Raw genomic sequence first — 51,840 nt, 5'->3', positions numbered from 1 at the left:
CGGACAGCACCGTGCCGATCGATTTGCCGCCGGCGAGAATGTCCGCGCCGGGCGTCAGGTGGCGCTCGGCTTCCGCCAGCATCAGCCGGCGGCGCGCCGTGCCGCGATGCTGCATGCGCGACACGACCTCCTGCCCGACATAGCAGCCCTTGCGGAACGAGATGCCGCCGTTCTGGTCGAGCAGCACGTCGTGCGGAAAGACGTCGGACGCCGGGAAGTCGCGCTCGGCTTCCGCGACGCCGGCGCGGATGCGCAAGGCTTCGAACTCCGCCGCCTCCGTCTCCTCGCCACCGGTAAGGCCCTCGTAGGCGCGGAACACGGCGTCTCCCGGAAACCGCCGGTCGGCGATGAACCCCGGCGAGCGCTCCGTTTCCCAGACCGCGAAGACCGGTTCGTCGCTCGGCGCGATCCCGACCTTCGCCCGCAGCCGGTAGAGCGTCAGCCGCTTGGCGAGGTCGCCGCGCGCGCCCGCCGCGACATCCAGCCGGAAGCCGCCGTCGACGCGGCTGACGAGGAAGTCGAACAGGATTTTGCCCTGCGGCGTCAGCAGCGCCGAAGGACGCGCCTCGTCCGCCCCGATCGATTCGATATCGGAGGTCACGAGGTTTTGCAGGAAGTCGCTCGCCGCATCGCCGGTGACGAGGAGCGTCGCGCGGTCCGCGAGGCGAGCATGGGGCATGGCGGCGTCGCTTGCTTTGTGGGAACCGGCTACGTAATCCCCGACCCGATGGGCGGCAAGCGAGGCGACGGAATGGCGCAGACTTTCGACCGGGTGCTCCGCGGCGGCATCGTCGTCAACCACGACGGGGAAGGGGCGCGCGACATCGGCATCCGCGATGGTCGCATCGCCGCGATCGGTTCGATCCCGCGAGACTCGGCCGGCGAGGAGATCGACTGCGCCGGCCTGCACATCCTGCCGGGCGTCATCGACAGCCAGGTGCATTTCCGCGAGCCGGGCGCCGAGCACAAGGAGGACCTGGAGACCGGCTCGCGCGCTGCCGTCCTCGGCGGCGTCACCGCCGTCTTCGAGATGCCGAACACCAACCCGCTGACGACGAGCGGGGCGGCGCTCGCCGACAAGCTGACGCGCGCGAAGGGCCGCATGCATTGCGACTTCGCCTTCTGGGTCGGCGGCACGCGCGAGAACGCGTCCGACGTCGCCGAACTGGAGCGCCTGCCGGGCGCCGCCGGCATCAAGGTGTTCATGGGCTCGTCCACCGGCTCGCTGCTGGTCGAGGACGACGAGGGCGTGCGCGAAATCCTGATGCGTACGCGCCGGCGCGCCGCCTTCCACTCCGAGGACGAGTTCCGCTTACGCGAGCGGCTGGACCGGCGGGTCGAGGGCGATCCCGCCTCGCATCCGGTCTGGCGCGACGAGGAGGCGGCGCTCTCCTGCACGCGGCGGCTAGTGCGGATCGCCGAGGAAACCGGCGCGCGCATTCACGTCCTCCACATCTCGACGGCGGAGGAGATCGAGTTCCTGAAAGGCCACAAGCGGCTCGTCACCGCCGAGGCGACGCCGCACCACCTGACCCTGACGGCCGACGACTACGGCCGGCTCGGCAACCTCCTGCAGATGAACCCGCCGGTGCGTGAGCGCCGCCACCGCGACGGCGTGTGGCATGGCGTGGAACAGGGCGTCATCGACGTGCTCGGTTCGGACCACGCGCCGCACACGCTGGAGGAGAAGGCGAAGCCCTATCCCGCCTCGCCCTCCGGTATGACCGGCGTGCAGACGCTGGTGCCGGTGATGCTCGACCACGTCGCGAAGGGCAGCCTATCGCTGCAGCGCTTCGTCGACCTGACGTCGGCCGGGCCGCAGCGCCTCTTCGGCATCGCGGGGAAGGGCAGGATCGCGGTCGGCTACGACGCTGACTTCACCGTGGTGGATCTGAAGCGGAAGGAGACGATCCGGAACGAGTGGATCGGCTCGCGCGCCGGCTGGACGCCTTACGACGGCCTCTCCGTCACCGGGTGGCCGGTCGGCACGGTGATCCGCGGCGAGCGCGTGATGTGGGACGGCGAGATCATCGGGCCGTCGAACGGCGAGGCGGTGCGCTTCGCGGAAACCGGAGCTTAAAGCACCTCACAAAACCTCGCGAGGTCGGTCCGCCGGGTCTTTCACGTCGCCGATGCTCGCCTATGCGCTGCATAGGCTGCGCACGGCTCCTTGCGGAGACGGGAAATCCTTCGCCGGCCCTCCGCTCGGAAGTATTGCGAGGTGCTTTCAGTCCCCGGCGACGAAGAACTGCAGCTTGCCGTCCGGCGAGATGCCAACGCGGTAGAAGTTGTAGGCGCCGAAGCCCACCATCTCCTGATAGTCGCCGGCGGTGACGAGCTCGAACAGTTCCACCTTCTGCGGCTTGGTCAGCTTGTCGATCGCGAGGCCGGAGAAATAGGGCCAGACGTAGATCTCGTTCTCGGTATTCGGCTCGTTGCGGATGTGGCCGGCTTCCAGCACTTCGAGCAGGATCGCCAGCGTCTCGACGCCCTCGCCGTCGCCGGACGATGATTTCAGGTACTCGATCGGGTCGCCCTGCACGCCGCCGAAGGAGAGCACCGTGCCGTCGTCGCCCGCCTCGATGTAGGGGCGGAGCTTTTCGATATCGCCGGACTTGGCGATCTCGATCAGCTTGGCGCGAAGGTCGCGGACTGGGCCGGGCAGGCCTTCCTCGCCGTAGACGACGTCGGGCGGCGGCCCGACCGGCTCTTGCGGCGTCGCCTGCTGGGACGCGGCCGGATCGGTGCCCTTTTCCGCGCCTTCGTCGGCAGGAGCGGCGTCCTCGCCGTCTTCGCTCGGTGCGGTTTCGCCGGGCTGTGCCGCGGTGGGAGGGGTCGACGCGTCCGGCGTCGCGGCGGCCGGCGGCGGCTCCGACGTCGCGCCGGTGGTGGTCGGATCGCTGTTCGCCGGTGCGGACTGGGCAGCGGGCTGGTCGGCACGCGGATTCGCCGCGTCGTTCTGCGGCTTCGCTTCCGGCTGCTTCGAGCCCGGCTGGGCGAGCGGCGGCAGCGGCGTCGCGATCACGCCGTCCTCGGTCGGCAGGCTGCCGTCCTCGCGGCCGAGCTTGGAGAAGGCGGACGACGCCGTGGCACCGGCCAACAGTGCCGATGCGGCGAGGGCGTAGACGGCGATTCGTCGGGAAAAGGGCATGATCAGTCTCCGTCGCGCGCTCGGGCGAGCGTTGGCGGCGTCAGTGCAGGCTGCGCTCCACGCGGAACTCGCCGTGTTCGAGGCGGCGGCGCAGTTCGTCCACCACCGATATGGCCTTGTCCTCGCCGTGCAGGCGCACGAGCTCGACCAGGGCCGTCGAGATCGCCGTTTCGGCCAGGATGTCCGTGCCGATCCCGTCCGACATGCCGTCGGCCCAGGCCTCGTTGTGGTATTCGAAAGCCACCTGCTTCTTTTCGGCTTCGATCATCGCGTCGAGTTCGGCATTCGGCAGATCGACCATCGAATTTTCCTTTTATTCGGCCTTTCGGCTTCACGCGTCGTTAAGGTCCTAGCACGATCGGGCGAGCAGAATTCACTCGGATTCTCTCGATCGTTACTAGAGCGTTAATTTCCATAGCGCGTCGCGATGTCCCGGCTGAGCGACGCGCCTTCGTCCTGGTAGCGACCGACCGCGACGCGCGCCGCCGGCGTGCAGCGCCGGTACACGGAAGCGAAGGAGCGGTAGCCGCTGTTGTAGCTGGCGATCAGAATTTCCTTGTCCGCCGCGTTCGGCGCCTGCACGCGCAGGAGATCGTTCATCCGCTCCCGCCACACGCCGGCATTTTCGTCGCCGCAAAGCTGGCGAAGGAAGCTCACCGAGCCGAGAATCGTCGCGAGCCGTCCGAGCGGCTTCATGAACGGCGCGTTGCTCGGATTGACCGGCGGCGGCGGGGCCTCCTGCGCCTTCGCGGCCTCTTCCTTCCGCGACTTGGCACCCGTCTGTGCCGCGGGCGCGCCGACCGTCGCCGCAAGCGCGAGCGCCGCGACGAGGCTGCCGATGGCAAATTGGCGGACCCGGTTCATCGCCGCGATCTGTTCATCTTCGTAAACGCAAAAGCAATGATCGTGGCGGAACGCGGCGGAAATCCGTTCGCAAATGCGATATAAGCGCAACAACGGCGTGGGATTTTCGCCTGCGTCAAAGTCCGAGCAGGTGATCGCGATGCGCGCCGGCGACGATCTCGGCGAGGCCGGCGGTAAGACGGCCGGCGGCGGCGAGGCCGGGAAGGGCAGCGATCTCGACGAAGCGCACGGAGCGCGCATCGTCGCCGGCGACAGGTTCGACGCCGGGCGCGACGGCCTCAGCCGCGCGATGGACCGCGATCACCGCGTGAACGTCCGGTTCGATCGCTTCATGCAGGCAATAGAAGGCGAAGCGCGGGATCGCGAGACCGGTCTCCTCCTCGACCTCGCGGGCGACCGCGGTTTCGATCCGCTCGCCCCATTCCACCCGGCCGCCGGGAAGGCTCAGCAACCCTTGGAACGGCGGGCGGGCACGCTCCACGAGGAGGACGCTGTCGGCGCGGAACAGACAGGCGGATACGCCGAGGGTCGGGCTTCGCATCATGCCGGCGGCTAACTGGCCTGCGGCGGCGGAAGAACAAGGCGCGACCGCTCGGATCCGCGCCCTCCCGAGGCTATACGGCCGGCAGGGCCGGCGCGTCGAACGTCAGTCGTAATGCGCGGCGACGCGGCGCTTTTCGACGACGGGCTTCGCCTTGCGGAACGACTGGTTGGCGGCGGCGATCGCCGCGATGCCGATGTCACGGTACTTGGCGAGGAGGTCGACGTCCTTCTCTCGCTGGCTCTTCGAGCGGAATTGGATGACGTTCTGCGACATGGTTGCTTCCGAGGTTCGATGCGGGTCTGGCCGAACGCGAACAGAAAACTCGCGGATTGGGACAGTTTAACGGCGTAAACTGAACGTAACATAAACAGGCGAAATTCGATTCGTCCTGCTTGATAAAGTTGCCGGCTTGCCACATTACTAACAAACACAGTTAAATTTCAGTAATTATTGTTGCGTGATGACGTTTGCGTTTTCCGCGCCCGGACACTACGAAACCCCGCCAGCCGGCATGGCGCGCCGGCTCGAGGAGCGCGGATGATGGACGACGGCTTCCGGGGCCTCTCCCTGGCGAACACGATGACGCGGAGCCGGGAGGCGTTCCGGCCGCTCGATTGGCGCGACGGTGCGATCGATGCGGCCGACCGGCGGGTGCGGATGTATGTCTGCGGGCCGACCGTCTACGACTACGCCCATATCGGCAACGCCCGTCCGCTGATCGTCTTCGACGTGCTGTTCCGGCTGCTGCGGCACCTCTATGGCGAGGCGCAGGTCATTTATGCCCGCAACATCACGGACGTGGACGACAAGATCAACGCGCGCGCCGCCCGCGACTTTCCGGGCTTGGCGCTCAACGAGGCGATCGCGCGCGTCACCGGACCGACGGCCGCGCAGTTCGCCCGCGACGCCGAGGCGCTGGGCTGCCTCCCGCCGACATTCGAGCCGCGCGCCACCGCCTTCGTGTCGCCGCGCGGCGACGGCGGGCCGGACATGGTGTCGATGATCGAGGAACTCATCCGGCGCGGCCATGCCTACGAGGCGGGCGGCGAGGTGTTGTTCGACGTGTCGTCCATGCCGGACTACGGCGCGCTGTCGCGCCGGCGGCTCGACGAGCAGCAGGCCGGCGCGCGCGTCGCGGTGGAGGCGCACAAGCGCAACCCTGCCGACTTCGTCTTATGGAAGCTGTCGGATGCCGGCGAGCCGGGCTGGCACAGTCCGTGGGGCAGGGGGCGGCCCGGCTGGCACATCGAATGCTCGGTGATGGCCGAAGCTCATCTCGGGCGGACCTTCGACATCCACGGCGGCGGGCTCGACCTCATCTTCCCGCACCATGAGAACGAGATCGCGCAGTCCCGCTGCGCCCACGGTACGCATGCGATGGCGGAGGTCTGGCTGCACAACGGCTTCGTGCAGGTCGAGGGCCGCAAGATGTCGAAGTCGGAGGGCAACTTCGTCACCATCCACGACCTTCTCGAAGCGGAGACCTTCGGCGACCGCCGCTGGCCGGGCGAGGTGCTGCGCCTCGCCATGCTGATGACGCACTACCGCGAGCCGATCGACTTCTCCGTGCGGCGGCTGGAGGAGGCGGATGAGCTTCTCGCCGGCTGGCGCAGGGCGGCGGGCGACGCCGATCCCGGCGAACCGAGCGCTGCCTTCGTCGCGGCGCTGTGCGACGACTTGTCGAGTTCGGCGATGATCGCGGAACTGCATGCCCTCCGCCGTTCCGACCCGGCTGCGCTGAAGGGCAGCGCCGCGCTGCTCGGCCTTGACCTTTCGGTACAGGCGAGCACGGCTTCGGTCCCGACCGCCGAGATCGAGGCCCGTATCGCGGAGCGGCTGGAAAGGCTGAAGGCCCGCGACTTCGCCGCCGCCGACGCGATCCGTGCCGAACTATTGGCGAGGGGCATCCAGCTGAAGGACGGCAAGGACCCGGCGACGGGCGACCGCGTCACGACATGGGAAGCCGTGCGCTGATGGCACATTGAACTGCCGTGCCAAACGGACTAAGTTGGTGGACTAAGTTCAGGGAACGCCGATGCGCCAAGTGAACATGCACGAAGCCAAGACGCATCTGTCGCGGCTCGTCGAGGAGGCCTCGAAAGGCGAGTCGTTCATCATCGCGCGCGGCGGCAAGCCGCTGGTCAGGGTCGTGCCGATCGAGGCGGACGTTCCGGACCCGACGCCGCGGATCGGCTTCATGCGTGGTCAGTTCTCCGTTCCCGACGATTTCGACACGATGTTCGCCGACGAGATTCGCGAGATGTTCGAAGGGGATGAGAGCGACCCGCTCCGCCGCTTCCTCGAAGGGCGCGAATGACTGGATATCTGGTCGACACGCATCTCCTGGTCTGGGCGGCCGACGAAACGGAGCGCTTGTCGAAGACCGCGGCGGCCATTCTTTCGGATCCCGCGAGCGATCTCGCCTTCAGTGTCGTGGCTCTGTGGGAACTGGTGATCAAGACCGGCCTCGGCCGCAGCGTGATCCGGGGTGACATCGTCGCGTTGCGGCGTCAACTGCTCGCCCGGCGATATCGCGAACTGCAGGTCACCGCCGACCACGCCTTCGCCGTAGCGGCGCTGCCACCGTTGCATGGCGATCCTTTCGATCGGCTGATGATCGCGCAGGCTCGCGCGGAAGGACTGACGCTCCTGACCTCCGATGCCGTGGTGGCACGTTACCCCGGCATGATCGAGCGCGTATGAACGGGGCCAAGCCCTATCCGGCGATCGAGCCCTACCGGACGGGACGGCTTGCCGTCGGCGACGGGCATGAACTCTACTGGGAGCTCTGCGGCGATCCGAGGGGCAGGCCGGCGGTGTTCCTGCATGGCGGGCCGGGCAGCGGCTCCGCGCCGCATCATCGGCGGCTGTTCGATCCGAAGCGCTACAACGTCCTGCTCTTCGACCAGCGCGGCGCGGGGCGCTCGACGCCGCTGGGCGGCCTACAGGCCAACACGACGGAGCACCTCGTCGCCGACATCGAGCGCTTGCGCGAGATGGTCGGGGCGGAGCGCTGGCTCGTCTTCGGCGGGTCGTGGGGTGCGACGCTGGCGCTCGCCTATGCCGAGACGTATCCCGAACGCGTCGACGCGCTGGTGCTGCGCGGCGTCTTCACCGGGCGGCGCACCGAGATCGACTGGTTCTATCGCGGTGGCGCGAACCTGATGTTCCCCGACCATTGGGCGGACTTCCTCCAGCCGCTCGGCGAGGCGGATCGCGGCGATCCGGTAGCCGCCTACAACCGGCTTCTCGCCGATCCTGACCCGGCGATCCGCCAGCGCGCGGCGGCGGCATGGTCCGGCTGGGAGCGGCGGCTCGTGACGCTGCGGGGCGGACCCGCCGGGCGGGTCGGGACAGCGGGGCCGACCACGGCGGCCTTCGCCGCGATCGAGAACCACTACGTCCACAATGCCCTGTTCCTGGCGGAAGGGCAGTTGCTCGCGAATGCCGGCCGTCTCGCCGGCATCCCCGGGACGATCGTGCAAGGGCGCTGGGACGTCGTGACACCCGCCGCGACCAGCCATGCTTTGGCGAAGGCCTGGCCGGAGGCGGACTATCGTGTCGTCGAGAGCGCCGGCCACGCCTTCACGGAAGCGGGGATCGTCGAAGAACTGGTGGCGGCGACCGACCGTTTCGCCGACAGCAATCGGAGAGAACCGTCATGACGCTCGACAACCGGCCCGTCCACACCGGCGGCTGCCAGTGCGGCGCGGTGCGCTTTCGCATCGAGGGGGCGCTCGGCCGCGCCTCGATCTGCCATTGCCGCATGTGCCAGAAGGCCTTCGGCAGCTTCTTCGCGCCGCTGGTGAGCGTCGAGGGCGTGGAATGGACGCGGGACGAGCCGCAGCGCTTCCGCTCCTCGAACCATGTCGAGCGCGGCTTCTGCCCGAAATGCGGCACGCCGCTGACCTACGAGGCGCCGGACGGCGTCGGCATGGCGATCGGCGCGTTCGACGATCCCTCCGCCATCGCGCCGGAAATCCAGTTCGGCACGGAGGCGATGATCCCCTATTTCGACCGGCTCGCCCGCCTGCCGAAGCGCGACACGATGGGGGACGTGGAGAACGCCGCCTATCTGGCGGACATCGTCTCGTTCCAGCACCCGGACCACGATACCGAGGGGAAGAGCGGCGCATGAGCGGACTTCGGGAACTCTACCCGGCGATCGAGCCCTACGCCTCCGGCCATCTCGATGTCGGCGACGGTCACCGCGTCTACTGGGAGCGCTGCGGCATGCCGGGTGCGAAGCCGGCGGTCTTCCTGCACGGTGGCCCCGGCGGCGGCTCGACGCCGATGCATCGCCGCTTCTTCGATCCCGTCCGCTACGACGTGCTGCTGTTCGACCAGCGCGGCTGCGGCCGCTCGACGCCGCACGCCTCGCTGGAGGCGAACACGACCTGGCACCTCGTCGCCGACATCGAGGCCTTGCGCGAGATGGCGGGCGTCGAGCGCTGGCAAGTGTTCGGCGGCTCGTGGGGTTCGGCGCTGGCGCTGGCCTATGCCGAGACGCATCCCGACCGATGCGAGGAACTGGTGCTGCGGGGCATCTTCACCCTCCGCCGGTTCGAGCTCGAATGGTACTATCAGGAGGGTGCGTCCTTCCTGTTTCCCGAAAAGTGGGAGCGGTTTCTCGCACCGATCCCGGAAGCCGAGCGCGGCGACATGATGGCGGCCTACCGCCGGCGGCTCGTTCACGACGATCCAGCCGTGCGGCTCGAGGCGGCGAGGGCCTGGAGCCGCTGGGAGGGCGAGACGCTGACGCTGCTGCCCGACCCCTCGGTCAGCGACGCCTTCCACGCGGACGAGTTCGCGATCGCCTTCGCGCGGATCGAGAACCACTACTTCGTCAACGCCGGCTGGCTGGAGGAGGGGCAACTGCTGCGCGACGCGCCGAAGCTGGCGGGCATTCCGGCCGTGATCGTCCAGGGCCGCTACGACCTCGCGACGCCGGTGGTGACGGCCTGGGACCTCTCCCGCGCGCTCCCCGATGCCGAGTTCCACATCGTCGAGGATGCGGGCCATGCGGCGAGCGAACCCGGCATCCGCGACCGGCTGATCCGCGCGACGGACCGCTTCGCCGCATCAGCGCGATGAATACGAGCCATCAGGGAAAACGGGTGTCGGGCCGGCGCGGCCCCGCGTAACAATCGGCCCGTTCGCAACGAGTGCCGAAGACCGCCATGCCGACATCGACTGCCGAGACCTCGCGCGGCTTCCTTTTCGCGGTGTCCGCCTACGTGCTGTGGGGGCTAGTCCTGCCGCTCTACATGAAGTCGCTGTCGCACGTTCCGCCGATGGAGATCGTCGGGCACCGGATCGTCTGGTCGGTGCCGATCGCCGCCGCCATCCTCTGGTGGAGTGGTGCGCTTCGCCAGGCGCTCGCGAAATTCCGCTCGCCCCGCATCGTCGCGCTGATGGCGACGACGGCCGCGCTGATCACGCTGAACTGGAGCACCTACGTCTACGCGATCGTGAAGAACCACGCGGTGGACGCCGCGCTCGGCTACTACATCAACCCGCTGGTGAACGTGCTGATGGGCGCGATCTTCCTCGGCGAACGGCCGAGCCGCCTGCAATCGCTCGCCATCCTGCTGGCGGTCGTCGCGGTGCTGATCCTCACCGTGCTGGCCGGCGGGCTGCCCTGGATCTCGATCTTGCTGGCGCTCAGCTTCGGCGGCTACGGGCTCCTGCGGAAGATGATCCCGGTCGCCCCGGCGGAGGGTTTCTTCCTGGAGGTCGCGATCCTCGCCCTGCCGGCGCTTGCCGTGATCCTCATGGCGGTGCCGGAAGGTCCCCGGCACTACGTGCCGCACGGGTCGGACTGGCTGCTCCTGTTCGGCGCAGGCATCGTCACGGCGCTGCCGCTCATCCTCTACGCGGCCGGCGCGAAGCGGCTGGAATTCGCCACCCTCGGCATCCTGCAGTACATGGCGCCGACGATGATCTTCCTGACGGCCGTGTTCCTGTTCGGCGAGCCGTTCTCGAACTGGCAGCTCGTCGCCTTCGCCCTCATCTGGACGAGCGTCGGCATCTACATCTGGTCGCTGCTGAAACAGGCCCGAGACCGCCGGCGCGATCGCGCGTCGGAACGGGCGAGCCTGACGGCCGAGGCCGCTTGAGCTACAGGCGCTCGATCACCGCCGGCTCGCCTAGGCGCTCGGCCGGGTCGGCCGGTGCCGCGCCGGCAATGGCCGGCACGATGTCCTCGGCCCGGTCGAGCACCAGCGGGCGCACCTGATGCGCCGTATGGATGAAACCCTCCGCCCGCATGTGGTCGAGGAGCTTCGACAAGGGGTCCCAGAAGCCGTTGATGTTGGCGAAGGCGATCGGCTTGGCGTGCCGGCCGAGCTGGCCCCAGGTCATGATCTCGATGATCTCTTCGAGCGTGCCGATGCCGCCCGGCAGCGCCACGAAGGCATCGGACCGCTCGAACATCTTGTGTTTGCGCTCGTGCATGTCGGCGGTGACGATCAGCTCGTCGAGCCGCGTCAGCTCGCGCTCCGTCGCCTCCATGTCGATCAGGAAGCGCGGGATGATGCCGGTCACCTCGCCGCCGGCCGCGAGCACCGCGTCCGACACCGCGCCCATGATGCCCCGCGTGCCGCCGCCGTAGACGAGACGGATGCCGGCCTCGCCCATCGCCGTTCCGAGGATGCGCCCGGCCTCTAGGTGGGCCGGGTCGCGGCCGGGCGACGAGCCGCAATAGACGCAAATGGATCGAATCGAACTCATACGGTCGTGTTTCCGACGCAGCTGCGGCGCGGTCAAAGCGAGGCGGCGCCGGAACGGCCGCCCCGGAACCCGCCGAAGTGCCGGCTCAGCGCCGGGCGAGCGGACGCGCGGCGAGGATGATCGCGGTCGACAGCGCCGCCTTCAGGAGGTCCGCCGGCAGGAAGGGCAGGAGACCGCCGGCGACCGCCTTGTCGAAGCCGACGAGGCTCCCGAGCCAAGCGAGGCCGAAGACGTGGATCGTCGCGTGGCCGAGGAGCACCGACAGCGCGACGGTCGGCAGCGAGCGGGCGAAGCCGCGCTCCACCAGCCAGCCGACCAGCGTCGCGGCGAGGAGGAAGCCGAGGAGGTAGCCGCCGGTCGGGCCCAGCATGTAGGCGAGGCCGATGCCCCGCTCCGGCGTGCCGGCGAAGACCGGCAGGCCGGCCGCGCCTTCCGCGAGATAGGCGAGCACGGTCGCGAAGCCGAGACGCGACCCGAGGCTCGCACCGAGCAGCACCACCGCCATGGTCTGCAGCGTCATCGGCACCGGCCAGAACGGCACCTGCGTCTTGGCCGCGACGGTGAGGAGCAGCGTGCCGACGGCGACGAGCGCGACATTGCGCACGATTCGCGTCCGCGCGTCGGCGACCGGCCAGACGCGTTCGATGATCGGCAGGCTCGCAGCGTTCGTCATGGATCGTCCCCTCTCGCGCTGGTCTTCGATGTCGCGGCGGACCATGTCCGCCTTGCCGGCGAAACGCAAGGCGTTACCCGTCAGATCGCCCGGGCGAGGCTCTCGGCGACGTAGACTTCCCGCATCCGCTTCGCGATCGGGCCGGGCGAGCCGTCGCCGAGCGCGACGCCGTCGATCGAGACCACCGGCGTGACGAAGGCGGAGGCGGAGGTGATGAAGGCTTCGTCGGCGGCCTTGGCCTCGGCCACCGTGAACGGGCGTTCCTCGACGTTCATCCCCGTTTCGGCCGCGAGCCGCACCACGGAGGCGCGCGTGATGCCGTGCAGGATCGCGTTCGACAGGTGCCGCGTCACCACCTTGCCGCCGGCGACGATATAGGCGTTGTTGGACGAGCCCTCGGTGACGAAGCCGTCCTCGCCGACCATCCAGGCGTCATCCGCGCCCTTGGCCTTCGCCTCCATCTTGGCGAGCGAGGGGGCGAGAAGCTGCACCGTCTTGATGTCGCGCCGCGCCCAGCGGAGATCGGGCACCGTCGCGACCTTGATGCCGCGCCTGACGCTCTCGCGCTCCAGAACGGGCCCCGCTTGCGTGAACAGCACCAGCGAGGGCTTGGTGCCGGCGGGCGGGAAGGCGAAGTCGCGGTCGGCCGCCCCGCGCGTCACCTGCAGGTAGATCAGGCCTTCCTCCAGCGCGTTGCGCCGGACGAGCTCGCGGTGGATCGCGAGGAGATCGTCCTCGCTCGTCGGCGCGTCCATCCGAAGCTCGCCGAGCGAGCGGCGCAGCCGCGCCATGTGGCCTGCGAAGTCGATGAGCTTGCCGCCCACCACCGTCGTCACCTCGTAGACGCCGTCGGCCATCAGGAAGCCGCGGTCGAAGATCGAGACCTTCGCTTCCGCTTCCGGAAGGTAGTCGCCGTTGACGTAGGTGATGCGGCTCATGACGGCACCCGATCTGGAGTTGTCGGCCACTGCGCTAGCGAAAAGCGGCGCGTCGCGCCAGCCGCTTGCCGGCCGGCGGCGAAACAGGCGTTGTGTTTTTCGCGTCCTGAAACCAGAAAGGCGCGGATGGCCTCGATCGCCGGGGCCGGGAGGACAGCATGGCCAACTATCTCGGGCTCGACCTCGGCACCTCGTCGCTGAAGGTGCTCATCATCGACGAGAACCAGCAGCCGATCGCGACGGCGACCGCGCCGTTGACCGTGCAGCGGCCGGAGTTCGGCTGGTCGGAGCAGGACCCGGCGAGCTGGATCGAGGCCTGCCGCACTGCCATCGCCGAGTTGAAGGAAACGCACGGCGCGGCGCTGACCGCGGTGGAGGGCATCGGGCTCTCCGGCCACATGCACGGCGCGACGATCCTAGGCGAAGGGGACGAGGTGCTGCGCCCCTGCATCCTCTGGAACGACACGCGCTCCCACCGCGAGGCGGCCGAGCTCGACGACGAGGAGGCGCGGCGCATCACCGGCAACATCGTGTTCCCGGGCTTCACCGCGCCGAAGCTCGCCTGGGTGCGGCGGAACGAGCCGGAAGTCTTCGGACGCGTGCGCCGGGTGCTCTTGCCGAAGGACTATCTCCGCCTCTGGCTCACCGGCGAGGCGGTGTCCGAGATGTCGGACGCGGCGGGAACCTCCTGGCTCGATACGGGTAGGCGGGACTGGTCGGAGCGCATGCTGGAGCGCACCGGCCTCACGCGCGAGCACATGCCGGCGCTGGTCGAGGGCGGCGAATCCAGCGGAACGCTTCGCGCCGAGCTCGCGAGCGAATGGGGCATCGCCGGCCGCGTCGTGGTGGCAGGGGGCGGCGGCGACAACGCGGCGTCCGCCTGCGGCGTCGGCGTGGTGAAGCCCGGCACCGGCTTCCTGTCGCTCGGCACGTCGGGCGTCCTGTTCACCGCCGCCGAGTCCTACGCGCCGCGGCCCGAGACCGCGATCCACACCTTCTGCCACGCCCTGCCGAACACCTGGCACCAGATGGGCGTGACGCTCTCCGCCGCCGGTTCGATCGAGTGGTTGAGCCAGTTCCTGCGCGAGAAGCCGGCGGAGCTGACGGGCACCCTCGGCGAGAGTTGCGAAGCGTCGGGCCGCCTCCTGTTCCTGCCCTATCTCGCGGGCGAGCGGACGCCGCACAACGACGCCGCGGTGCGCGGTGTCCTCGTCGGCCTCGAAGCCTCGACCGATCGTCGCGACGTGACGCGGGCGGTGCTCGAAGGCGTCGCCTTCTCGATGCGCGACTGCCTGGAAGCCGGCGGCGGCGTCGGCTCGGTGACGCGCCTCGTCGCGGTCGGCGCCGGCTCGCGCTCGGCCTACTGGCTGGACCTGATGGCGAACGCGCTTCAGTGTCAGATCGCGCTGCCGGCAGCGGGCGACTTCGGCGCGGCGCTCGGCGCGGCGCGGCTCGGCCTCGTCGCCGCGACCGGCGCTGACCCCGCCGCGGTGATGACCGAGCCGCCGACGGCCCGCGTCTTCGAGCCCCGCGCGGAACTGGCGGGAGCCTTCGCCGAGGCCTATGGCCGCTACCGCTCGCTGTACCCGGCGATCCGTGACTGGCAGGCACGCGCCGGACAGCCCGCCTGACATGCCCTTCACGAAAACGGACCGGCATTTCGGTCGATTCGTCCTTGCCGCCGTCGCCGCGGGCTTCGCCGCGCTTGTGATCGCCGTACTGGCGGTGGCCTACGGCATTTCGCGCCAGCAGGAGCACAACGCCTGGGTGCTCCACACCTACCAGGTGGAGACCGCGCTGACCGAGTTCCGCTTCTGGGCCGAGCGGATCGAGGTCGTGCGGCGCGGCCAGCTCCTGCAACCCGACCAGCGCTTCGTCGACGGCTACGCGAGGGCCAGAGAGGAAGTGCCGAAGGTCGTCGAGCGGATCGCCGCGCTGACCGCCGACAATCCGAGCCAGCAGGCGCGCGTCGCGAAGCTGCGCGATCTGGCGAAACTTCAGATCGATACGGTCGGACAGGTCTTCGACCGGCCGGGTGGAGTGACCGACGCGGAAGCCGACAAGGCGCTGTTCTCGGACGGCAGTTTCGAGGCGATCCGGCAGTCGCGGGCGACCTCCGTAGAGATGATCGAAGCGGAGCAGCGGCTTCTCGCCGACCGGCAGGCGGCCGAGCGGCGCAGCGTCTTCACCACCTACGCCATCCTCGCGGTCGCGGGGCTGGTCGCACTGCTCGTCGCCGCCAGCACGATATGGCTGGTTCGCCGCAACCTCAACGAGGTGAAGGCCTCGCGCGACGCCCTGCGCGGCCTGAACGAGAACCTCGAAGGGGCGGTGGCCGCGCGCACCGCCGACCTGCAGCGCGCCAACGACGAGATCCAGCGCTTCGCCTACATCGTCAGCCACGACCTGCGCTCGCCGCTCGTCAACGTCATGGGCTTCACCGCCGAGCTCGACGCCGCCACCAAGCCGCTGGCCGAGATGGTCGCCAAGGCTGAGGCGGACGCGCCGCATGTCGTCTCCGAGGACGCGCGACTCGCGGTCAAGGAGGACCTGCCGGAGGCGATCGGCTTCATCCGCTCCTCGACGCAGAAGATGGACCGGCTGATCAACGCCATCTTGCGCCTGTCGCGCGAGGGCCGGCGCGTGATCACGCCGGAGCGCCTGAAGGTCGCCGAGATCCTCGACGGCATTTCCGCGAGCCTGGCGCATCGAACCAGCGAGATCGGCGCCGAGATCGCCGTCGCGAAACCCTTGCCGGACGTCGTCAGCGACCGGCTCGCAGTCGAGCAGATCTTCTCCAACCTCGTCGAGAACGCGATGAAGTACGCCGAGCGGGGACGGCCGGTCCGGATCACCGTGCGCGGCCGCAACTCGGGCGGCAAGGCGAGCTTCGACGTGGAGGACAACGGCCGCGGCATCGACCCGCGCGACCACGAACGGATCTTCGACCTGTTCCGGCGGTCCGGCACGCAGGACCAGCCCGGCGAGGGCATCGGACTTGCGCATGTGCGCGCTCTCGCTTACCGCCTTGGAGGAAACGTTTCCTGCCGGTCGGAAGTAGGCGTCGGCTCGACCTTCACGCTGACCCTGCCGTCCGTCTACAAGCCCCCGAAGGAGGCTTAACGCTTGAGCGCCACGCACAAGTCCGTCACGATCGTGATGATCGAGGACGACGAGGGGCATGCCCGCCTCATCGAGAAGAACATCCGCCGCGCGGGCGTCACCAACGAGATCCGCCACTTCACCGACGGCACCTCGGCGCTGGCCTATCTCTACCAGGCCGAGGACGGGCCGGCCCTGAACGGCCCGGCGATGGTGCTGCTCGATCTCAACCTGCCGGACATGAGCGGCACCGACATCCTGGCGCGGATGAAGGCGGACGGACCGCTGAAGCGCACGCCGGTGGTGGTGCTGACGACGACCGACGACAAGGTCGAGATCCAGCGCTGCTACGATCTCGGCGCCAACGTCTACATCACCAAGCCGGTGAACTACGAATCCTTCGCGCAGGCGATCCGCCAGCTCGGCCTTTTCCTGTCGGTGATCCAGCTTCCCGATCCGGAAGGTCAGTAGGACCGAAGACATGGATCGCCCGGCGCGAGTCCTCTACATCGACGATGACGAGGGGTTGCGCCACCTGACCGAGCGCAACCTGAAACGGCGCGGCTTCGAAGTCGCGACCGTCGCTTCGGGGCCGGAAGGCATCGAACTGCTCGGCCGCGAGCGGTTCGATCTCGTCGCGATCGACCACTACATGCCGGAAGTCGACGGTCTGGCGACGCTGGAGCGGCTGATGCGCGAGGTGCCGGCGCCGCCGCCCGTGGTCTACGTCACCGGTTCGGACGAGAGCCGCGTCGCGGTCGCGGCGCTGAAGGCGGGCGCGTCCGACTACGTCGTGAAGTCGATCGGCCCGGAATTCTTCGACCTCCTCGCCACCACCTTCGCGCAGACGCTGGACCGGGAAGGGCTGAAGCGCGCGGCGCGGCAGGCGGAAGAAGCGCTGCGCGACACCAACCAGCGGCTGCAGTTCCTCCTGAAGGAGGTCAATCACCGTGTCGCGAACAGCCTGCAGATGGTGTCCGCCTTCGTGATCATGCAGGGCTCGGCGCTCACCGACGAAAGCGCGAAGGCGGCGCTGCGCCAGACGCAGCAGCGCATCCTCGCGATCGCGCAGGTCCACCGCAAGCTCTACACGTCCGAGGACTTCGAACTCGTCGACATGGCCGACTATCTGGCGGCGCTCCTGTCCGATCTCGAGGAGACTTGGTCGACGCCGGCCTCGCCGCGCCGGCTCGTGCTTCATGCGGATGCTTTGAAACTGAAGACCGACAAGGCGGTGGCGGTCGGCGTCATCGTCAACGAGCTCGTCAGCAACGCCTGCAAATACGCCTACGGATCGAGCGGCGGCGAAATCCGCATCTTTCTCCGGAAGGAGGGGGAGGGCGACTTCCGGCTCTGCGTCGAGGACGACGGGCCGGGTTTCGCGCTCGACGCCGTGCCGCGGGGCACGGGCCTCGGGCGCAAGCTCGTCGGCGCGATGGCCGCGACGTTGCGCAGCGACGTCAACTACGCCCGCGCGCCCTCCGGCTTCCGGATCGATCTGCGCGCGGCGGTCTAGGGCGCCGTTTGCTCGGAAACGAGCGCCGGCGCCGGCGGCTCCCACCACACCCTATGCAAAAGAGAAACCCCGGCGCTTGGCGCCGGGGTCCCGTATCGATGCCGGCTGGCCGCCGCAAGGCGACCGGCCGGATGCGTATCGAAGCTTACTTGCCGATCTCGGCGTAGGTGATCTTGCCTTCCGCGTTCGGCTTCCAGACGTACATCGTGTAGTCGGCGTCCTTGCGGTCGCCCTTCGAGTCGTAGGCGATGTTGCCGATGACGGTCGAGACCGGCTCGCCGTCGCGCAGCTTGCTGGCCGCCGCCTGCGGGTCGGCGGAGCCGGCACGCTTGATGCCTTCCGCGATGATCTGCATGGAAGCGTAGGAGTAGAGCGTGTAGGCTTCCGGGTTGAAGCCGGCGTCGCGGAACTCCTTGACCGCGTTCGCGGCGGCGGGGTTCTTCGTCGCGTCCGGGCCGAAGGTCATCAGCGTGCCCTCGACGGCCGGACCGCCGATCGTGACGAACTCGTCCGAGGTGATGCCGTCGCCCGACATGAAGGTCGGCTTGAAGCCGGCATCGGCGCCCTGGCGGACGATCAGGCCGCCTTCGGTGTGGAGACCGCCCCAGTAGAGGATCTGGACGCCGGCGCTCTTCATCTTGGAGATCAGCGAGGAGAAGTCCTTATCGCCGACATTGACGCCCTCGTACATGACTTCCTTCACGCCGGCGGCGTTCATCGCCTTCTTGGTCTCGTCGGCGAGGCCCTGGCCGTAGGTCGTCTTGTCGTGGATGACCGCGACCTTCTTGTCCTTGAAGTTGTCGGCGATGTACTTGCCGGCGACCGCGCCCTGTTGATCGTCGCGGCCGCAGGTGCGGAAGACGTTCCAGAGATCGCGCTCGGTGAACTTCGGGTTGGTCGAGGCCGGCGTCACCTGCAGGATGCCGTTCTCGGCGAAGACGTCCGAGGACGGGATCGAAACGGAGGAATTGAAGGCGCCGACCACGAACTGGACGCCGTCGCCGACGAACTTGTTGGCGACCGAGACGCCCTGCTTCGGGTCCGACACGTCGTCGCCGAGTTCGACCACGATCTTCTCGCCGTTGATGCCGCCGGCGGCGTTGATGTCCTTGGCGGCCTGCTCGGCGCCCTTCTGGAGCTGCGCGCCGAAGGCGGCGTTCGGGCCGGTGAGCGGGCCCATCACGCCGACCTTGATGTCGGCGAAAGCCGTGCCCGAAAGCAGCAGGCCGGCGACGAGCGCCGCGCTGGAGATGAGATGCTTCTTCATGCGTAACCCCTGTTGCTTGCTGAACCCCGGTTCCGTTTCCCGGAACCATTGATCGGATGAACGCCCCGCCGTCCGAGACTTGCTCGAAACCGCCGCCGGTGTCATCCAGATTTTGCGATCGGCTCGCCGCCGGTTGCCGGCGTCGTTACCGGCCGCCACGACAGCGGTCCGGCCCGCTCGTGCAGCCAGTAATATTGCGTCACCATCTGCGAGACGCGGGTGTATCGGTAGGCGAAGAAGCCGATGAGCATCAGGACGATCGTGTCGACGACGTAGTAGTGCAGCGAGAAGAGGGTGTCGCCGAGCACGCTGAAGTGGATGAAGCGGATCGCGACGCCGAGCAGCAGCAGATAGAAGAACAGGATCGACTGCGACCGCCAGGTGCCGGCGCAGCTCTTGCCCGTCGCCCAGGCCGCCGCGCCGCCGAGGATCACGGTGACGAACAGGAAGGGCAGGGCGGACGGCGTTTCGTAGAGGATGCCCTGCATCAGTGGTGCCCGCCTTCGAGGTAGGCGGACCTGACCTCGGGATTTTCCAGGAGCTCGCGACCCGAACCGCTCATCGTGATGACGCCGTTCACCATGACGTAGCCGCGATGGGCGAGCCGAAGCGCGTGGTAGGCGTTCTGCTCGACGAGGAACACCGTCAGCCCCTCGTCGCGGTTCAGGGCGCGGATCGCGTCGAAGATCTGCTTCACGATCAGCGGGGCGAGGCCGAGCGAGGGCTCGTCCAGCATCAGGAGCTTCGGGCGCGCCATCAGCGCCCGGGCGATCGCCAGCATCTGCTGCTCGCCGCCGGACAGCGTGCCGCCGCGCTGGCCGATGCGCTCCTTCAGGCGCGGGAACAGCGCGAACATGCGCTCGACGTCCTGATCGAAGTGCTTCAGCTTGTCGAGCGACGCGCCCATCTGGAGGTTCTCGAGCACGGTCATGCGCGGGAAGATGCGCCGGCCCTCCGGCGACTGCGCGATCCTGAGGCGCGAGATCTCGTGCGGCGGCATGCGGGTGATGTCGCGGCCGTCATAGGTGATGGTGCCCTCGCGGGCCTGCGGGTTGCCGAAGATCGTCATCATCAGCGTCGACTTGCCGGCACCGTTCGCGCCGATGATCGTGACGATCTCGCCGGGACGGACGTCCATGTCGACGCCCTTCAGGGCGATGATCTTGCCGTAATAGGTCTTCACGCCCCGGACGCTGAGCAGCGGGGCGGCGGGCGAGGCGGCGGTGGCGGCGACGGGCAGGGCGCTCACTGCGCGGCCTCGCCGGCCATCGCGTCGAGCTGGTGCTCCACGGCTTCCACCTCCTCGTCGTCGACGCCGAGATAGGCGGCGATCACGCTCGGGTCGTTGCGCACCGCTTCCGGCTTCCCATCGGCGATCTTCTTGCCGTATTCGAGCACCACGACGTGGTCGGAAATCTGCATCACCACCGACATGTCGTGCTCGATGAGGAGGATCGACGTGCCCTCCTTGGCGCGGATGTCGAGGAGCAGGGTATTGAGGTCGGCCGATTCGCGCGGGTTGAGGCCGGCAGCCGGCTCGTCGAGGCAAAGAAGTTCCGGCCCGGTGCACATGGCGCGCGCTATCTCCAGCCGCCGCTGCGCGCCGTAGGGCAGGTCCGCCGCCGGATCGTCGGCGCGGTCGATGAGCTGCGTCTGTTCCAGCCAGTGGCGGGCGCGGTCCACCGCTTCGGCCGCCGCGTCGTGGTAGCGCTTGAAGCCGAGGATGCCGAGCACCGTCATGCCGGAAGCGCGCATCAGCATGTTGTGCTGCGCGACGAGCAGGTTCTCCAAGACGGTCATGCCGCCGAACAGGCGGATGTTCTGGAACGTGCGCGCCACCCGGCCGACCTGGCTGATCTTGAAGTCCGGCATCCGCTCGAGGAGATGCACGTCGCCGCCGCGATGCGTCATCCGCAGCATGCCGGTGGTCGGCTTGTAGAAGCCGGTGATGCAGTTGAAGACCGTGGTCTTGCCGGCACCGTTCGGGCCGATCAGCGCCGTCACCTCGCCGCGCGCGGCGGTGAAGGACAGGTCCTTCACGGCGGTCAGGCCGCCGAAGCGCATCGTCACGTGCTCGACGCTCAGCACCGGGTCCATGGTGGTCGCGTTCCCAGCGGCCATCAGCCGTGGCCTTCCGTCACGAGGTCGCCGGAGATCGCCTTGCGCTCCTTCAGGAAGGCGGTCGGCGAGCGGGCGGAAACGAAGCCGCGCGGCTTCCAGATCATGATCCCGACCATCACGAGACCGAAGATGAACATGCGGTACTGGTTGGGGTCGAAGTCGTTGCCGAGCACGATCTTCAGGAACGACAGCTCGCGCAGGAGCTCGGTGCCGCCGATCATCACCAGCGCGGCGAGCGCGACGCCGACCATCGAGCCCATGCCGCCGAGGACGACGATGGCGACGATCACCGCCGATTCGATGAAGACGAACGATTCCGGCGAGACGAAACCCTGACGCGCCGCGAAGAACGAGCCGGCGAACCCCGCGAACATCGCGCCCGTCGCGAAGGCGGTGAGCTTGGTGTTCGTGGTGTTCATGCCGAGCGAGCGGCAGGCGACCTCGTCCTCGCGCAGCGCCTCCCAGGCACGCCCGATCGGCAGGCGGCGCAGCCGGAGCGTCACGAAGGCGGTGAGGAGCGCAAGCGCCAAGATCAGATAGTAGAGGAAGATCTTGTAGTAGGCCGACGACATCGGCAGGCCGAAGGCTTTCGCGAAGTTGTTCGTCGCCCCCGCATCGAAGGAATAGAGGCCGAACAGCGTCAGCTTCGGGATGCCGGAGATGCCGGCCGAGCCGCCCGAGAAGTCGCGCCAGTTGATCAGCACGAGGCGGATGATCTCGCCAAAGGCGAGCGTCACGATGGCGAGATAGTCGCCGCGCAGGCGAAGCACCGGGAAGCCGAGCATGATGCCGAAGGCCGCGGCGAAGAAGCCGGCCATCGGCAGCAGGATCCAGAACGACAGGTGGAAATTGGTGGCGAGCAGCGCGTAGGAATAGGCGCCGACCGCGTAGAAGGCGACGTAGCCGAGGTCGAGGAGGCCGGCGAGGCCGATCACGATGTTCAGGCCCCAGCCGAGCATAACGTAGATCAGGATCTGGACGCCGAGATTGTCTACCCACTTGATCGAGCCCTGGACGCCGTTCAGCGCGACCATCAGCGCCGGATAGGCGAGCAGCAGGACGAAGCCGATGCGGCCGATCAGCTTGTTGCGGGCGCGCATCGAATCGACGCTCGCCTGCACGGCGGCCTGCGGCTTCTTCCGTCCGGCCCGCGCGGCGATCGCCGGATAGATGAAGGCGGAAAGCAGGAAGCGGCCGACGAAGACGATCGCGACCATGACGAGCGCGGTGCCCATCTTGTTCTCGACGATCAGCTCGTTGGAGATGTTCTGCGTGGTGCGCAGGCCCACCAGCGGCCCGAAGATGGCGAAGGCGACGATGCCGGCGATCAGCGCGTCCTTGAACGCCTTGCCGTAGTCCTGCGCCTCGGCGGGAGAAGTGACTGCCGCGATGGTTCGGGCGATCGGTGCGCTCATCGGTTCAGACCTTCTCGACTTCCGGACGGCCGAGGATGCCCTGCGGCATGAAGATCAGGACGATGATCAGGATCGAGAAGGCGGCGACGTTCTGGTAGTCGGCCGAAACGTACTGCGCCCAGAACACCTCGATGAGACCGATCAGGATGCCGCCGAGAACGGCCCCCGGCAGCGAGCCGATGCCGCCGAGCACCGCCGCCGTGAACGCCTTCACGCCGGGCGTGAAGCCGTCGGAGAAGTGGACGACGCCGTAGTACATCAGGAACAGTGTGCCGGCGACGGCCGCCAGCGCCGCGCCCATCACGAAGGTCAGCGAGATCGTCAGGTCGACGTTGATGCCGAGGAGCCCCGCCATCTTGCGGTCCTGCTCGCAGGCGCGCTGCGCCCGGCCGAGTGCGGTCTTCTGCACCACGTACCAGAAGGCGGCGAGGAGCACGGCCGTCACCACCCAGATGACGATCTGCTTCAGCGAGATGAACAGCGTCATCCCATCGGCGCCGGTCCAGATGGGGAAGTTCTGGTTCAGCATCGGCGGCGTCGCCTTGTTGCGCGGCCCTTGCGCGAGCTGGACGAAGTTCGACAGGACGATCGACATGCCGATCGCCGAGATCAGCGGCGCGAGGCGGAACGAACCCCGCAACGGCCGGTAGGCCACGCGCTCGATCGCCCAGTTCAGGACCGAGGTCAGCACCATCGAGATGACCATCACGACGATCAGCGCCAGCCCAATCGAGGCGACGCCGAGCCAGGTCGTGATGACGAGAAAGGCGATGAGGGCGAAGAAGGCTGACACCATGAAGACGTCGCCGTGCGAGAAGTTCACCATGCCGATGATGCCGAACACCATCGTGTAGCCGATCGCGATCAGCCCGTAGATCGAGCCGAGCGTCAGCCCGTTGATCAACTGTTGGACGAAGTCCGCCATGGCGCACCGCACTCCCGCCGAACCGGCGATCCCCCTGCCGAAGCGGGCTTGCGCATGACGCCGCGTGCCCGTTCGACCGCCTCTAAACTGCGCATGATCACTTTCATAGCGTCGTCGCGGACGCAAGCTCACATTTGCGAGGGTGATGACGCGGATCAACAAAAATGATCGAGCCGCAACAGGACGATGGTCGCGGTGGCGTCCGATCTCGTCGCGAAGATACGCGCTCTCGCTGGCGCGTCCACCGCTCCGACCCGCCGGGACATGCCTCGATGGTCGTGGCGCGCTGGGCGGGCGATCGTGATGCGAAGACGGCTTGCGGAGCGGCGGCGCTTCCGTTAACTCCGGCGGCGGAGAGGTGGCCGAGTGGTCGAAGGCGCGCCCCTGCTAAGGGCGTATACGGGCAACCGTATCGAGGGTTCGAATCCCTTCTTCTCCGCCATCAAACGTCAAATTGTTCTGTTATCGCAATACGATAACGCACGGTCGTTTAGCGTTGCGCACAATCCCAAGCACAACGCGCGTACCGCTTGCTGAAGGTGGCGAGAAAGCCACGCCCGCACAGTGCCGTTAGTGCCAATAGTGCCAAAATGCGCGAAAGCGATTGGCTGGCGACCTGACGAAACTGACAGAACCCAGCGTGCGACGTGACTATCCGTGATTTGATCCAGAGTCGCACTAAGGCGGCTTTCGTGAAAAGGGACGCTTGCACGGCCTCAACCGCATCAACGCCCTCATCGACATCGCGCTTGCGCTCCAGATGGAACGGCATCTGCTCGCCGAGTAGCTTGAGGGCAACGGCAACGCGTATGACGCGTCGCTTCGGATGGCCGTCATTCTGCCGATCGCGTAAACCATTCCTTAAGGAAAGATGAGCGGGTGGAAATGTTCAGTGGTACTTAGGCGGCTATGGGTGAGCCGTTTCAGATGCGCATCTTTGACTGTACGGGCGGCCCGCGGCGGTTTGTCGGGACGGTCTTTCTCGATGAATGGCTCCAATACGTCGTCGGACGAATGCCAGAGCGCGAGATCGAAGCCGACCTCATCGCCACTGGCAAGGCATCAGCGCGCGACGGATTTGGACGGGAATACGAATACGAAGTTGTCAGTCGGTGAGTGTCAGTTGGGCTTTGGAGCGGCATTCGTTGCCTAGAAGGCTGACCAAGTGACGATCACTTGGACCGAGCTGAGCTATTCCCAGCGAAAGACGATGATCGTCTTCGACGATGAGAGGGGTGCACCTCGCGATCATCTCTCGAAGGAGGACGAGGCGAATGCGGCCGTTCTGTCCCGGCTGGGATTAATCGACCTTGCGAGCGGGACACTTACCGAACTCGGAAGAAAGTTGGTCCAGCAGCGAGCGGACTGATTGGCGCCCCGCTTCGCCTCTGGGCGCGCACTGCATTACCAACTGCAACGCTGAGCTCGCGAGCCTGCGCTACGATTTCGGTGCAGGCGAACCATCAGTTCCGCCTCGTTCGCCAGGAGGAGGTCGAGCAGCCAGGCAGTTGATCGACCATAGCCTCACGAAGCAGACTTCGGTTGTTGCACTTGTGGGACCGAGCGCCGTCCCCATGTCATTGTGCAGTGCACCCTTACCTCGTGATGCACCGGCGCCGATGCCACGCTCTCAGCACGAGGTTTGGATCCGCCAGTGGCCAATCGTTTCTCCGACCTCTTGCAACAGACGAGCAAACTTCGCGGCCCACTCCCCAGCGCTGCGATCGATCGCTTGCAGGATTTCACCAATTTCGGTGCCAACCCCGGCGCGCTGGCCGCTCGCACCTATCTACCGGCAAACCTGCCGCCGTCCGCTCCGCTCGTCGTAGTGCTGCACGGCTGTACGCAGACGGCGATCGACTACGATCACGGATCGGGATGGTCGCGGGTCGCCGACCTCGGCGGCTTCGCCTTGCTGTTTCCCGAGCAGCGCCGCAAGAACAATCCGAACCTGTGCTTTAACTGGTTCGTTCCCGGCGACATCCGGCGCGACGCCGGCGAGGCCGCCTCGATCCGGCAAATGATCGCGGCGATGATTGAGCGCCATCTGATCGACCGGGAACGGATCTTCGTAACGGGCTTGTCGGCCGGCGGCGCGATGGCTGCGGCGATGCTCGCGACTTATCCGGAGGTGTTCGCCGGCGGCTCGATCATCGCAGGTTTGCCCTATGCCTGCGCCGCCAACGTGCCGCAGGCTCTGAAGCGCATGCGAGGCCAAGGAGTGCCGGATGCGAAGCAACTCGCCGATCAACTGCGGCAAGCCTCCGGGCATCAAGGTCGTTGGCCGAGGGTTACAGTGTGGCACGGCATGACGGACGCGACTGTCGACCCGTCGAATGCGGAAGCGACGTTGGCGCAGTGGCGGTCCGTTCACGGGCTCGGCGAGCGTCCTGATCGTATCGAGACCAACGCTGGCATTTCGCGCTGGGCATGGCAGGCAGCAGACGGGCGAGACGTGCTCGTTTCATACACGGTCGCTGGCATGGGGCACGGCACGCCGTTGAAGATATCCGGCGTCGACAGTTGTGGCGTAGCTGGCCCGTTTATGCTGGATGTCGGTATCTCGTCGACCTGCCAGGATGCGCGGTCGTGGGAACTGCTAGATCCGGCGATTGCTGTCGACACAGGATCGCTACGTGAGAACGCTGGATGGTCCCTTGCGGAAGGGGCTGGGAAGCCAACGCCTTGGCGGATCGATCATTTGCCCCCACCCCGCCCGGCGAACGCCGCCGGTTCGCAGATCGGTGGGGTCATCGAGAACGCGCTGCGTAAGGCGGGTTTGATGCGGTAGGGCTGAGTTGTGCTGGCTCAGCGGCTTCGCGCAACATCGAAGCCCGCCTCCAGCAACGCCATGCCGATCAGGTACTGCATCATCGGTTTGCCGGATCCTTGCGCCAGTTCGTAGGCCGCAAGGCAGTGGTCGATGATGTCGATCGTGACATCGGCTGAAACGCCATCGAGGGCCGCGATTGTGCCGACGTGCCGAATTGGGGAGCCTCGACCATCGGCGAAGCGGCACCCCACGGTACGAACCGTCACCCCGTCGTCGGGCGCTCGGACGATGCGGTACTGGTAGCGGAACACGCCTTCCGTTCCCGCAAGTGTCGCTTCGCGCATGCGTTCCCGATCGTCCGGGTGGATCAAATCGAAGAAGCTCGACACCGGGAGTCCACGGTGAGCGGCACTTGGTTCGAGGCCGAACAGCTTGGCGGTGCCTTCGCAACTGAACACCAGGTCCGACCCGACATCCCAAACGTAGAAGCCGGAAAGCTGCTGACGGCCGATTGCCAGGGATGCGGACAAGTTTTCGCCCTCGTTCGATCGCACAACCATTAGTTAGCTGCGCATCGACGGTTCGGTCTTTAGCCTGTGATAAAGCGCAGCCCGCGTTCGCGATAAATTGCCAGTGAGCCGATCGAATGTTCCGCGATCCGGTGAAAAAGATGACCGATGACGAGTTGGTGGAATGTCTTCAAAAGGTCGGCACACCGCTGATCATGGAGTTGATGGAGCGCGGCTATCGTATTCGCCTCGACGATCGGAACAGCGCGTCCGGCGTGCCGATCTTCGTGCGCTACCGCCGGCCACAAGCGGTTTCAGACTAGTTCGGGTCGGCTATCCCCTTCAGCGTGAGGGTTTGTCGCTACGCAGTTCTTCAATGTCGAGCAGCACCATCTGCAACATGTAGGCCAGCATCGCTCGCCGGGTCGTGAGTGCCAGATCACGCGCCTGTTCGATCAAACCGGCAACCTGCTCGATCACTTCTGCTTCCGAGCGCATGTAGAAATCTTCAGGCCGACCATCGCCGTCAGGCATTCGATTTCACTCCTCTCGGCGTTCTGGCTTGAATAGGAGGCGCACGACGTTGTCGGGATCGGCAGGTTTTCGGTAGATCGGCACGTCGGTAAGGTCGTCCGGCAACATCCAGTCGTCGTAGCCGGTGACGAACACGACCCGGATGCCTCTCGACTTCAGCGCTTTCGCCACCGGGAATGAGGTTTCGCTGCCGAGGTTGATATCCAGCACGGCAGCGTCGACCTGTGCGGATGCAATGATCGCCATTGCCCCTTCCACGTTCGGCACCGGGCAGAGCGCGATGCCGCCAGCGCTGCGTACGGCGTCTGCCATTTCCTCTGCCAACAGGTAGTCGTCCTCGACCACAAGAACGCCTTTACCGCTCAAGGCGGCGAAGCTCTCCGATGTCCCGATGCGCATGTCAGTGTCAGTCATCCTCCGGTAGAATGACGAAGTTAGCGCCGAGGAAGTGAACGGAACGATAAAGTGCTTTAGTCCCGGAGAGTTAGCGGAGCGTCGATACAGAGATCATCCGCGAACTTTAGATCTCAGCGGATACGACGGCATCAGCTCCCTCCCAATCGTCCGTCGTTCCCCAAGCCATCGTATGTGTCCAGCCGAGCGAAGGTTCGGCATCGCCGCCATCCTCGGCATCAGGATCGCCATCGAGCGCGTCCAGCATGTCGATCAGCCGTTCAATCTCGGCGGTGATGAAGCGGCGGGCGGATGCGCCGCTATCCTTGCCGCCGAAGCGAATGAAGACGCTCATGGCGTCGGCCCGCAGCTAAAGCTTTTCCAGAGTTCCGTCACCTTCCCAAACGGTAGATTTATGTTACCGTCGCGAATGCCGAACAGGCTACCAATCGGGAGGGTTGGATGAAGTCGATCCGCAGGCCAACACTTGTCACTGCTTGCGCTACCGTAGTGCTGTGTCTGAACGCACTGCAGATTGCTATGGCCGCGCCAGCGAACCCGCGGGCGGAAATGGTCAAAAGCAAGCCGACCGTGGACTCGCTTACGGGGCTCAAGCACCCCGTTCTCTACGATGATGGCAAATGCCCGAAAGGCCAGATCGCGCAGTTCTCGAAGAAGGGCGGACAGGGGCAGATGCGACGAGCCTGCGTCGACAAGCCGAACTGATCTTGCAACGGACATCGTCAGCCTAACGGCCAGGGAGACGAGCCGACTCACGCTGCACCTCCTGCGATACCCTGCATGGCGTGGTGCGCCAGCCGCCGGTCGAGCGCGAGGCTGGCGATCCGCCGGAAGCGGTCCTTGTCGCCCGGCGCGATCTGTCCGAACTCGTCCAGCAGCTCGCCGATCGCCACCAGGGTCTCGGTTTCGAACCGCTGCCGAACGTCGGCCGGCATCGGCAGGGCGAACATCAGGACGGCGCAGTCCGCCGTTTCGCGGCCGATCCGGGCTGCGAGCGCGGCGATGCGCTCGGCCAAGGGGTTCGTCAGCGGTGCGAAGGCCTCGATCGGGGACGGGCCGCCCATCAGGCCAGCCCTCCTGGTCCACCTTGCAGAAGCGTGTTGGCATCGTCCCCCCACTCGTGGGCGAGCATGTCATCCACCACCGTGCGCAACAGTCCGGTCAGCGACGGAACCAGCCGGCGAAGCAGGTCGCGCGGGAACCGGTCGCCCTCGTCGTGGTACTCGAACAGCGCCAGCACCGCGATGTCCTGCGGCGACGTGCCCGACGCCTCCGCCATGATCGTCTCGCGGATCGCCCAGCGCCGGTCGTAGTTGTCGTCTAGCGCCTTACCTATCATTGGCAGGCCGACCTTTGCCCGTTCCGCCTTCTGCTCCCGCAATCGAGCGATGAGCACGCGCATCCGCTTGAAGGTTTCCAGCCGTGCCCTCCGGCGTCGCAGCTTATCGAACTCCGTCGCCGGAAGCTGGCGGAGGTCTTTGTGCTCCGGGCTGTACCGCACGGAGGTCGGACCCGGCATGAACATCGGATGCTGCGCATCCTCCCAGATCTTCCGTAGGCTCGGCCGGATGCGACGATAGACGCCTCGCTGCCCAGATGGATCCGGCAGTTCGGCGACCTCGGGCCACGGAACCTTATCGCCGCATTTGGTGCCGTCCCAGCTCAGGAACTCCGGTCCCGACCGCGCCCATTCCGGCAACGCAGCCGTGGCAGCGTCCCAAGCCGCGCCCAGCCTCCGAGCCTCTTTCGCTTCGGCCATATATGCGACAAGCAGGGCATCCAGCTTCGCCGTGTCAGCCTGTTCAGCCGACAGCGCGACGCGGACGCCGAGCGCTGCAGTTGCCGTCGCGGGGACGGCGGTTGCGATGAACCTCCTCCTGTTCAGCATGGGAGCGTCCTCCCGTTGAAGTAAGCGAGCCCGGCCTTCGTCACCGAACCCGAAGCGTTCCAGTGGTCCAGATTGGCGTTTTCGTCAGCGACGAGTTGCAAGGCCGCGACGGCACCCGCCAAGGTGCGGGCCGGCGGGCAGGCATCTCGCAACCGCCGGAACAGCGGCCCCGTCGTCTGTTCGTAGAAGGCAGTGAATTCGTCGTCATCCGGCATGCTGTCGCTGGCGGCGACGAAGATGGCCTGCTGTTTCCGGTACTCGGCGATGAGGTCGAGGATCGGGTCGGCGGGCTCAACCGCGATGGACTGCATCTGCATGGCGAGCGCGCCGCCGGCCGCCGTGGTCGCGATAGCGGCACTGGCGCTGGTGCGCAGGAAGGCGCGGCGGCTGACGGTGGGCAGAGCTTCGCCGGCCGCCCGGATCGGGACGCTGGGCATTCTCGGATCTCCTGATGGTGGATGGGGGCGGGCTGGCCTACTCGGCCGGCAGGTTCAGCGGCTGGCTCGGCAAGGGCGGGACGCGCAGCATGTCCATGATGGCATTGTGGACGAGCACGGCGGCGTTCGGCGGCACGGCGCGGACCAGCACGAGGCCGGGATCGGCGAGCGGCGGCTCGGACGGCTTAGCGGACGAGGGCTTGGCCATAGCGGTTCTCCTCTCAAGCGTAGGCGGCAAAGCGGGTGCGGACAGCGGCGGCGGCGCGCTCGAAGCTCATGTGCGCCGGCAGGTATTTCAGCGCGTCCATCGCCGTGTCGAAGGCGGTCGGTTCGGCAGGCGTGACCGGCAGAACGATGACCGAAGCGGCGCGACGCTGGCGGGCGGCCTCGGCTTTGGCGTTGATCCAGGCCTGCCGCAGGATGCGACCGAACAGGCGGCGACAGGAGCGCTCGTAGCGAGCGGCAATCGCAACCTTGCGGTACGAAGCCCAGGCGGCGATCATGATAGAGGTGCGGTTCAGCATCGGGTCGGCCATTGGTGATAATCTCACCACCAACCATATGTTTATCACCGGTTTGATGTCAACCACATTCGGTGATAAAATCACCATATGAAGCCAGTTCAGTGCCGTATGGGGCGAGCAGCCCTTGGTTGGAGTACGCAAGACCTAGCCGTGAAGGCTGGTGTCGGAGGCAATACGGTGAACCGATACGAAGCTGGTCAAGACGCTCGTGTAAGCAGCGTGGAGAAAATACGCGAAGCCCTCGAAGCGGCCGGCGTGATCTTCATCGCCGAGAACGGCGAGGGTCCGGGCGTTCGGCTGCGGAAGGAGCGCTGAAGCCGGCGCGGATCATACGGCTCTACGCACGGCGATGATTGCCTTGATCCAGTAACCATGGCGACGGGAGGTATTCGCAATGGCAAGGTTCAAGATTGGGGATGAGGTCCAGATGCAGGATGGTACGGCGGCATGGGGTCAGTATCCGATGCTGCACCGGGCACGCGGCCGCATCATCGGCGCCATGCCTGGAGCCGACGAGGTCGAGCGCATCACCGTCGAGTATCCAGACGGCACAACCCTTCCCGGCGTCGATGCGGCGATGTTCAAATCCGCTGGCTCCTAACCGATCGGACTTCCAGCTCTCAGACGTTCATGGCCCGTAAGCCGTTTGCGCGGCGCAAGCTGACGCCGTCGCAGACCGACCTGATCGAACGCCTCGCGGCAGCCGGCGGTACGCTCCCATACGGCAAGCTCGAATACTGCCACCTGATCGCCTTCGACGAGATGCGGAGGCTAAAGCTCGTCGAGATGGAGACGAAGGGCCGGACGAAGCTGTAGGCGGTGCTGACCGCCGCGGGCCGCGCTCTACGCGATGCCGCCTACCAGACGGAACAGGTGATCGTCCGCGTCACCGATCCGCAGATCGATCTGCTGCGTTTCTTCGACGACGGGCCGCCGGAGGACAGCGTCGGCCAGCCGATCAGTTCGCTAGGGGGCATGATGCTCGACGTCTGCCGCCGCATGGCGTTGCGCGGCTGGGTGACATGGTACGACGGCTGGAACGGCACGAAATGGGCAAAGCTGACGCCAGCCGGTCGCGAGGTCGTGGAGGCCATCAACGAGTTCGACGACGCGATCGAGCAAGCAGCCGAGGCACGGAGGAACGGCCGCCTACAATGACCCTCGTATTCCATTGAACTCAATCAGCGCCAAGTCGTCCCCAAGGCAAAGGACGAGCGAGCATTGCAAGGCGAGGATCCTATTTTCACGGTGCTGCGCCTCGTTGACGAGATCGAGGGAAGCAATCCCGACGAACTGGTGCGTCGCTTCAAGCGAACCCATCCGACGCTCGACCACCAATCGTTCCTCGACGCCTGCATGGTCGCGCTCGACATCATCGACTCTCGTCCCAAGCACCTCCACTAAACGCCGTGCACACCTTTGCGCTGATCGCGACGTCAGTGCCCGAAGGCTCGGCACCGCCTTGGAAGGTACTGGCGTCGAGTTCATCGCCGAGAACGGCGGCGGGGCCGGTGTAAGGCTGCGCAAACAGACTGAAGCGATAACAGCGGGCGCCACTTAACCTAAGCTGGCGAGTTCCTGCTCGATCCGGGCTTGATGCGCGATGTGTTCGCGTTGCACGTCTTCGAAACTGAGGAGAAGCTTCCGAGCTTCGGCCGTGTCGTGACCATCGCGGTCCAGTTCCGTGATTCGTTCTTTCTGCCCAGCGATAAGACGCTGACCTTCGGCGACGTGCCGATGCGCCATTTCGAGGTGCTCTTCGATCATTGCTCGATCCATGCGATGCAATTGGCGCGAGTCGGATCGAGGGGAAGAGAGCTGCGTATCGACGAACGCTTTGGCTACGCGCTCAAGGTGTCACCGCGGTAGAATATACACTGAGCTAAACCAGTTTAGCCGTTGGTCCGCGGGAGAGCGCTATCCATAGCCATCTAATGAGGTGGCAGGAACGATGGACGTAGCAGGAGCCCCGCAGGTCAGTGCGCTGACAAACATCCTACGCGCATTGATCCTGACCCTAGAGGTGAAGCGGGTCATCGATCGGGACGACATCGAACGGATGCTATCTCTCGTCGAAGAGGGTTTTCGCCTGAGAGGCGGTGAGGGAAACTCGGCAGCCGCGGATTTCGTCGCGAACGACTTTCGGCCGAGCCTTTAAGGTGCGGATTACGTGATCGACCCGGACGGCACGGAGTGGCTGCACCTCACCGACCGGGGCGGACGGCTGGCGATCGGAGAGGCGATCGGATGAGGACAACGCTCACTGCCGCGAGCCTGCTGATGATGCTGGTGTCGGCGGCGAGCGCAGCGCTCCCGATCGGCGCCGCGGCGTGGAGGCAGGCGCTGTGCTCAGGCTGCCAAGACGTCCCCGCTGCCACACACATCGCACGCGATACCGCAGCTTGAGCGCACGGAAGCCTTGAACTTGCCTCCGACGCTCATCACGCGGCGACCGCTCCCGATCCGGCTGTACATGGTGTTCTCGTCGGCGCTCAGCTCGGCCGTTCCCTCCGAGCCGCAGCCAGCGCATTTGATCCGCGACCGGTTTCCATGAAGAAGTGCCATCGCCACCCTCCGTCCGAACGTCGTTCACCGAAGAGTTTGTCACATCCTCTGATGAAATCACTGACTTCAAAGACACAGCTGGCTGACAATTGACGGCATTCCGATTTTCGAAGGTCGCCGGAGCATCGGAAAATTCGTGGCTTGGAAGCCGGCCGGCCTCGGCGTAGCATCGAACGCATCGCTGCTCGGTCGACCCGAAATTTACCGGGTGGCGTCAGGCGGTGCCGCTGTTTCCAAGCCGGCGGCACCGCTTTCGTTTCGCTCATCCCGCCTGCAGGCTCGTTTGGACGACGCTGTCTTTCAGCGTATGCTGCTTGCGACGTGGCAGCGGTCGCACGGGGGTGTGACGCACCATGCTGAGAGCGGACCCAATGGCCGAGGTAGACGTCTCCTCGCCGTCCAATCCGCATGCCGACGATCCGATACATTCTGCCGAGGAAATTGCGGTCGCTCGTGAAGCCGGCAGAATGCTTGGCATCTTTCCCGACTGCCACGCGGGCATGTGCCCTTGGAGCCAAGCAGGCGACCGAGAGCTTCGTTGGTCGTGGCTGCAAGGTTTCAGCGAAGGGCGGATCCAGTTCGACAGAGGCGGTAGCGATTGATCGCCTGCTGCGGCGGTACGACCGCTTTCCAGCCGAGCCGAAGTTGGCGTATCTCAAATATCCAGTGAGCGCGTACGGGTTGTGTTATCGGGAGAGGTCCGATGGGCAGACGAACGCCCTTTCATGCATCCATGAGTTGGCCGGCTGAGGAAGCAGCCTACCGGCGGCATCGACAGAAGGTCATGGTCGCCTTCACTCTGGCGGCCATCCTACTCGGAACCAGCATTGCCCTCGTGCTGACCGATCTCACCGCGATGTCCCAGGTGTTTTCTGCGGAACCCTGATCTCGACGCAGGCCATAACCGGCGTTCGCCACTCGGCTGGCCACGCCTACCTCCCCCGCATGCATGATGATCGCGAACTCTCCCGGTACGCATCGGTTGTTCAGTACGTGGTGGTGATTGCGGCCGCGCTGGCGCTTTTCGTTACGCTTACGTTCGGCGTCGACTGGAGGGAACTTCTGACGATCAGCGAGAGCCTGTAGTTTGAGCTCGCTTCACCTCGCCGCCTCCAGCTTCTCCAGCCTCGGCAGGATGTCGGCGGTTTCGATCGCCTTTCGCTGCGTTTCGATGACGGCGACGAGCTGCTGCGCCTCGGCCGGCGATAAGTCCCCGTAGGACACAGCCTCGATCACGGCAGCGATGGCATCGCGAACGCCGTCCGCGGTCGAGGTGTCCGGCAGCGCGATGGTGATGCGCTGCTGCGTCGGCGCGAGGCGCGGATGCACGAAGGGCGCGACGGCGTTCGCCGCCCACGCCCGGTCTTTCAGGTCGGCGGTCTCGTCGCGGTACAGGCTCGTCAGGAAGTCGAGCGGCGACAGGCCAGACGCCTCAACGCTTGCCATTGTCTCGGCCGTCCGCCGGTTAGGTGCGCCCGCCCGCCGTCCCGCTCCTTCCCGGGCTCCACCCCGCGCCATCGTTTGATTTCCTCTGATTGTTTTTCAAACGGCCGGCGGCTTCGCATAGCCGACAAGCTGAATTACGAGATCATTGTTACGCTGCACCACGCCCATCTCGGCGAGCTGTTCGGCCCTGTCCTCATCCTCGTGGCCCATGCGGCCGGTACACATGAAGACGCGACCGTACTGCGGCAAGTCCGTGCCGCTGCGCTGTTCGAGCTTCGCCACGCGGTTTTCCAGCGTTCCCATCTCAGCCCCTCGGTCCTGTCACTCGCGGGATGAAATCGGCCGGCATCGCCTCGGTGGCCGGGCACGGCACGATGACGCGGCGGACGATCATGTCATCCGGCCCGGGATGCTGGCCGACCGTGGTAAGGGCTTGCGCCTCGTCCTCGGCCTCATGTCCCTGTCGGACTATGGTCGAGAACACGCGGCACGTCGGATGGCGGGCGGCGTGGCGCTCTTCCAGCTTGGTGATGCGGTTGCTGATGGCGTTGCTCATACCGATGCTCCTACTGCAGCGTCGTGATGCCGCCGTGCGCGGCGACGTACCGCGCGGTCGCCTCGTCCCGCAGTGCCCCACGGATCACCGCTGCGGCGAGCGTTCCGATATGGGCGGGCATGCCGTGGTCCTGTGCTTTGCCCCGCGCATAGGTTTCAGCGATGGAGCATTGCCAGTCGATCCAGTCGAGCAGCGTCAGCAACCCGTTTTCGGAGATGTCGCGGCCAGCCAGTTCGCGCCCCTCGTCCTCCAGATCCGCAAAGGACGCCATGAAGGCGTCGACATGGGCTTCCAGAGAAACGGCTCCCAACCCTTCCTCGGTTTGCGTCCAGTCGGCGATGGTGCGGAGCCACCCTTCCGACAATGGTGTCAGCGCCGAATGCACTTCGCGGCAGGCGGCATAGACGGATATCCGGCGCGCGAGCCAGATACCCATCAGGCCGGCGAGGATTGACGTTCCCACATCGTCGCGGATCGCGTCGGCCACCTGTTGATCGGCGAACGCCCGGCTGGCGGCGGACTCGGTTTCAGCTATCATCGGCGCACCTCCCGTTTTCGAGCCGTCGGCCGGCGTGGAAAGGACGAAGCGTTGACCGTGGAACACGGCCTGTTCTGGACCGTCTTTGCCGCCGTACTCGGGGCCATCCTGCTCGGGGGCATGTTCTTCACCTGCCTGTCGACCTATTCCCGCATGGAGCGCGACGGGCGCGAACTCGATGCGCCGCTGATGCTCTACGCAGGGATGTTGGCTCCACTGCTTGTCTTCCTTGCCGCCTTCTACTTCGCGATCTACGCCCACTAGCGTCGCATCGCCTCCAGTTCGGCTGCCGTCAGTGCGAGCGGAAGCAACGCGCGGTCGGTGATAGCCTGCCCACGCGCGGCGGCCGGCGCTCCGATGCCCTGACCAAGCCGGCCCTGCCGAACGATGTCGCCGACAGTCTGACCGCCCGACCGTATCACCTCGTCGAGCGCCCGCACCCGGCCGCGCGTCATAGCCGTGGCTGCCGTCTTCGCGCCCATGCCGGCGAGCGGGACGCCGACCGCCGCGATGCCGCCGCTGGCACCGAGCGCCGCACCGGAGCCGAGAAGCGCGAGGAACGGGCTGTCAGGCGAGAACTTGCCGAGCACCCGGAGCGAGTTCACCACCAGGCCGCCGCGCGCCACGCCGAGAATGGCGCTTTGTTCGGCCGACGAGAAGCGCTTCAGCTTGTCGGCGTTCTTCGCCAGCGCCTTGAACTCGCTGCGAAGCGCGTTCTCGAACGAACCGTTGCCGGCCGCCGTGGTGCGGGCCCGCTCCACCATCTGCCCGATGTCCTCGGACTTCGCCTTCATCGACCACAGGCGGCGTGCTTCCTTCAGGTGCCCGACCCCTTCGATGCTGCCACCGACATCCGATGCCGTCAGGTTGTCGGCCAAGTGGTCCAACTGCCGCTTGATGATCGTGAGGGTTCGCCCGTCCTCTTTCGATGCGCCGTCCATCGACAGGGTAACGGTCTTCCTGAGGTCGTCGAACTCGCGCAGTCCGATCGGCCGTCCGGCTTTGTCCTCGAACTCGGCGACGACGCCGGCCGTTCGGGGGCGGATGTTCGTATCCAGCCGGCCGGCGGCAAGCTTGGCGTTGCCGACCATCTTGTTGACTGTCTTCGGCTGGAACACGACGCTGGCCGCGTCGGCGGCGTCGTAGAGCGCATGCGAGGCGTCTTCCAAGGCTTCCGTCGTCGGGATCGCTCGACGTGCTCCAGCCCTCGCTACGGCGTTGCCTATTGTGCGGGCGGCCACTGAACCCGCCGCGCCGGCACCGCCACCAAACACGGCTCCAAGCACCCTGTCTTCGGCAGTTCCATCGGCGCTACCAGCACCATATGCAGCTCCGGCCGCGATGCCCTGACCGACCGCGCCCTTCAGCGTCTTCGCTGCGCCACCGGGCAGCGCCAGCGAGCCGCCGACCTGTCCGGCGAAGTTGGCGACCGGATGGTTCTCCTGCGCGTTCGCCTGAAGCCCTCGCAGTTTGGTAAGGTGCTGTTCGTAGGTTTTGCCTTGGCGGCCGGTCAGGTAATTCAGCCCGGTATCCACGCCGGCACTGATGCCGGCGCCGATCTCGTCTGCGAAGCCGAAGGACATGCCGTCGAGCGCACCGAGCAGCGTCGAACCGCCGGTGCCGTTCACGTCGCCGCGATAGCCGCCGACCGCTTGCGGCTGCGGCTGCTGTTGAGACATGGACCGCCGAACGGCGGCCGACATCTCCGCATCGCTCATCCCGGCAGGGAACTCGACTTCCCCCATTCCCGGAACGTCGATGATCTGCGGTCTTCCGCCGGCTGTCGCAGGAGCCGACGACACGGACGGCAGCTTGTGCGCCTTCACGGCATCGAGCGTCACGCCTTCCTCGGCGATGTACAGGTCGATATCGCCTTCAGGCGCTCCCATGTCGACCATCTTCGCAACGTTGCGCTTGATGCGGTCGAGGTCTGGAGCATTGGCCGTCGCTGGTTGCTGCTGGCTGTTGTTGGTTATGGCCGGCATCGTGATTTCCTATCTGACCTTACCGCCATCGGGTCCGGACGCGCCGGACGAGAACCCACCGAAGCCGCCGGCCTTGCTGTTGGTCGGGGCCCTGTTCCCACTGAACAGGCTACCGAGGCCAAACCCGCCACCACCTCCGCCGCCGTTTGCTGCGTTCCTGGCCGCCGCAGCCTGCGCGCTCGTCATGCCGCTGAACCCATCCCAACCGGCGTTCAGCGCCGCGCTGGCCGCGTTCGATGGCGTGCCGTAGGTCGAATTGCCGATCCGGTTGCCGAGATAGCCGCCGAGCAGCCCACCGATCGGGCCGGCGGCGATGGCGCCGAGCAGGCCGCCGACCGTCTGGCCGATGTCGCGGTTGCGGAACGAGCCGTCGCCAGTGGCAAGGCCGAGCAAGCCGCCCGCCGCCGGGCTGACGAGGCTGACCGCTTTCGATGCCAAGCGACCGAAGCCGCTGCCAGGTGCCGGGGCCGCGGGAATGGAAGGAAGGCCGAGGCCGGTCGATACGGGTTGTCCCGTCAGCGGGTTCCGGGCCTCGACGTTCGCTCGGGTCTGCGCTTCGGTCGGAGCGCGGGCGGCAGTCGCGGGCCTGTCCATCGTCTGCGGCGTGACCGTCACCGGGGCCGGCAGAGCGGCAACGGGCGCGGCGGGCTGGCGGACGGCAGGCTGTCGGGTGGCCGGGGCCATCGGCTGCGTCTGCGGCTGCTTGGCGGCATCGATGGCCGCTTGCCGCCGGGCATCGTTGATAGCTCGCTGCTCCGCCACGTCGGCGTCCAGTGCCTGATTCGGCGTCATGGTCGGTAGGTCGGGCTGTTGCAGCGAGCGCGCCCGTTCGTTGCCGGACAGGAGCCCCGCCGGCCGGCTGTTGATGGCGCTCATCGCCGCGTCGGACAGCAGTCCGCCCGAGAAGGGATTGGCTGGCGCGGCCGAGGGCGTCGGCATCGTCGCGGCGGCGGCCGGCGAGACGAGCGACAGCGCCGCCGGCCGGGCCGCAGGTGCTGTCGTTGCCGCCGGCCCGGAGAAGGCGGCATCAAGCCGGCCGGCGACGTTGGCGGCCTGTTCGGGCGACATGGTGGTGGCGGGCGATGTAATGCGGTTGGTGCGACCGCTGGCGGGCGCGTCGGCAAAGGCGCTGGCGAGGCGGCCGGCAACGTTCTCTTCCCGCTCGGCCGACATCGGCGCAGCGGCCGGTAGCGAGGCGACCAGCCCACGTGCCCGCTCGTTGCCGCTGGTTGTCGGAACCGATCGCATCGAGGCGAGGCTGGTGCCGGCCAAAAGGCCGCGGATGCCGCGAGATGCTGAGGACGGTGCCGGCCGTTCCGCCGCTGCCGCCGCGCTGGGGCCGATCAGGCCGCCGAGCCGGGCCGCGCCGCTTTCGACGTTGGCGGCAAGGCTGGACAGGAGACCGCCGAAGCCGCCGTTGGACGCAACCTGCGTCGGCGGAGCGGGCGTCGGCGTGATCGGTCGTGACGGCATGGTGCTCGCCAATGTCACGTCCCGAGGCGTCGGCGTCGGCAGGTTCGCGACATCGTAGCTGTCGGCGGGCTTGCCGAGCTTCGCGCGGCCCGCGACTGCCGGCGTCCGCAGCCCCGCGGAGGTGTAGACGGCACGGTTCTGCGGGTCGGTGAAGTAGACGTGGCTGGCGGTCTTCGTCTCGCGCTGCAGGCCCTTCGGCAGGTTCCCTTTAGCGGCGGGCGTTGCGTAGAAGGTGGCGCTGGTGACGGGGCCGGCCGTTTGAACCTCGCGCATCGCGTCCTCGGCAAGGCCGACGAGATCCGCCGTGCCGCCCGGCATGCGCTTGCCGTAGGCGTTGAATTCGGACTGGCGGGAGACGACCTGTTCCGGCGTTACGCCGAGCTGCGCCGCACGGTTGGCGATGACGCTGGCGATGTGGCGCATGTCGTTGTAGCGCGCCGCACGGGTCCGGCCGCCGGCCTCGCCCGCGATCACCTCCGCGACGGATCGCGCCACCCGCGCCATCGTCAGGCAGCCTGCGCCGTATCAGCGAGGCGAGCGGTCAACGCCTCCCGAACGATCTGCGCCGGCCGTTTGCCCTCGCGCGCCGCTGCGTCCTCCAACGCTTTTGCCGTACCGGCCGGCGCTCGGATCTGAAGGTACTCCGGGAATTGCGACATGCCGCGCCTCCGATACGGTATCATAATACCACATAGCGCGTTTGCTGTGTGAAATCAAAGGTGTTCGCCGCACCGAAGCAGCTGGCACGGTGTTTGCTGCTCACCGAGCAGATGCAACGGGTGTTGAAGCGGAAGGACGAATGCTCTCCCACATCATGCAGGAGCCGCGGGTCTTCCGGGTCGGTCGACCGCTCTATCTGGGCGACGACATCCTGCTGCCAGCCGGCGAGTACGTGGGCTGGGAACAGTGGGTCGAGATGCCGGCGGATAGACGGGGGCCGCGATCAACAAAGCGGCGCAGCCTGATCGAACTTTGCGCAGCCGATATCCGTCGCTTCGGCGGTGATGTGTCAGTTCTGACGGAGGCGCTGACTTTCGACCTCACCGGCCATGTACAGAAGGGCGTGGTGCGTTAGTCGCGACGATCCGCGGCCATCAGCTTCTCGGCAGCGGCGGTGATGCAGAACTCGTTCGGCGTCACGCCCGCCCGGTTGGCGGCATCGAACAGCGCCTCGCGGAAGTCGCGGTTCACCCGCGCGCCGTTCAGGAAGAGTTGGGCCGAAGCCATGCCGGATGCCTCCGTTTGTAAGGAGGATCAAAGCATGTCATCGCGCCGCCAGGGACTGGACATGTCTGGTCATGAGCGGAAGTCGGGACGGACGAGCCCATGCAATTGTTTAGCTAGCAACGGGGCTGGGGCTGACATTGCACAGCTAGCTGTCGACTAAACTACGACATATCGCGTTGGTCTTCGTCGGACGGCATGGCGGCCATCCTCAACGCTGGGGAAGCTTGCATGTCGCTGCGTGTTCTGATCGTCGAGGACGAGCCCATCATTGCTCTGCATCTAACGATGATCATCGAGGATGCCGGTCACAGCGTCATCGGCATGGTCTTTACCATGGAAGCAGCTATCGAAACGGCCGGCAGGGAGGCCGTCGACGTTGCCATCATGGACATCGCACTCTCAGGCCGAACCGATGGCATCCAGACCGCTCGCCGCCTCTCCGACGACTTCGACGTGCGGTCGCTGTTTGTGACCGTCCATTTTGATAGGCGTGAAGAGGCGATGCAGCCTGCATGGCAGCCTCTCGGTTTCGTGGTCAAGCCGTTCAGCGAGGAGCAAATCGTGCGAGCGTTGGGCTTGGCGAACTGAAGCGTAGCAACCGTACCCAACAACGGGATCTTGGTGGTCGATTACATCCCATCCGATTGGCCGGCCGGCGACGGCGAGATGGCCGAGCGCGTCCGCCGTCTCGACTGGTCGCAGACGCCGCTCGGTGCGAGCGCGGATTGGCCGACGAGCCTAAGAGTTGCGACTAGGCTGCTGCTCAACACCCGTCACCCGATGTTCATTTGGTGGGGACGGGAGCTGACCCAGATCTACAACGACGCCTACCGCGACACGATGGGGTCGGAGCGTCATCCAGCCGCCCTCGGGCAGGCCGGTGCGGAAACTTGGGCGGAGATCTGGGACGTCATCGGCCCGCAAATCACAGATGTCATGGCTGGCGGTCCGGCAACCTGGCACGAGGATCAGCTTGTGCCGGTGACGCGGCACGGCGAATTGCAGGCGGTCTGGTGGACCTACAGCTTCAGCCCGATCGACGAAGCGTCCGCGCCAAAAGGCGTCGGTGGCGTGATGGTGATCTGCCGGGACGTGACCGCCGAGCACCTAGCCAAAGAAGCCGCGGTCGCGAGCGCGAGGCGATTACAGGAGTTCGGCGAGGCATCGACCGATGTACTTTGGATCCGTGACGCCGAGACGCTGAACTGGACCTACCTGACGCCGGCCTTCGAGACGATCTACGGCATGCCGCGCGACGAGGCGCTGGCCGGTAACAACTACAGCAACTGGCTCGACCTCATCGTGCCCGAGGACAGGGACCGAGCCCGATCCATCATCGGCCGTGTCGTTGACGGAGAGCGCATTACCTTCGAGTACCGCGTTCAGCGTCCGCGCGATGGCGCGATCCGCTGGCTGCGCAACACCGACTTTCCGATCCACGACGCCGAAGGACGGGTCGTCGCCATCGGCGGCGTCGGGCATGATGCGACGAGGGAAAAGCAAATCGAGGAGACATTGCGCACGAGCGAAGCCGAGCTCCAGCTCATGGTCGGCGAGTTGCAACACCGGACGCGCAACCTGATCGGCGTGGTTGGTACGATTATGCGCCAGGTTGTGGCCTCCAGTGCTTCGCTCGCCGACTTTCGCGGCCGCTTCACCGAACGCCTGGAGGCGCTGTCGCGTGTGCAGGGCCTGTTCTCGCGCAAGGGCGACGAGACGATCGGCATGGGCGATGTCGTGCGTCTGGAACTCGATGCGCTCGGTGCGGATCTGTCGAGCGACCGGGTGCGGATCGAGGGCGATGCCGTCGCGCTGCGCAAGTCCGCCGTGCAGACGCTGTCGCTGGCTCTGCACGAACTGGCGACCAACGCAGTGAAGTACGGGGCATTATACGCCGACCGGGGCTCCCTTGTTGTCCGATGGAATGAGTACTCCGATGAAACTGGCAAGCAGAGATTGCAGTTGGTCTGGACGGAGACGGGGATCGAAACCGAAATTGAAGAAACGCTCGGCCCGATGCGCGAAGGCGGCTACGGACGCAGGTTGATCGAGGAAGCGCTGCCCTACACGCTGAAGGCCAAAACGACTTACGCGTTGGGCCGGAACCGGCTCGACTGCACCATCGACATGCCGCTGGACCGCTGACCGACGATTAGTTGAGCCCGAGCTGCTCGGCGTAACGCACTACACGCGGCGACGAGAAGGCTCCCTGCCGCAAATCGTCGATCGCCGCCTTGTCGCCGTAGCGTTTGGCCTCCAGCGCAATGGCCGAGATCTGCCACGGTGCGCATGGCCCGGTGCGCCGGCCGATGCCGTCCTCCTTACACCAGCGCCGGATCGTCTTATCCGAGCGGCCAATGCGGAACATCGCCTCCTTGATGTCGATCACCTCGGCATCGCGCATCAAGACAGGAACGACGCCGCTCACATGCGCCCCCTGACGAAGATGCGCTCGGCGCCGCGCTCGACGCACCAGCCTTTGCGCTTGGCGAAGGCGAGCTTGGCGGCCTCGGCGCTGCCGGACGGATACTCGGCGATCAGTTGATCGAGGTGGGCATCGTACTCTTCCGGATCGACTTCGACGGCAGGCGTCGCGAGGATCCCGACGCCATGGCCGGGTTCAGGCAGCCAGCCCGCAGGGCGGAGCGGGTATGAGTCGTCTCGCGTTTTCGAACGCGCCTCGACGTCGCGAACCTCTGCGGTCGAAGGGTTCGCCGGGTATGAATCGACCGACCCAAAATTGGGGACGTACAGTAGTGGCAGGGTGCCTCCAATTTTGGAGATACCCGCCTGTTCCGCAGCCAGCCGCTCCGCCGCGTCGCGCGGCAAACCCTCATCAAATTCGAGGACGGCGGCGCGTTCCTCCCATTCGGCGGCAGCAACATCGGCATCGGACGGCTGCTCGTCAGACGTTGAAAAATTCTCGTATTCGCCAAGAGGGGGCACCCTCAAAACCTTCAAAACGTGCTCGGCCGGGGTTTTGAGGGTTTTGAAGGTTTCCGTTTGGGGCGTATCCGCGCTTTTTTCTGCGGTCGCGAGCCGTGTTTGCCAGCGTCCCATCGGGTCAGCTTTCCACCGTAAGGGCTGGGTTCCAGACGTAGGAGGCTGTAGGGCGCCCGCCGGCCGCCGTCTTCGGGTTCGTCTGCTCGCGGCAATGGTGGGTGCCGATCAGCGTCTCGATGGCAGATGCAACCGCATCCCGATCGGTGAGGCCGGTCCAAGCCCTTTGGTGGACATGACGCACGGTGAACGGCTCGGGCAGAAGGCGACGCCGCGCAATGATCACGCGGGCGCCGTCTTCGGTCATCACGTCGCCAGCCGCATAGAGGCGGTCGGCGTGGCTACGGAGATAATCGGCCCAATCGAGCGCTCGGGCGGTCGCTTCCTCGCCGACCGCGCTGACGCCGTTCTCCACCAACTGGAAGATGAGGGCGAGGCTGGCGACCGTTTTCGGCATCTTGAGGATGTGGCTTTCCATCGTCGTGGACAGCTTGCCGGCCCGAGCTTCCGTCTGGATCTCCTCCATCCATTCTCGGAACAGCGCCTGCGCGCCGGCCGTGAAGTAGACGACGCTCGGCCGGCCGTCCTCGGCGCGGGGGATGTCCCGCATCCGGCGGAACACGTCTTCGAACGTCTGGCGGGCGAGCGGCTTAGAATGGCGGTCGACCCACTGCCAGTGCGCCCTGTCGTCAGGCCACACGGTCATCTGAAGCCGCTGGATCAGCCCATCGTTCTTCGCGCCCGATACCGCACCGCGGACAATGGGCGCGATGCGCGAGGGCTGGACGCCGCCGATCAGCGACAAGGTGCAGTTCTCGATGTGGACGGTGCCGCGTCCGATGCGATCGTAGGTGAACCGCCCGTCACCGTTGAAGGCTTCGAGGTAAAAAGCGCGATCGGTGGCGAAGTCCTCGCTTTCCATCTTCGCCAGGAAGCCCGGCAGCTCGTCGCGGATGAGTAGCAAGCCGTTCGGGTTCTCGTTCAGCAGCTCGCCGGTCTTCTCCACCGTCGCGTCGTTGACGATCAGCCGAGGGCACGGCGGTTCGTCCGTATCGCCGCCGTTCGCCTCGCGGAGGATGCGTTTGGCCTCGTCACGGTCGCCAGCCTTGTAGGCTCTCTCGGCACGCTTCTTCGCGTCCTTTGCGTCCAGCCCTGACAGCCCTTCGCTGGCGGCGAGGTCGCGGCAGTCTTCCTCCCACTGCTTCCGGGCATCGTCTTGGAGCGCGTAGAGCGGACCGAGCGCGGCTTGCATGGCCGGCGACTTCATGGCGGACGGCCGGCCGACGATGGCGCCCCAAAGGTTCGGTACGATGATCCAGCCATCGTCGTTCTGCTTCGGCTGGATGCGGATTTTGTTGCCGATCACAGCGGCGAGGCCGCAGAGCGCCGAGACGGCCACGAAGTCGGGCGCTGACTGCTGGCGCTCGGCAACGTCCATCACGTAGTCGCGCAGCGCCTCGGGCAGGAGGTCCGCCACGAAGGGGGCGACCGGCGGCAGCGTCGAGATGATCGGCGACGGCAGTGGCCAGGCGTTCGGGTCGGAGGCGGCCGGCGCGTCTGCCAGCATCGCGCCGAGCTGCGCGTCGGTGATGCCGACCGGCAAGAAGTCGGCGAGATCCCAGCCCTTCGGGAAGGCTGTCGGGACGGCGACGATGCGGACGGTGCGCGCGCCCGCCATACGGCAGGCTTCGGCAACGGCGGTGGCGTACTTCACGCCTGCCGGATCGGCGTCCGGCCAGATGGTGACGGCACGGCCCTTGAGGGGGCTCCAGTCCGCCTTGTGCGCCGCATTCGAGCCACCGGGGCTGGTGACGGCCACATGATCGGCGAACCGACTGCCCGCCGCGTCTGCCGCCTTCTCCCCCTCCACCACGATCACTGGAGCGTCGGGACGCTCGGCGAGGCCCTTGAGGTTATAGAGCGGACGCTGAGCATCGAAGGCGCGGCACCGCCACTCTCGTTTGCCGTTCCGACCTTGGCAGAAGGTGACGGGCAACACCTGCTTGTCGGCCGCAACGCCGTTGGCCGGGCGGTCGAAGCGGACGGCGGCGCCGAGCAAGCCGCCATCACTGCCGCGATACCGCCAGCCGTTGGTGAAACCGTAGCCGGACGGCGCAAAGCCGGCGAGGATGGTGCGGGTGAGCAGCGGTGCGTCGTCCGGCACTGGCACGATCGGCGTCCAATCGGGACCCACGTCGTTGGCAGCGGAATTAGACTTCAGCTCATCGAGAGACAGACGGGAGAAGGCGTTCAACGGGGATACTCCTCGACACCGAGCGCACCAGCGAGGGAGCGGGCTGCATCGGCTTGTGAAAGGGAATGGAGGTAGGCGGCTAGGCTGACCGGATCGCCGCCGGCATCGCCGGTCGCGAAGTCGGACCATTTGCCCGTCGCTATATTGACGCGGAAGGATCCGGCGCGGCGGTCGGCGCGGGTCGGGTTGCGGGCCACCCATTCGGCGCCGAAGCGTCGACCATCGGGCAGCCAGCGGCCGAGCAGGGCCGGGAGCGCTGACATCGCCGCCCGGTTGATGCCGTCGAAGTCGAGACGCGGCCCACTCATGCGGCACCTGCCATATGAAGACGGCGGTCGATGTCGCGGAGCCACTGTTCCTGCTTCGGCGAAGCCTGCCGACCGCTGGACAGCGCAACGAACATGCTGTCAAGGAAGTCGGCCTCGCCGTGCTTTAAGCGCGTCTGCTGGACCCGCAGCACGGCGACGAGCCGCAATAGCTCGCTGTCGAACGGCGAGGGTCTCGGCGGCGACGGCTTGCGGGACTGCTGCGGTCTCCGAGCCGCCACCGTCAGGACGACCGGCGGACGCTCGATAGCTTCGGCGAGGGCGTGGAAGTCGAGCCCGGCAGCGGAAAGGGTCCGCCCGATTGCTCGGGCGGTTGCGATGACCTCGCCGTCCTTGTCGCTGCCGAGGAGAGGCAGCAGCTTGGACAGCTTCGGCGCGATGGGAGCGAGAGCGTTCAACGAACCCTCCCACGATCGAACGCAAGCTCGGCGATGGTGCGCGCCAGCCACGGGCTGACAGCGTAGTGCCGCGAGATATGCGTTGCCTGAAGGGTCTGGAACTGCGGGGGGTTCGGTGTTACTTCAGAAGCTATCCCTGCCAGGATGCTTACTGAAGTCCGGCCGCGCCCTGCGCGGTCGGCTTCTCTTACTAGCGCCATGACTATGCAGCCGCCTCCATCTCGGAGGTGCCGTCACGCTCGGCGATGCGAGCCTTCTGCCACTCGACGATTTCGCTTTCGAGCCAGCCTACCGACTGAGCGCTGAGGCGAAGGGGCTTCGGGAACTTGCCGGCGGCGACCTGCTGGTAGATCGCGCTGCGGCAGAGACCGGTGACACGCTCTACGTCGTATCGCCGAAGGATGGTCTGAACCATCGGATACCTTTCCAAGTACGCCAGAGCGGAATTGCTTGGCCGCGCTTAGAATGGGCTGACGTTCAAACCACGAAAACTGCCCATGAAATTGGGTGCGTCGTTTATTTCGTGGGTCTAGTTTCGTGCACCCTTGAGCTCCCAGTAAAGACTGCGAAGATTGTTTTCGCACGTTCCCTGCTTCGGGACTGGATAGCCTATGTGTGCAAGTGGCAACCAGTCTAACAACGCTTCCACTTGCTTTCCCAACGTCGCTTCCAGTTCGTCGGTATTGGCTCGCCTCCTCAACTCCTGCTCTAAGATCGGCGCACTCATTGATGGCCGGCCAGCCATGCCGGTTCCGAACGGACGCTCAGTAAGTCGCTCCAATTCTGCGTGCGAGGCGCCATTAGATAGGGCGAGCGGGACCAGCGCTCGTACTGCGTCGCGCGGAACTCGCAATTTCAGCCACTCTGGCTGAATGCTACCCTTCCGATCCGCTCGATATTCCAAGTCGGCATCGAAGGCGAAAACGAGGTTGCCCCATTCTGACGCCGGTATTTCTTGGCGCGCATCGGTGTCGGCACGCTGGCCGGTAACGGTGATAGTTCCAGCTTCGAACGCATCGAGAAGAGCGCCTTCAATTTCGCCATTGCTAAGGTTCGCATCAAGCTGACCTAACCACTGAACGGCAGCGTTCAGCGGCCAATAGCTACGATTGAAGGATGACGGATCGTACTTATGCACGCTGTCCATTGTCAGCGGTTGCACCGCCCCGTCCGCAAACAGGCTTGTGACCGCTTCGGCAGATAACCGGACCCATTCGAACCGTTCGCCTGTATCGAGCGAGCGGACGTGACGAAGCTCCTCGAAGGTCATTGAACCGCACCAAAAGCTGGAGGGGATCTCAATGGCATCCGCGTGTTGTTCGCCTATCCCCGTCGCAACCAGTTCCCCGTGGCAAAGCCACTCTCGAAACAGCGAGACAACTTCCGATACCGGCCGAGCCCGCTGTGACGGTCCGCGATCAAAATCCACGGCGTTTACGAGCGACGATCGATCAACTGCGCTCCAGTCATTCTGGCGGGCGGCAATGAAGCGCTCCACCATGCCCGCATCGCGCCAACATCCCCATGCGACTGCTCGAACCAGTGGCCAAACCTCGTCTCTAGGCATCGGCCTTGCCCCGCAGTTTCACCACCTCGCCGGCCGGCGTCGGCCTGCCGCAGTACGTTGCCCAATCGGCCATCAGCCGGCGCCGCTTCTCGAACAGGTCGCCGCGCCGGTAGGCGGCTTCCACCTTGTTCCCGACCGTATGCGCCAGCGCCATCTCCACCATGTCGCTTGGATAGGCCGTCGTCTCGGCCGCCCAATCGCGGAACGTCGAGCGGAACCCGTGCGCGGTGATCTCGCCGCGTTCCATCCGCCGCAGCGTCATCAACAACGCCATGTTCGACAGCGGCCGGCCGCGTCGATCGCCGATGAACACATGCGGGTTGTCCTTCTCACGGGGGAGAGCGTCGAGGATGGCGAGCGCGCTATCCGACAACGGAACGCGATGTTGGCGACTAGCCTTCATCCGCTCCGCCGGCACGATCCAGAGTTTCGCTTCGATGTCGAACTCGTCCCAACGAGCGCCGACCACCTCGCCGGTGCGGCCAGCCGTCAGAATGGCGAACTCCAGCGCGCGAGCACCGATGCCGTCCGCCTGCCGCAGCTCGGAAACGAAGCCGGCAACCTCGGCATAGGGCAGGGCGGCATGGTGCTTGACCTTCTGCACCTTCGAGCGGGCAGGGAGGATATGGTCGAGGTGGCCCTTCCACCGCGCCGGGTTCTCGCCCTGCCGGTACTTGCGCGCCGTCGCCCAATCCAAGACGCTTTCGATGCGGCCCCGCACGCGGCTGGCGGTCTCGGCTTTCGTCGTCCAGATCGGCTCCAGCACCTTCAGCACAAGCCCCACATCGACGGCTGCGACATCGATCGTGCCGAACACCGGGAAGGCGTAAGCTTCCAGCGTCGCCGTCCACTGCGCCGCATGCTTCGCGTTTTTCCAGCCAGCCTTGTTCGCGGCGATGTATCGTTCGGCGGCCTCGCGAAACGACATGCCCTTCAGCTTGGCGAGCTTGCGTTCCTGTTCGGCTTCCTGCCGCTGGTCGATGGGATCGATGCCGTCCAGTAGCTTACGCCGGCACTCCAGGGCCTTCTCACGCGCCATGGCGAGCGAGACGGTATGGATCGGGCCGAGGCCCATCTTGCGGGCTCGGCCGTCACGCTGGAAGCGGAACAGCCATGACTTCGAGCCGCCGATGGCGATCTGGAGGTACAGCCCGTGGCCGTCACCATAGAGGCCGGGCTTCGTCGCCTTCGTCACCGCAAGGGCAGACAGCTTGTTGGCGGAACGCATCCAGAACCTCGGTGCGCTGGCTTACGCACAATCGTTTTGACGATTTGTAAGGAACGGTGCGGAATAGTCCAGACGCTAAGCCGCCGAAATCCCGACTATTCCCACGTAATCCCGGCATGGCTCGGAACGGCATGGATTAGGCGGAGGCGGACTTCTTCTCCGCCATCCTGGATCTTTCGCACGATCAGTGCCCTCTTGCCGCGCAGCGGTTGGCCATGATGCGGGCCGACCAGAGTTCGCCGCCCTGCGCCAGCCGGAACCGGGCGAGGCGGCAGTCGGCGTCGAAGAGCGCGAGCTCCGCCGCCCGATGCTGCGTTTCCTGTCGCTTGATGGCCCAAAAGTAGGCGGGAAGCGCGGCAAGCAGCGAAGCGGCCAGCATGGTCGCCATCATCCCCGCCTCGCGCACGGTGATCGTCATCGCCGGTCCGCCCCAGCCCCGCGCCTAGGGAAGCTCCGCGGCCCAGGCCGCGGATGCGTTCGCTTCCGGGCTCGAACCGCTGCGTTTCGCGAACGACCATACGGAGTTCACTCGCTTCATTGAAGTGCTCGGTGAGCTGAAGATTCCGTAAAGATGAAGATGCGGAAACCGGCGCTAAGCCGTTGGCAAAACTGAAAATAGAATTCCGCCACCATGGCCGATGGTTTCCAGTCGATCGGTTCGGTTAACCAAATTTTAGCAGTGTTTCACCTAGCTTTTGCTCCGCGGTCCGGATCGGGATCGTGCCGCTATCAGGTTCGCGGCGGTTCGAACCCACCTGCCGAAGTGGTTCTCGAGACCGATCCGAATGCCGCGCCTGTCCGATCTCCGCATATCGAAGAAGATCGGGCTGTCGTTCGCCGTCCTGATGGCTGGATCCGTGTGCATGGGGCTGACGCTCTACAGGGAGATCGAGAAGGGTGAGGCGCTGCTTGCCGAAGCGGGCGCGCGCGCCGTCATCCTCGCCAAGGTTTCCGACGCGCGGGCCGCGCTGACGCGTCAGGAAAGCGCGCTGCGCGCCTTCATGGTCACCCAGGACGATCGCTATCCCGCCGAGATGAAGGCGCAGCGCGCGGCGGTTCTCGCCGATGCGCGTGAGTTGAAGCGGCTGTCGGGCGATCCCGCCATGTTCGAGACGCTCGGCAGTCTCGAAGTCGCGATGGTGGAATGGGACAAGAACGTCGGCGATCCGGTGATCGCCTCGGCCGGCAGCGACGCAACCTACGCTGACGCGCTGTTCCTGATGAAGTCCGGCGAAGCGGACAAGAACATGCAGCCGATGGCGAGGATTCTCGATGACCTCGCCGCCGAGGAAGCAGCGCGTATCGACGCTCTGCATGGTGAGCAGCAGGCGGTGGCGAGCGGGACGGAGCTTATCCTGTTCGCGGGGCTCGGCATCCTCGCCGCGGCCTCGGCCGGCGTTGCCTTCGCCCTCGCCCGCGAGATCGGCGCGCCGGCCGGTCGTCTGGGCGAGGCGATGCGGGCGATCGTCGATGGGCAAGAGATCGCGGAACTGCCGGGTTCCGGACGCCGCGACGAGATCGGCACCATTGCCGCCGCCGCCGCCGGACTGCGGGAAGCCGCGCGCGACCGCACGGCGCTGGAAGCGGAGATCGAGGCCCTGCGCGCCGACCGTGAGCGCGCGGCCGGCGCCGAGGCCTCCGCCAAGACCGCGAAGCTTGACGAACTCCGCGCCCTCTTCGAGGAGACGGAACATGCGTTCGAGCGTCTCTTCGCGGGCGACCTGACGACGCGGCTGGATGGGGCGGGCGAGGCGGAGTTCGCCGCGATCCGCGGCAAGTTCAACGCCGCCGTCGCGAATTTCGAGGAAGCCTTCGCGAGCGTCCTCGGCGCGGTCGCGTCGATCCGCAGCGGCCTTGGCCAGATCAACGAGGCCTCGTCCAGCCTGTCGCAGCGCACCGAGCAGCAGGCCGCGAGCCTCGAGCAGACGGTCGCGGCGTTGTCGGACGTCACGCGCGGCACCAGCGAGGCGGCCGGGCAGGCGGAGGGCGCGCGCGGCAAGGCGGCGATGGCGCTCCGCAACGCCGAGCGCGGCGGCGAGATCGTCGCGAACGCCGTCAAGGCGATGGGCGAGATCGAAGCCTCCTCCGACAGGATCGGGCGCATCATCGGCGTCATCGACGAGATCGCGTTCCAGACCAACCTCTTGGCGCTGAACGCCGGGGTCGAGGCGGCGCGGGCCGGCGAGGCGGGGCGGGGCTTCGCGGTGGTGGCGCAGGAGGTGCGGGGTCTGGCGCAGCGCTCGGCGGAAGCGGCCAAGGAGATCAAGGGCCTCATCCAGACGTCGCGCGGGCAGGTCGCCCGCGGCGTCGAACTCGTTACGCAGTCGGGGCGCTCGCTCGACGACATCGTCTCGACGGTGGCGGAAATGGCCGAGGTGGTCGGACAGATCGCCCGCACCGCCAAGGAACAGGCCGGCTCGCTGCGGGAAGTCTCCACCGCCGCCGACCAGATGGACAAGGTCACGCAGCAGAACGCTGCGATGGTGCAGCAGACCACGGTCGCCGCCGAGGGGCTTTCCCGGGAAACGCAGGAACTCGCCGACCTCGTCGCGCGGTTCCGCGCCCGGTCTCCCGGCGAGATGCAGGCCGTCGCCGCACGCCGAGCGATGCCGGGCCGGATGCCGCAAGGCGCTCGCGCGCAGGATTCGCGGAAGCCGCAGATGCGGGTTTCCGGCCGGGGCGGGGCCGCTCCCGTCTCGATCTCTCGTTACGCCGAAGAAAGCTGGGAAGATTTCTGATGCCGCCCCGCAAGACAGCTAAAGCCGCCGGACCGGCGACGTTGGAATTACCGTCCGTCTTGGATGTCCGTGCGGCGATGCCGTTGCATGGGTCGTTGGCGGGGCTACGGGGCCGGGCGGTGGAGCTGGACGCCAGTCAGGTTCAGCGGCTGGGCGGGCAGTGCCTGCAGGTTCTCGTGGCGGCGGCGGCGGCCTGGCGCCTGGACGGGGTG

At 66.3% G+C, this 51,840-nt stretch carries 67 protein-coding genes, 1 tRNA gene and 1 pseudogene (1 of these 69 only partly in view); 29 read left to right on the top strand and 40 right to left on the bottom strand.

Annotated elements, in window-relative coordinates:
• Positions 1–679, bottom strand: the 5' portion of a protein-coding gene (gene ygfZ, locus F6X38_RS09950) for a CAF17-like 4Fe-4S cluster assembly/insertion protein YgfZ (protein WP_150969576.1). It extends 167 nt beyond the left edge of the window; only the first 679 of its 846 coding nucleotides appear in the window; it begins with the start codon at positions 677–679; its stop codon lies off the left edge, out of view.
• 48 nt (positions 680–727) lie between these two features.
• Between ygfZ and F6X38_RS09945 the strand changes: the two genes are divergently transcribed.
• A complete protein-coding gene (locus F6X38_RS09945) occupies positions 728–2,080 on the top strand; it encodes a dihydroorotase (RefSeq protein WP_425482846.1) in 1,353 nt (450 codons plus the stop codon).
• 147 nt (positions 2,081–2,227) lie between these two features.
• On the opposite strand, the gene F6X38_RS09940 is transcribed toward F6X38_RS09945, so the two are convergent.
• The 5 genes from F6X38_RS09940 to F6X38_RS23360 all read right to left on the bottom strand — a co-directional run bounded on the left by F6X38_RS09940 (position 2,228) and on the right by F6X38_RS23360 (position 4,832).
• Positions 2,228–3,151: a hypothetical protein gene (locus F6X38_RS09940; protein WP_150969574.1), complete on the bottom strand. Its 924-nt coding sequence runs from the start codon at positions 3,149–3,151 to the stop codon at positions 2,228–2,230.
• Positions 3,152–3,191: 40 nt separating this feature from the next.
• Positions 3,192–3,452 carry a hypothetical protein gene (locus F6X38_RS09935; RefSeq protein WP_150969573.1) on the bottom strand — a complete coding sequence of 87 codons (261 nt, stop codon included), beginning with the start codon at positions 3,450–3,452 and terminating at the stop codon, positions 3,192–3,194.
• Positions 3,453–3,556: 104 nt separating this feature from the next.
• Complete coding sequence (locus tag F6X38_RS24105) at positions 3,557–4,015, bottom strand: TIGR02301 family protein (protein WP_281353058.1); 459 nt, start codon at positions 4,013–4,015, stop codon at positions 3,557–3,559.
• Positions 4,016–4,130: 115 nt separating this feature from the next.
• Positions 4,131–4,556, bottom strand: a complete 426-nt coding sequence (locus tag F6X38_RS09925; RefSeq protein ID WP_246191287.1) for an NUDIX domain-containing protein — start codon at positions 4,554–4,556, stop codon at positions 4,131–4,133.
• A 105-nt stretch (positions 4,557–4,661) separates the two neighbouring features.
• Complete coding sequence (locus F6X38_RS23360) at positions 4,662–4,832, bottom strand: hypothetical protein (RefSeq protein WP_161992697.1); 171 nt, start codon at positions 4,830–4,832, stop codon at positions 4,662–4,664.
• A gap of 267 nt (positions 4,833–5,099) precedes the next feature.
• On the opposite strand from F6X38_RS23360, the gene cysS reads away from it, so the two are divergent.
• The 7 genes from cysS (at position 5,100) to rarD (ending at position 10,678) form a co-directional block, all read left to right on the top strand.
• Positions 5,100–6,533 (top strand): cysteine--tRNA ligase, encoded by a 1,434-nt coding sequence (cysS, locus tag F6X38_RS09920; RefSeq protein WP_150969570.1) that lies wholly within the window; start codon positions 5,100–5,102, stop codon positions 6,531–6,533.
• A 61-nt stretch (positions 6,534–6,594) separates the two neighbouring features.
• Positions 6,595–6,876 (top strand): type II toxin-antitoxin system Phd/YefM family antitoxin, encoded by a 282-nt coding sequence (locus tag F6X38_RS09915; protein ID WP_150969569.1) that lies wholly within the window; start codon positions 6,595–6,597, stop codon positions 6,874–6,876.
• Entirely contained in the window at positions 6,873–7,262 is a 390-nt protein-coding gene (locus F6X38_RS09910) for a type II toxin-antitoxin system VapC family toxin (RefSeq protein ID WP_150969568.1), read from the top strand. The genes F6X38_RS09915 and F6X38_RS09910 overlap by 4 nt, the downstream gene beginning before the upstream one ends.
• Positions 7,259–8,224 carry a prolyl aminopeptidase gene (pip, locus tag F6X38_RS09905; RefSeq protein ID WP_150969567.1) on the top strand — a complete coding sequence of 322 codons (966 nt, stop codon included), beginning with the start codon at positions 7,259–7,261 and terminating at the stop codon, positions 8,222–8,224. The genes F6X38_RS09910 and pip (F6X38_RS09905) overlap by 4 nt, the downstream gene beginning before the upstream one ends.
• On the top strand, positions 8,221–8,697 hold the full coding sequence (locus F6X38_RS09900; protein WP_150969566.1) for a GFA family protein: 477 nt from the start codon (positions 8,221–8,223) through the stop codon (positions 8,695–8,697). Before pip (F6X38_RS09905) ends, F6X38_RS09900 begins: the two co-directional genes overlap by 4 nt.
• Complete coding sequence (gene pip, locus F6X38_RS09895; RefSeq protein WP_150969565.1) at positions 8,694–9,653, top strand: prolyl aminopeptidase; 960 nt, start codon at positions 8,694–8,696, stop codon at positions 9,651–9,653. The genes F6X38_RS09900 and pip (F6X38_RS09895) overlap by 4 nt, the downstream gene beginning before the upstream one ends.
• 86 nt (positions 9,654–9,739) lie before the next feature.
• Entirely contained in the window at positions 9,740–10,678 is a 939-nt protein-coding gene (rarD, locus tag F6X38_RS09890; protein ID WP_150969564.1) for an EamA family transporter RarD, read from the top strand.
• Position 10,679: 1 nt separating this feature from the next.
• Here the strand turns inward: rarD and F6X38_RS09885 are convergent, their stop codons facing one another.
• From F6X38_RS09885 to F6X38_RS09875, 3 genes are all read right to left on the bottom strand, one after another.
• On the bottom strand, positions 10,680–11,291 hold the full coding sequence (locus tag F6X38_RS09885) for an LOG family protein (RefSeq protein WP_150969563.1): 612 nt from the start codon (positions 11,289–11,291) through the stop codon (positions 10,680–10,682).
• 85 nt (positions 11,292–11,376) lie between these two features.
• Positions 11,377–11,964: a biotin transporter BioY gene (locus F6X38_RS09880; RefSeq protein ID WP_150969562.1), complete on the bottom strand. Its 588-nt coding sequence runs from the start codon at positions 11,962–11,964 to the stop codon at positions 11,377–11,379.
• An 80-nt stretch (positions 11,965–12,044) separates the two neighbouring features.
• Positions 12,045–12,902, bottom strand: coding sequence for a D-amino-acid transaminase (locus tag F6X38_RS09875; RefSeq protein ID WP_150969561.1), 858 nt, complete (start codon positions 12,900–12,902; stop codon positions 12,045–12,047).
• A 158-nt stretch (positions 12,903–13,060) separates the two neighbouring features.
• Here F6X38_RS09875 and xylB point away from each other — a divergent pair, with 158 nt between their 5' ends.
• Genes xylB through F6X38_RS09855 form a run of 4 tightly spaced genes read left to right on the top strand, consistent with a single transcriptional unit; the run spans position 13,061 to position 17,520 of the window.
• Complete coding sequence (gene xylB, locus F6X38_RS09870; protein ID WP_150969560.1) at positions 13,061–14,533, top strand: xylulokinase; 1,473 nt, start codon at positions 13,061–13,063, stop codon at positions 14,531–14,533.
• A 1-nt stretch (position 14,534) separates the two neighbouring features.
• On the top strand, positions 14,535–16,025 hold the full coding sequence (locus F6X38_RS09865) for a sensor histidine kinase (protein ID WP_150969559.1): 1,491 nt from the start codon (positions 14,535–14,537) through the stop codon (positions 16,023–16,025).
• Between the two features lie 36 nt (positions 16,026–16,061).
• Entirely contained in the window at positions 16,062–16,475 is a 414-nt protein-coding gene (locus F6X38_RS09860) for a response regulator (protein WP_150969602.1), read from the top strand.
• 10 nt (positions 16,476–16,485) lie between these two features.
• On the top strand, positions 16,486–17,520 hold the full coding sequence (locus F6X38_RS09855) for a sensor histidine kinase (protein ID WP_150969558.1): 1,035 nt from the start codon (positions 16,486–16,488) through the stop codon (positions 17,518–17,520).
• A gap of 145 nt (positions 17,521–17,665) precedes the next feature.
• Here the strand turns inward: F6X38_RS09855 and F6X38_RS09850 are convergent, their stop codons facing one another.
• The 6 genes from F6X38_RS09850 to F6X38_RS09825 all read right to left on the bottom strand — a co-directional run bounded on the left by F6X38_RS09850 (position 17,666) and on the right by F6X38_RS09825 (position 23,248).
• Positions 17,666–18,787, bottom strand: a complete 1,122-nt coding sequence (locus F6X38_RS09850) for a branched-chain amino acid ABC transporter substrate-binding protein (RefSeq protein WP_150969557.1) — start codon at positions 18,785–18,787, stop codon at positions 17,666–17,668.
• 101 nt (positions 18,788–18,888) lie between these two features.
• Positions 18,889–19,275 (bottom strand): DUF6867 family protein, encoded by a 387-nt coding sequence (locus F6X38_RS09845; RefSeq protein ID WP_150969556.1) that lies wholly within the window; start codon positions 19,273–19,275, stop codon positions 18,889–18,891.
• Positions 19,275–20,036: an ABC transporter ATP-binding protein gene (locus F6X38_RS09840; RefSeq protein ID WP_161992696.1), complete on the bottom strand. Its 762-nt coding sequence runs from the start codon at positions 20,034–20,036 to the stop codon at positions 19,275–19,277. The genes F6X38_RS09845 and F6X38_RS09840 overlap by 1 nt, the downstream gene beginning before the upstream one ends.
• Positions 20,033–20,908: an ABC transporter ATP-binding protein gene (locus tag F6X38_RS09835; RefSeq protein ID WP_150969555.1), complete on the bottom strand. Its 876-nt coding sequence runs from the start codon at positions 20,906–20,908 to the stop codon at positions 20,033–20,035. Before F6X38_RS09835 ends, F6X38_RS09840 begins: the two co-directional genes overlap by 4 nt.
• Positions 20,908–22,299 (bottom strand): high-affinity branched-chain amino acid ABC transporter permease LivM, encoded by a 1,392-nt coding sequence (livM, locus tag F6X38_RS09830; protein WP_425482847.1) that lies wholly within the window; start codon positions 22,297–22,299, stop codon positions 20,908–20,910. The genes F6X38_RS09835 and livM overlap by 1 nt, the downstream gene beginning before the upstream one ends.
• A gap of 28 nt (positions 22,300–22,327) precedes the next feature.
• A complete protein-coding gene (locus tag F6X38_RS09825) occupies positions 22,328–23,248 on the bottom strand; it encodes a branched-chain amino acid ABC transporter permease (protein ID WP_150969553.1) in 921 nt (306 codons plus the stop codon).
• A 352-nt stretch (positions 23,249–23,600) separates the two neighbouring features.
• Here F6X38_RS09825 and F6X38_RS09820 point away from each other — a divergent pair.
• Both F6X38_RS09820 and F6X38_RS09810 read left to right on the top strand, forming a co-directional pair.
• Positions 23,601–23,690 (top strand) — tRNA-Ser (locus F6X38_RS09820).
• 1,212 nt (positions 23,691–24,902) lie between these two features.
• Positions 24,903–26,039 carry an extracellular catalytic domain type 1 short-chain-length polyhydroxyalkanoate depolymerase gene (locus F6X38_RS09810; protein WP_150969551.1) on the top strand — a complete coding sequence of 379 codons (1,137 nt, stop codon included), beginning with the start codon at positions 24,903–24,905 and terminating at the stop codon, positions 26,037–26,039.
• Between the two features lie 17 nt (positions 26,040–26,056).
• On the opposite strand, the gene F6X38_RS09805 is transcribed toward F6X38_RS09810, so the two are convergent.
• Positions 26,057–26,551: a PAS domain-containing protein gene (locus F6X38_RS09805; RefSeq protein ID WP_161992695.1), complete on the bottom strand. Its 495-nt coding sequence runs from the start codon at positions 26,549–26,551 to the stop codon at positions 26,057–26,059.
• A gap of 116 nt (positions 26,552–26,667) precedes the next feature.
• Between F6X38_RS09805 and F6X38_RS23355 the strand changes: the two genes are divergently transcribed.
• Entirely contained in the window at positions 26,668–26,853 is a 186-nt protein-coding gene (locus F6X38_RS23355) for a hypothetical protein (RefSeq protein WP_161992694.1), read from the top strand.
• 19 nt (positions 26,854–26,872) lie between these two features.
• Here the strand turns inward: F6X38_RS23355 and F6X38_RS09800 are convergent, their stop codons facing one another.
• The 3 genes from F6X38_RS09800 to F6X38_RS23685 all read right to left on the bottom strand — a co-directional run bounded on the left by F6X38_RS09800 (position 26,873) and on the right by F6X38_RS23685 (position 27,812).
• Positions 26,873–27,064 carry a hypothetical protein gene (locus F6X38_RS09800; protein ID WP_150969549.1) on the bottom strand — a complete coding sequence of 64 codons (192 nt, stop codon included), beginning with the start codon at positions 27,062–27,064 and terminating at the stop codon, positions 26,873–26,875.
• 6 nt (positions 27,065–27,070) lie between these two features.
• Positions 27,071–27,463 (bottom strand): response regulator, encoded by a 393-nt coding sequence (locus F6X38_RS09795; RefSeq protein WP_161992693.1) that lies wholly within the window; start codon positions 27,461–27,463, stop codon positions 27,071–27,073.
• Between the two features lie 121 nt (positions 27,464–27,584).
• On the bottom strand, positions 27,585–27,812 hold the full coding sequence (locus tag F6X38_RS23685; protein WP_150969547.1) for a hypothetical protein: 228 nt from the start codon (positions 27,810–27,812) through the stop codon (positions 27,585–27,587).
• Positions 27,813–27,919: 107 nt separating this feature from the next.
• Here F6X38_RS23685 and F6X38_RS09785 point away from each other — a divergent pair, with 107 nt between their 5' ends.
• The gene (locus tag F6X38_RS09785; RefSeq protein WP_246191285.1) at positions 27,920–28,183 is read left to right on the top strand and encodes a DUF6719 family protein; all 264 of its coding nucleotides are present in this window, start codon (positions 27,920–27,922) and stop codon (positions 28,181–28,183) included.
• A gap of 47 nt (positions 28,184–28,230) precedes the next feature.
• Here the strand turns inward: F6X38_RS09785 and F6X38_RS09780 are convergent, their stop codons facing one another.
• From F6X38_RS09780 to F6X38_RS23345, 5 genes are read right to left on the bottom strand one after another with little or no spacing between them, the layout of a single operon-like run.
• Positions 28,231–28,542 (bottom strand): hypothetical protein, encoded by a 312-nt coding sequence (locus tag F6X38_RS09780; protein ID WP_150969546.1) that lies wholly within the window; start codon positions 28,540–28,542, stop codon positions 28,231–28,233.
• A complete protein-coding gene (locus F6X38_RS09775) occupies positions 28,542–29,366 on the bottom strand; it encodes a hypothetical protein (RefSeq protein ID WP_150969545.1) in 825 nt (274 codons plus the stop codon). Before F6X38_RS09775 ends, F6X38_RS09780 begins: the two co-directional genes overlap by 1 nt.
• Positions 29,360–29,803 carry a hypothetical protein gene (locus F6X38_RS09770; RefSeq protein WP_150969544.1) on the bottom strand — a complete coding sequence of 148 codons (444 nt, stop codon included), beginning with the start codon at positions 29,801–29,803 and terminating at the stop codon, positions 29,360–29,362. The genes F6X38_RS09775 and F6X38_RS09770 overlap by 7 nt, the downstream gene beginning before the upstream one ends.
• A gap of 37 nt (positions 29,804–29,840) precedes the next feature.
• Positions 29,841–30,011 carry a hypothetical protein gene (locus tag F6X38_RS23350; RefSeq protein ID WP_161992692.1) on the bottom strand — a complete coding sequence of 57 codons (171 nt, stop codon included), beginning with the start codon at positions 30,009–30,011 and terminating at the stop codon, positions 29,841–29,843.
• A gap of 13 nt (positions 30,012–30,024) precedes the next feature.
• Positions 30,025–30,468, bottom strand: a complete 444-nt coding sequence (locus F6X38_RS23345) for a hypothetical protein (protein WP_210248885.1) — start codon at positions 30,466–30,468, stop codon at positions 30,025–30,027.
• On the opposite strand from F6X38_RS23345, the pseudogene F6X38_RS24220 reads away from it, so the two are divergent.
• The 7 genes and pseudogenes from F6X38_RS24220 to F6X38_RS23330 form a co-directional block, all read left to right on the top strand.
• A pseudogene (locus tag F6X38_RS24220) lies at positions 30,436–30,522 on the top strand (helix-turn-helix domain-containing protein); the annotation flags it as partial. The gene F6X38_RS23345 and the pseudogene F6X38_RS24220 sit on opposite strands and share 33 nt — an antisense overlap.
• 199 nt (positions 30,523–30,721) lie before the next feature.
• Positions 30,722–30,928: a hypothetical protein gene (locus F6X38_RS09755; protein WP_150969542.1), complete on the top strand. Its 207-nt coding sequence runs from the start codon at positions 30,722–30,724 to the stop codon at positions 30,926–30,928.
• 29 nt (positions 30,929–30,957) lie between these two features.
• On the top strand, positions 30,958–31,143 hold the full coding sequence (locus F6X38_RS09750; protein WP_150969541.1) for a hypothetical protein: 186 nt from the start codon (positions 30,958–30,960) through the stop codon (positions 31,141–31,143).
• Between the two features lie 3 nt (positions 31,144–31,146).
• Positions 31,147–31,485, top strand: coding sequence for a hypothetical protein (locus F6X38_RS09745; protein WP_150969540.1), 339 nt, complete (start codon positions 31,147–31,149; stop codon positions 31,483–31,485).
• Positions 31,486–31,575: 90 nt separating this feature from the next.
• The gene (locus tag F6X38_RS23340) at positions 31,576–31,731 is read left to right on the top strand and encodes a hypothetical protein (protein ID WP_161992690.1); all 156 of its coding nucleotides are present in this window, start codon (positions 31,576–31,578) and stop codon (positions 31,729–31,731) included.
• A gap of 192 nt (positions 31,732–31,923) precedes the next feature.
• Entirely contained in the window at positions 31,924–32,196 is a 273-nt protein-coding gene (locus F6X38_RS23335) for a hypothetical protein (protein WP_161992689.1), read from the top strand.
• A gap of 1,641 nt (positions 32,197–33,837) precedes the next feature.
• Entirely contained in the window at positions 33,838–33,978 is a 141-nt protein-coding gene (locus F6X38_RS23330) for a hypothetical protein (RefSeq protein WP_161992688.1), read from the top strand.
• Between the two features lie 12 nt (positions 33,979–33,990).
• Here the strand turns inward: F6X38_RS23330 and F6X38_RS09730 are convergent, their stop codons facing one another.
• From F6X38_RS09730 to F6X38_RS09715, 4 genes are all read right to left on the bottom strand, one after another.
• Entirely contained in the window at positions 33,991–34,338 is a 348-nt protein-coding gene (locus F6X38_RS09730) for a hypothetical protein (RefSeq protein WP_150969537.1), read from the bottom strand.
• Positions 34,339–34,434: 96 nt separating this feature from the next.
• A complete protein-coding gene (locus tag F6X38_RS09725; protein WP_150969536.1) occupies positions 34,435–34,641 on the bottom strand; it encodes a hypothetical protein in 207 nt (68 codons plus the stop codon).
• A gap of 1 nt (position 34,642) precedes the next feature.
• A complete protein-coding gene (locus tag F6X38_RS09720) occupies positions 34,643–34,894 on the bottom strand; it encodes a hypothetical protein (protein WP_150969535.1) in 252 nt (83 codons plus the stop codon).
• A gap of 10 nt (positions 34,895–34,904) precedes the next feature.
• Positions 34,905–35,381 carry a hypothetical protein gene (locus tag F6X38_RS09715; protein ID WP_210248884.1) on the bottom strand — a complete coding sequence of 159 codons (477 nt, stop codon included), beginning with the start codon at positions 35,379–35,381 and terminating at the stop codon, positions 34,905–34,907.
• A 102-nt stretch (positions 35,382–35,483) separates the two neighbouring features.
• Here F6X38_RS09715 and F6X38_RS09710 point away from each other — a divergent pair, with 102 nt between their 5' ends.
• Positions 35,484–35,696 (top strand): hypothetical protein, encoded by a 213-nt coding sequence (locus F6X38_RS09710; protein WP_150969533.1) that lies wholly within the window; start codon positions 35,484–35,486, stop codon positions 35,694–35,696.
• Here the strand turns inward: F6X38_RS09710 and F6X38_RS09705 are convergent.
• A complete protein-coding gene (locus tag F6X38_RS09705) occupies positions 35,693–37,417 on the bottom strand; it encodes a hypothetical protein (protein WP_150969532.1) in 1,725 nt (574 codons plus the stop codon). The genes F6X38_RS09710 and F6X38_RS09705 overlap by 4 nt on opposite strands.
• A gap of 9 nt (positions 37,418–37,426) precedes the next feature.
• A complete protein-coding gene (locus F6X38_RS09700) occupies positions 37,427–39,394 on the bottom strand; it encodes a cell wall hydrolase (protein ID WP_150969531.1) in 1,968 nt (655 codons plus the stop codon).
• A 295-nt stretch (positions 39,395–39,689) separates the two neighbouring features.
• Here F6X38_RS09700 and F6X38_RS09690 point away from each other — a divergent pair, with 295 nt between their 5' ends.
• A complete protein-coding gene (locus tag F6X38_RS09690; protein ID WP_150969529.1) occupies positions 39,690–39,965 on the top strand; it encodes a hypothetical protein in 276 nt (91 codons plus the stop codon).
• Here F6X38_RS09690 and F6X38_RS23680 read toward each other — a convergent pair.
• On the bottom strand, positions 39,962–40,117 hold the full coding sequence (locus F6X38_RS23680; RefSeq protein WP_202617963.1) for a hypothetical protein: 156 nt from the start codon (positions 40,115–40,117) through the stop codon (positions 39,962–39,964). The two genes, F6X38_RS09690 and F6X38_RS23680, sit on opposite strands and share 4 nt — an antisense overlap.
• 195 nt (positions 40,118–40,312) lie before the next feature.
• Between F6X38_RS23680 and F6X38_RS09685 the strand changes: the two genes are divergently transcribed.
• Together F6X38_RS09685 and F6X38_RS09680 are read left to right on the top strand one after the other, a co-directional pair.
• The gene (locus tag F6X38_RS09685; RefSeq protein ID WP_150969528.1) at positions 40,313–40,705 is read left to right on the top strand and encodes a response regulator; all 393 of its coding nucleotides are present in this window, start codon (positions 40,313–40,315) and stop codon (positions 40,703–40,705) included.
• Between the two features lie 33 nt (positions 40,706–40,738).
• Entirely contained in the window at positions 40,739–42,262 is a 1,524-nt protein-coding gene (locus F6X38_RS09680; protein WP_161992687.1) for a sensor histidine kinase, read from the top strand.
• Positions 42,263–42,269: 7 nt separating this feature from the next.
• Here F6X38_RS09680 and F6X38_RS09675 read toward each other — a convergent pair whose 3' ends face one another.
• The 9 genes from F6X38_RS09675 to F6X38_RS09635 all read right to left on the bottom strand — a co-directional run bounded on the left by F6X38_RS09675 (position 42,270) and on the right by F6X38_RS09635 (position 49,308).
• Positions 42,270–42,545, bottom strand: coding sequence for a hypothetical protein (locus tag F6X38_RS09675; RefSeq protein ID WP_246191284.1), 276 nt, complete (start codon positions 42,543–42,545; stop codon positions 42,270–42,272).
• The gene (locus tag F6X38_RS09670; protein ID WP_150969525.1) at positions 42,542–43,177 is read right to left on the bottom strand and encodes a hypothetical protein; all 636 of its coding nucleotides are present in this window, start codon (positions 43,175–43,177) and stop codon (positions 42,542–42,544) included. The genes F6X38_RS09675 and F6X38_RS09670 overlap by 4 nt, the downstream gene beginning before the upstream one ends.
• Positions 43,178–43,181: 4 nt before the next feature.
• Positions 43,182–44,684: a YfjI family protein gene (locus F6X38_RS09665; protein ID WP_150969598.1), complete on the bottom strand. Its 1,503-nt coding sequence runs from the start codon at positions 44,682–44,684 to the stop codon at positions 43,182–43,184.
• A gap of 683 nt (positions 44,685–45,367) precedes the next feature.
• The gene (locus F6X38_RS09660) at positions 45,368–45,679 is read right to left on the bottom strand and encodes a hypothetical protein (RefSeq protein ID WP_150969524.1); all 312 of its coding nucleotides are present in this window, start codon (positions 45,677–45,679) and stop codon (positions 45,368–45,370) included.
• Positions 45,676–46,146 carry a hypothetical protein gene (locus F6X38_RS09655; protein ID WP_150969523.1) on the bottom strand — a complete coding sequence of 157 codons (471 nt, stop codon included), beginning with the start codon at positions 46,144–46,146 and terminating at the stop codon, positions 45,676–45,678. The genes F6X38_RS09660 and F6X38_RS09655 overlap by 4 nt, the downstream gene beginning before the upstream one ends.
• A gap of 151 nt (positions 46,147–46,297) precedes the next feature.
• The gene (locus F6X38_RS09650) at positions 46,298–46,510 is read right to left on the bottom strand and encodes a helix-turn-helix transcriptional regulator (protein ID WP_150969522.1); all 213 of its coding nucleotides are present in this window, start codon (positions 46,508–46,510) and stop codon (positions 46,298–46,300) included.
• Between the two features lie 114 nt (positions 46,511–46,624).
• Entirely contained in the window at positions 46,625–47,596 is a 972-nt protein-coding gene (locus F6X38_RS09645; RefSeq protein WP_150969521.1) for a hypothetical protein, read from the bottom strand.
• Between the two features lie 58 nt (positions 47,597–47,654).
• Complete coding sequence (locus tag F6X38_RS09640) at positions 47,655–48,890, bottom strand: tyrosine-type recombinase/integrase (RefSeq protein ID WP_150969520.1); 1,236 nt, start codon at positions 48,888–48,890, stop codon at positions 47,655–47,657.
• A gap of 184 nt (positions 48,891–49,074) precedes the next feature.
• Complete coding sequence (locus tag F6X38_RS09635; RefSeq protein WP_150969519.1) at positions 49,075–49,308, bottom strand: hypothetical protein; 234 nt, start codon at positions 49,306–49,308, stop codon at positions 49,075–49,077.
• 367 nt (positions 49,309–49,675) lie between these two features.
• Between F6X38_RS09635 and F6X38_RS09630 the strand changes: the two genes are divergently transcribed.
• On the top strand, positions 49,676–51,628 hold the full coding sequence (locus tag F6X38_RS09630) for a methyl-accepting chemotaxis protein (RefSeq protein ID WP_150969518.1): 1,953 nt from the start codon (positions 49,676–49,678) through the stop codon (positions 51,626–51,628).
• Positions 51,628–51,840 (top strand): STAS domain-containing protein (locus F6X38_RS24350; protein ID WP_343033213.1); only part of this gene is annotated, 213 nt, incomplete at its 3' end. The genes F6X38_RS09630 and F6X38_RS24350, both read left to right, overlap by 1 nt.

The organism is Plantimonas leprariae (assembly GCF_008802405.1).
In the GTDB taxonomy this organism is placed as follows: Bacteria; Pseudomonadota; Alphaproteobacteria; order Rhizobiales; family Rhizobiaceae; genus Plantimonas; species Plantimonas leprariae.
This window is presented reverse-complemented; position numbering and strand designations above follow the sequence as displayed.

Excerpts from the sequence above, each read along its gene's own strand:
- F6X38_RS09945 (WP_425482846.1), top strand. The coding sequence starts at position 728 with ATGGGCGGCAAGCGAGGCGACGGAATGGCGCAGACTTTCGACCGGGTG.
- F6X38_RS09940 (WP_150969574.1), bottom strand. The coding sequence starts at position 3,151 with ATGCCCTTTTCCCGACGAATCGCCGTCTACGCCCTCGCCGCATCGGCA.
- F6X38_RS09935 (WP_150969573.1), bottom strand. The coding sequence starts at position 3,452 with ATGGTCGATCTGCCGAATGCCGAACTCGACGCGATGATCGAAGCCGAA.
- F6X38_RS24105 (WP_281353058.1), bottom strand. The coding sequence starts at position 4,015 with ATGAACCGGGTCCGCCAATTTGCCATCGGCAGCCTCGTCGCGGCGCTC.
- F6X38_RS09925 (WP_246191287.1), bottom strand. The coding sequence starts at position 4,556 with ATGCGAAGCCCGACCCTCGGCGTATCCGCCTGTCTGTTCCGCGCCGAC.
- F6X38_RS23360 (WP_161992697.1), bottom strand. The coding sequence starts at position 4,832 with ATGTCGCAGAACGTCATCCAATTCCGCTCGAAGAGCCAGCGAGAGAAG.
- cysS (WP_150969570.1), top strand. The coding sequence starts at position 5,100 with ATGGACGACGGCTTCCGGGGCCTCTCCCTGGCGAACACGATGACGCGG.
- F6X38_RS09915 (WP_150969569.1), top strand. The coding sequence starts at position 6,595 with ATGCGCCAAGTGAACATGCACGAAGCCAAGACGCATCTGTCGCGGCTC.
- F6X38_RS09910 (WP_150969568.1), top strand. The coding sequence starts at position 6,873 with ATGACTGGATATCTGGTCGACACGCATCTCCTGGTCTGGGCGGCCGAC.
- pip (WP_150969567.1), top strand. The coding sequence starts at position 7,259 with ATGAACGGGGCCAAGCCCTATCCGGCGATCGAGCCCTACCGGACGGGA.
- F6X38_RS09900 (WP_150969566.1), top strand. The coding sequence starts at position 8,221 with ATGACGCTCGACAACCGGCCCGTCCACACCGGCGGCTGCCAGTGCGGC.
- pip (WP_150969565.1), top strand. The coding sequence starts at position 8,694 with ATGAGCGGACTTCGGGAACTCTACCCGGCGATCGAGCCCTACGCCTCC.
- rarD (WP_150969564.1), top strand. The coding sequence starts at position 9,740 with ATGCCGACATCGACTGCCGAGACCTCGCGCGGCTTCCTTTTCGCGGTG.
- F6X38_RS09885 (WP_150969563.1), bottom strand. The coding sequence starts at position 11,291 with ATGAGTTCGATTCGATCCATTTGCGTCTATTGCGGCTCGTCGCCCGGC.
- F6X38_RS09880 (WP_150969562.1), bottom strand. The coding sequence starts at position 11,964 with ATGACGAACGCTGCGAGCCTGCCGATCATCGAACGCGTCTGGCCGGTC.
- F6X38_RS09875 (WP_150969561.1), bottom strand. The coding sequence starts at position 12,902 with ATGAGCCGCATCACCTACGTCAACGGCGACTACCTTCCGGAAGCGGAA.
- xylB (WP_150969560.1), top strand. The coding sequence starts at position 13,061 with ATGGCCAACTATCTCGGGCTCGACCTCGGCACCTCGTCGCTGAAGGTG.
- F6X38_RS09865 (WP_150969559.1), top strand. The coding sequence starts at position 14,535 with ATGCCCTTCACGAAAACGGACCGGCATTTCGGTCGATTCGTCCTTGCC.
- F6X38_RS09860 (WP_150969602.1), top strand. The coding sequence starts at position 16,062 with ATGATCGAGGACGACGAGGGGCATGCCCGCCTCATCGAGAAGAACATC.
- F6X38_RS09855 (WP_150969558.1), top strand. The coding sequence starts at position 16,486 with ATGGATCGCCCGGCGCGAGTCCTCTACATCGACGATGACGAGGGGTTG.
- F6X38_RS09850 (WP_150969557.1), bottom strand. The coding sequence starts at position 18,787 with ATGAAGAAGCATCTCATCTCCAGCGCGGCGCTCGTCGCCGGCCTGCTG.
- F6X38_RS09845 (WP_150969556.1), bottom strand. The coding sequence starts at position 19,275 with ATGCAGGGCATCCTCTACGAAACGCCGTCCGCCCTGCCCTTCCTGTTC.
- F6X38_RS09835 (WP_150969555.1), bottom strand. The coding sequence starts at position 20,908 with ATGGCCGCTGGGAACGCGACCACCATGGACCCGGTGCTGAGCGTCGAG.
- F6X38_RS09825 (WP_150969553.1), bottom strand. The coding sequence starts at position 23,248 with ATGGCGGACTTCGTCCAACAGTTGATCAACGGGCTGACGCTCGGCTCG.
- F6X38_RS23355 (WP_161992694.1), top strand. The coding sequence starts at position 26,668 with ATGTTCCGCGATCCGGTGAAAAAGATGACCGATGACGAGTTGGTGGAA.
- F6X38_RS09800 (WP_150969549.1), bottom strand. The coding sequence starts at position 27,064 with ATGCCTGACGGCGATGGTCGGCCTGAAGATTTCTACATGCGCTCGGAA.
- F6X38_RS09795 (WP_161992693.1), bottom strand. The coding sequence starts at position 27,463 with ATGCGCATCGGGACATCGGAGAGCTTCGCCGCCTTGAGCGGTAAAGGC.
- F6X38_RS23685 (WP_150969547.1), bottom strand. The coding sequence starts at position 27,812 with ATGAGCGTCTTCATTCGCTTCGGCGGCAAGGATAGCGGCGCATCCGCC.
- F6X38_RS09785 (WP_246191285.1), top strand. The coding sequence starts at position 27,920 with ATGAAGTCGATCCGCAGGCCAACACTTGTCACTGCTTGCGCTACCGTA.
- F6X38_RS09780 (WP_150969546.1), bottom strand. The coding sequence starts at position 28,542 with ATGGGCGGCCCGTCCCCGATCGAGGCCTTCGCACCGCTGACGAACCCC.
- F6X38_RS09775 (WP_150969545.1), bottom strand. The coding sequence starts at position 29,366 with ATGCTGAACAGGAGGAGGTTCATCGCAACCGCCGTCCCCGCGACGGCA.
- F6X38_RS09770 (WP_150969544.1), bottom strand. The coding sequence starts at position 29,803 with ATGCCCAGCGTCCCGATCCGGGCGGCCGGCGAAGCTCTGCCCACCGTC.
- F6X38_RS23350 (WP_161992692.1), bottom strand. The coding sequence starts at position 30,011 with ATGGCCAAGCCCTCGTCCGCTAAGCCGTCCGAGCCGCCGCTCGCCGAT.
- F6X38_RS09755 (WP_150969542.1), top strand. The coding sequence starts at position 30,722 with ATGGCAAGGTTCAAGATTGGGGATGAGGTCCAGATGCAGGATGGTACG.
- F6X38_RS09750 (WP_150969541.1), top strand. The coding sequence starts at position 30,958 with ATGGCCCGTAAGCCGTTTGCGCGGCGCAAGCTGACGCCGTCGCAGACC.
- F6X38_RS23335 (WP_161992689.1), top strand. The coding sequence starts at position 31,924 with ATGCGCGATGTGTTCGCGTTGCACGTCTTCGAAACTGAGGAGAAGCTT.
- F6X38_RS23330 (WP_161992688.1), top strand. The coding sequence starts at position 33,838 with ATGCATGATGATCGCGAACTCTCCCGGTACGCATCGGTTGTTCAGTAC.
- F6X38_RS09730 (WP_150969537.1), bottom strand. The coding sequence starts at position 34,338 with ATGGCAAGCGTTGAGGCGTCTGGCCTGTCGCCGCTCGACTTCCTGACG.
- F6X38_RS09725 (WP_150969536.1), bottom strand. The coding sequence starts at position 34,641 with ATGGGAACGCTGGAAAACCGCGTGGCGAAGCTCGAACAGCGCAGCGGC.
- F6X38_RS09720 (WP_150969535.1), bottom strand. The coding sequence starts at position 34,894 with ATGAGCAACGCCATCAGCAACCGCATCACCAAGCTGGAAGAGCGCCAC.
- F6X38_RS09705 (WP_150969532.1), bottom strand. The coding sequence starts at position 37,417 with ATGCCGGCCATAACCAACAACAGCCAGCAGCAACCAGCGACGGCCAAT.
- F6X38_RS09700 (WP_150969531.1), bottom strand. The coding sequence starts at position 39,394 with ATGGCGCGGGTGGCGCGATCCGTCGCGGAGGTGATCGCGGGCGAGGCC.
- F6X38_RS09690 (WP_150969529.1), top strand. The coding sequence starts at position 39,690 with ATGCTCTCCCACATCATGCAGGAGCCGCGGGTCTTCCGGGTCGGTCGA.
- F6X38_RS23680 (WP_202617963.1), bottom strand. The coding sequence starts at position 40,117 with ATGGCTTCGGCCCAACTCTTCCTGAACGGCGCGCGGGTGAACCGCGAC.
- F6X38_RS09685 (WP_150969528.1), top strand. The coding sequence starts at position 40,313 with ATGGCGGCCATCCTCAACGCTGGGGAAGCTTGCATGTCGCTGCGTGTT.
- F6X38_RS09670 (WP_150969525.1), bottom strand. The coding sequence starts at position 43,177 with ATGGGACGCTGGCAAACACGGCTCGCGACCGCAGAAAAAAGCGCGGAT.
- F6X38_RS09665 (WP_150969598.1), bottom strand. The coding sequence starts at position 44,684 with ATGCTGGCAGACGCGCCGGCCGCCTCCGACCCGAACGCCTGGCCACTG.
- F6X38_RS09660 (WP_150969524.1), bottom strand. The coding sequence starts at position 45,679 with ATGAGTGGGCCGCGTCTCGACTTCGACGGCATCAACCGGGCGGCGATG.
- F6X38_RS09650 (WP_150969522.1), bottom strand. The coding sequence starts at position 46,510 with ATGGTTCAGACCATCCTTCGGCGATACGACGTAGAGCGTGTCACCGGT.
- F6X38_RS09645 (WP_150969521.1), bottom strand. The coding sequence starts at position 47,596 with ATGGTGGAGCGCTTCATTGCCGCCCGCCAGAATGACTGGAGCGCAGTT.
- F6X38_RS09640 (WP_150969520.1), bottom strand. The coding sequence starts at position 48,890 with ATGCGTTCCGCCAACAAGCTGTCTGCCCTTGCGGTGACGAAGGCGACG.
- F6X38_RS09635 (WP_150969519.1), bottom strand. The coding sequence starts at position 49,308 with ATGACGATCACCGTGCGCGAGGCGGGGATGATGGCGACCATGCTGGCC.
- F6X38_RS09630 (WP_150969518.1), top strand. The coding sequence starts at position 49,676 with ATGCCGCGCCTGTCCGATCTCCGCATATCGAAGAAGATCGGGCTGTCG.